The organism is Mycolicibacterium alvei (assembly GCF_010727325.1).
Taxonomy (GTDB): domain Bacteria; phylum Actinomycetota; class Actinomycetes; order Mycobacteriales; family Mycobacteriaceae; genus Mycobacterium; species Mycobacterium alvei.
Genome location: NZ_AP022565.1, coordinates 3655057 through 3712727, shown reverse-complemented (window position 1 = coordinate 3712727; position 57671 = coordinate 3655057). Strand labels below are relative to the sequence as shown.

At 65.9% G+C, this 57671-nt stretch carries 48 protein-coding genes and 1 pseudogene (2 of these 49 only partly in view); 25 read left to right on the top strand and 24 right to left on the bottom strand.

The window, feature by feature from the left end; genetic code table 11:
- The 3 genes in view from G6N44_RS17655 to G6N44_RS17645 are tightly spaced (each overlapping or abutting the next) and all read right to left on the bottom strand, a layout consistent with a single transcriptional unit that may run on beyond the window.
- A protein-coding gene (locus G6N44_RS17655) for an acyl-CoA dehydrogenase family protein (protein WP_197907466.1) crosses the window boundary here: on the bottom strand, nt 1-723 show its 5' portion. 285 nt of this gene lie to the left of the window's left edge; 723 of the gene's 1008 nt are visible here — the first part of the coding sequence; its start codon is at nt 721-723; its stop codon lies off the left edge, out of view.
- A complete protein-coding gene (locus G6N44_RS17650) occupies nt 720-1901 on the bottom strand; it encodes an acyl-CoA dehydrogenase family protein (protein ID WP_163666105.1) in 1182 nt (393 codons plus the stop codon). The genes G6N44_RS17655 and G6N44_RS17650 overlap by 4 nt, the downstream gene beginning before the upstream one ends.
- Nucleotides 1898-2704: an enoyl-CoA hydratase/isomerase family protein gene (locus G6N44_RS17645; RefSeq protein WP_163666103.1), complete on the bottom strand. Its 807-nt coding sequence runs from the start codon at nt 2702-2704 to the stop codon at nt 1898-1900. Before G6N44_RS17645 ends, G6N44_RS17650 begins: the two co-directional genes overlap by 4 nt.
- 222 nt (nt 2705-2926) lie before the next feature.
- On the opposite strand from G6N44_RS17645, the gene G6N44_RS17640 reads away from it, so the two are divergent.
- From G6N44_RS17640 to G6N44_RS29560, 3 genes and pseudogenes are all read left to right on the top strand, one after another.
- Nucleotides 2927-4144, top strand: a complete 1218-nt coding sequence (locus G6N44_RS17640; RefSeq protein WP_163666101.1) for an amidohydrolase family protein — start codon at nt 2927-2929, stop codon at nt 4142-4144.
- 112 nt (nt 4145-4256) lie between these two features.
- The gene (locus G6N44_RS17635; protein ID WP_163666099.1) at nt 4257-4952 is read left to right on the top strand and encodes an SDR family oxidoreductase; all 696 of its coding nucleotides are present in this window, start codon (nt 4257-4259) and stop codon (nt 4950-4952) included.
- A 123-nt stretch (nt 4953-5075) separates the two neighbouring features.
- Nucleotides 5076-5557: pseudogene (locus tag G6N44_RS29560) on the top strand (CoA-transferase); the annotation flags it as partial.
- Between the two features lie 320 nt (nt 5558-5877).
- Here G6N44_RS29560 and G6N44_RS17630 read toward each other — a convergent pair.
- On the bottom strand, nt 5878-7023 hold the full coding sequence (locus G6N44_RS17630; RefSeq protein ID WP_163670087.1) for a thiolase family protein: 1146 nt from the start codon (nt 7021-7023) through the stop codon (nt 5878-5880).
- Between the two features lie 461 nt (nt 7024-7484).
- A complete protein-coding gene (locus G6N44_RS17625) occupies nt 7485-8156 on the bottom strand; it encodes a FadR/GntR family transcriptional regulator (RefSeq protein ID WP_407666179.1) in 672 nt (223 codons plus the stop codon).
- Between the two features lie 342 nt (nt 8157-8498).
- Between G6N44_RS17625 and G6N44_RS17620 the strand changes: the two genes are divergently transcribed.
- Nucleotides 8499-9986, top strand: a complete 1488-nt coding sequence (locus G6N44_RS17620) for an aldehyde dehydrogenase family protein (RefSeq protein ID WP_163666095.1) — start codon at nt 8499-8501, stop codon at nt 9984-9986.
- A 247-nt stretch (nt 9987-10233) separates the two neighbouring features.
- Here the strand turns inward: G6N44_RS17620 and G6N44_RS17615 are convergent, their stop codons facing one another.
- The 11 genes from G6N44_RS17615 to rpsF all read right to left on the bottom strand — a co-directional run bounded on the left by G6N44_RS17615 (nt 10234) and on the right by rpsF (nt 23234).
- Nucleotides 10234-10884 (bottom strand): hypothetical protein, encoded by a 651-nt coding sequence (locus tag G6N44_RS17615; protein ID WP_163666093.1) that lies wholly within the window; start codon nt 10882-10884, stop codon nt 10234-10236.
- Between the two features lie 87 nt (nt 10885-10971).
- A complete protein-coding gene (locus tag G6N44_RS17610; RefSeq protein WP_235682762.1) occupies nt 10972-12762 on the bottom strand; it encodes a TniQ family protein in 1791 nt (596 codons plus the stop codon).
- A complete protein-coding gene (locus G6N44_RS17605) occupies nt 12656-14203 on the bottom strand; it encodes a hypothetical protein (RefSeq protein WP_163666091.1) in 1548 nt (515 codons plus the stop codon). Before G6N44_RS17605 ends, G6N44_RS17610 begins: the two co-directional genes overlap by 107 nt.
- The gene (locus G6N44_RS17600) at nt 14200-15186 is read right to left on the bottom strand and encodes a TniB family NTP-binding protein (protein ID WP_235682761.1); all 987 of its coding nucleotides are present in this window, start codon (nt 15184-15186) and stop codon (nt 14200-14202) included. The genes G6N44_RS17605 and G6N44_RS17600 overlap by 4 nt, the downstream gene beginning before the upstream one ends.
- A 69-nt stretch (nt 15187-15255) precedes the next feature.
- Entirely contained in the window at nt 15256-17409 is a 2154-nt protein-coding gene (locus tag G6N44_RS17595; protein ID WP_163666088.1) for a DDE-type integrase/transposase/recombinase, read from the bottom strand.
- Nucleotides 17402-18112, bottom strand: coding sequence for a TnsA-like heteromeric transposase endonuclease subunit (locus G6N44_RS17590; protein ID WP_235682760.1), 711 nt, complete (start codon nt 18110-18112; stop codon nt 17402-17404). The genes G6N44_RS17595 and G6N44_RS17590 overlap by 8 nt, the downstream gene beginning before the upstream one ends.
- Before the next feature lie 329 nt (nt 18113-18441).
- The gene (locus G6N44_RS17585; protein WP_163666086.1) at nt 18442-21102 is read right to left on the bottom strand and encodes a replicative DNA helicase; all 2661 of its coding nucleotides are present in this window, start codon (nt 21100-21102) and stop codon (nt 18442-18444) included.
- A gap of 497 nt (nt 21103-21599) precedes the next feature.
- Nucleotides 21600-22055, bottom strand: coding sequence for a 50S ribosomal protein L9 (gene rplI / locus G6N44_RS17580; RefSeq protein ID WP_163666084.1), 456 nt, complete (start codon nt 22053-22055; stop codon nt 21600-21602).
- Between the two features lie 11 nt (nt 22056-22066).
- Nucleotides 22067-22327: a 30S ribosomal protein S18 gene (rpsR, locus tag G6N44_RS17575; protein ID WP_029109238.1), complete on the bottom strand. Its 261-nt coding sequence runs from the start codon at nt 22325-22327 to the stop codon at nt 22067-22069.
- Nucleotides 22328-22361: 34 nt separating this feature from the next.
- Nucleotides 22362-22874, bottom strand: a complete 513-nt coding sequence (locus G6N44_RS17570) for a single-stranded DNA-binding protein (RefSeq protein WP_163666082.1) — start codon at nt 22872-22874, stop codon at nt 22362-22364.
- Between the two features lie 69 nt (nt 22875-22943).
- Entirely contained in the window at nt 22944-23234 is a 291-nt protein-coding gene (rpsF, locus tag G6N44_RS17565; RefSeq protein ID WP_003931678.1) for a 30S ribosomal protein S6, read from the bottom strand.
- A 155-nt stretch (nt 23235-23389) separates the two neighbouring features.
- Here rpsF and G6N44_RS17560 point away from each other — a divergent pair, with 155 nt between their 5' ends.
- Nucleotides 23390-24070: a hypothetical protein gene (locus G6N44_RS17560; protein ID WP_163666080.1), complete on the top strand. Its 681-nt coding sequence runs from the start codon at nt 23390-23392 to the stop codon at nt 24068-24070.
- 65 nt (nt 24071-24135) lie between these two features.
- The gene (locus G6N44_RS17555) at nt 24136-24696 is read left to right on the top strand and encodes a hypothetical protein (RefSeq protein WP_163666078.1); all 561 of its coding nucleotides are present in this window, start codon (nt 24136-24138) and stop codon (nt 24694-24696) included.
- Nucleotides 24697-24789: 93 nt separating this feature from the next.
- On the opposite strand, the gene G6N44_RS17550 is transcribed toward G6N44_RS17555, so the two are convergent.
- Genes G6N44_RS17550 through G6N44_RS17540 form a run of 3 tightly spaced genes read right to left on the bottom strand, consistent with a single transcriptional unit; the run spans nt 24790 to nt 29394 of the window.
- The gene (locus G6N44_RS17550) at nt 24790-26406 is read right to left on the bottom strand and encodes a glycosyltransferase family 87 protein (protein WP_163670080.1); all 1617 of its coding nucleotides are present in this window, start codon (nt 26404-26406) and stop codon (nt 24790-24792) included.
- Between the two features lie 32 nt (nt 26407-26438).
- Entirely contained in the window at nt 26439-28979 is a 2541-nt protein-coding gene (locus G6N44_RS17545; RefSeq protein ID WP_372508194.1) for a transglycosylase domain-containing protein, read from the bottom strand.
- Nucleotides 28972-29394, bottom strand: coding sequence for a DUF5318 domain-containing protein (locus tag G6N44_RS17540; protein WP_036443617.1), 423 nt, complete (start codon nt 29392-29394; stop codon nt 28972-28974). The genes G6N44_RS17545 and G6N44_RS17540 overlap by 8 nt, the downstream gene beginning before the upstream one ends.
- Before the next feature lie 69 nt (nt 29395-29463).
- On the opposite strand from G6N44_RS17540, the gene G6N44_RS17535 reads away from it, so the two are divergent.
- The 9 genes from G6N44_RS17535 to G6N44_RS17495 all read left to right on the top strand — a co-directional run bounded on the left by G6N44_RS17535 (nt 29464) and on the right by G6N44_RS17495 (nt 37845).
- Entirely contained in the window at nt 29464-30336 is an 873-nt protein-coding gene (locus tag G6N44_RS17535) for a DUF1707 SHOCT-like domain-containing protein (RefSeq protein WP_163666076.1), read from the top strand.
- Nucleotides 30337-30460: 124 nt separating this feature from the next.
- Nucleotides 30461-31006, top strand: coding sequence for a PadR family transcriptional regulator (locus G6N44_RS17530; RefSeq protein WP_163666074.1), 546 nt, complete (start codon nt 30461-30463; stop codon nt 31004-31006).
- Nucleotides 31007-31063: 57 nt separating this feature from the next.
- Nucleotides 31064-32155, top strand: a complete 1092-nt coding sequence (locus G6N44_RS17525) for an inositol-3-phosphate synthase (protein ID WP_163666072.1) — start codon at nt 31064-31066, stop codon at nt 32153-32155.
- A gap of 83 nt (nt 32156-32238) precedes the next feature.
- Nucleotides 32239-33144, top strand: a complete 906-nt coding sequence (locus G6N44_RS17520) for an Rv0045c family esterase (protein WP_163666070.1) — start codon at nt 32239-32241, stop codon at nt 33142-33144.
- Between the two features lie 39 nt (nt 33145-33183).
- Nucleotides 33184-33990: an LLM class F420-dependent oxidoreductase gene (locus G6N44_RS17515; protein ID WP_163666068.1), complete on the top strand. Its 807-nt coding sequence runs from the start codon at nt 33184-33186 to the stop codon at nt 33988-33990.
- Between the two features lie 82 nt (nt 33991-34072).
- Nucleotides 34073-34738, top strand: a complete 666-nt coding sequence (locus G6N44_RS17510; protein WP_163666066.1) for a GntR family transcriptional regulator — start codon at nt 34073-34075, stop codon at nt 34736-34738.
- A gap of 45 nt (nt 34739-34783) precedes the next feature.
- Nucleotides 34784-36556, top strand: a complete 1773-nt coding sequence (locus G6N44_RS17505; protein ID WP_163666064.1) for an ABC transporter substrate-binding protein/permease — start codon at nt 34784-34786, stop codon at nt 36554-36556.
- On the top strand, nt 36556-37293 hold the full coding sequence (locus tag G6N44_RS17500; protein ID WP_163666061.1) for an amino acid ABC transporter ATP-binding protein: 738 nt from the start codon (nt 36556-36558) through the stop codon (nt 37291-37293). Before G6N44_RS17505 ends, G6N44_RS17500 begins: the two co-directional genes overlap by 1 nt.
- Before the next feature lie 75 nt (nt 37294-37368).
- Nucleotides 37369-37845, top strand: coding sequence for a MarR family winged helix-turn-helix transcriptional regulator (locus tag G6N44_RS17495; protein WP_163666059.1), 477 nt, complete (start codon nt 37369-37371; stop codon nt 37843-37845).
- Nucleotides 37846-37850: 5 nt separating this feature from the next.
- Here the strand turns inward: G6N44_RS17495 and ggh are convergent, their stop codons facing one another.
- A complete protein-coding gene (ggh, locus tag G6N44_RS17490; protein ID WP_163666057.1) occupies nt 37851-39191 on the bottom strand; it encodes a glucosylglycerate hydrolase in 1341 nt (446 codons plus the stop codon).
- Between the two features lie 77 nt (nt 39192-39268).
- On the opposite strand from ggh, the gene G6N44_RS17485 reads away from it, so the two are divergent.
- Complete coding sequence (locus tag G6N44_RS17485; protein WP_163666055.1) at nt 39269-39943, top strand: SDR family oxidoreductase; 675 nt, start codon at nt 39269-39271, stop codon at nt 39941-39943.
- 50 nt (nt 39944-39993) lie between these two features.
- Here G6N44_RS17485 and leuS read toward each other — a convergent pair whose 3' ends face one another.
- A complete protein-coding gene (gene leuS, locus G6N44_RS17480) occupies nt 39994-42873 on the bottom strand; it encodes a leucine--tRNA ligase (RefSeq protein ID WP_163666053.1) in 2880 nt (959 codons plus the stop codon).
- Between the two features lie 212 nt (nt 42874-43085).
- Between leuS and G6N44_RS17475 the strand changes: the two genes are divergently transcribed.
- Nucleotides 43086-43958, top strand: coding sequence for an LpqN/LpqT family lipoprotein (locus tag G6N44_RS17475; protein ID WP_163666051.1), 873 nt, complete (start codon nt 43086-43088; stop codon nt 43956-43958).
- A gap of 58 nt (nt 43959-44016) precedes the next feature.
- Nucleotides 44017-44367 (top strand): hypothetical protein, encoded by a 351-nt coding sequence (locus G6N44_RS17470; RefSeq protein WP_163666049.1) that lies wholly within the window; start codon nt 44017-44019, stop codon nt 44365-44367.
- An 18-nt stretch (nt 44368-44385) separates the two neighbouring features.
- On the opposite strand, the gene G6N44_RS17465 is transcribed toward G6N44_RS17470, so the two are convergent.
- Nucleotides 44386-44991: a YqgE/AlgH family protein gene (locus G6N44_RS17465; protein ID WP_163666047.1), complete on the bottom strand. Its 606-nt coding sequence runs from the start codon at nt 44989-44991 to the stop codon at nt 44386-44388.
- A 136-nt stretch (nt 44992-45127) separates the two neighbouring features.
- Between G6N44_RS17465 and G6N44_RS17460 the strand changes: the two genes are divergently transcribed.
- Both G6N44_RS17460 and G6N44_RS17455 read left to right on the top strand, forming a co-directional pair.
- A complete protein-coding gene (locus tag G6N44_RS17460; RefSeq protein ID WP_276039530.1) occupies nt 45128-46375 on the top strand; it encodes an MFS transporter in 1248 nt (415 codons plus the stop codon).
- A 10-nt stretch (nt 46376-46385) separates the two neighbouring features.
- Nucleotides 46386-47162, top strand: a complete 777-nt coding sequence (locus tag G6N44_RS17455) for a TIGR03084 family metal-binding protein (RefSeq protein ID WP_163666043.1) — start codon at nt 46386-46388, stop codon at nt 47160-47162.
- 80 nt (nt 47163-47242) lie between these two features.
- On the opposite strand, the gene G6N44_RS17450 is transcribed toward G6N44_RS17455, so the two are convergent.
- The gene (locus G6N44_RS17450; RefSeq protein WP_163666041.1) at nt 47243-47734 is read right to left on the bottom strand and encodes a pullulanase; all 492 of its coding nucleotides are present in this window, start codon (nt 47732-47734) and stop codon (nt 47243-47245) included.
- 18 nt (nt 47735-47752) lie between these two features.
- Nucleotides 47753-49222: a CCA tRNA nucleotidyltransferase gene (locus G6N44_RS17445; RefSeq protein WP_163666039.1), complete on the bottom strand. Its 1470-nt coding sequence runs from the start codon at nt 49220-49222 to the stop codon at nt 47753-47755.
- A gap of 84 nt (nt 49223-49306) precedes the next feature.
- Here G6N44_RS17445 and G6N44_RS17440 point away from each other — a divergent pair, with 84 nt between their 5' ends.
- The 5 genes from G6N44_RS17440 to G6N44_RS17420 all read left to right on the top strand — a co-directional run.
- Nucleotides 49307-50122 (top strand): NUDIX hydrolase, encoded by an 816-nt coding sequence (locus G6N44_RS17440; RefSeq protein WP_163666037.1) that lies wholly within the window; start codon nt 49307-49309, stop codon nt 50120-50122.
- On the top strand, nt 50119-52599 hold the full coding sequence (locus tag G6N44_RS17435) for a DUF6049 family protein (RefSeq protein WP_163666035.1): 2481 nt from the start codon (nt 50119-50121) through the stop codon (nt 52597-52599). The genes G6N44_RS17440 and G6N44_RS17435 overlap by 4 nt, the downstream gene beginning before the upstream one ends.
- A complete protein-coding gene (gene murJ, locus G6N44_RS17430; RefSeq protein WP_163666033.1) occupies nt 52599-56297 on the top strand; it encodes a murein biosynthesis integral membrane protein MurJ in 3699 nt (1232 codons plus the stop codon). The genes G6N44_RS17435 and murJ overlap by 1 nt, the downstream gene beginning before the upstream one ends.
- 141 nt (nt 56298-56438) lie before the next feature.
- A complete protein-coding gene (gene sigM, locus G6N44_RS17425; protein ID WP_163670078.1) occupies nt 56439-57059 on the top strand; it encodes an RNA polymerase sigma factor SigM in 621 nt (206 codons plus the stop codon).
- Nucleotides 57010-57671, top strand: partial view of an RsmA family anti-sigma factor gene (locus G6N44_RS17420; RefSeq protein WP_163666031.1) — the 5' portion only. 91 nt of this gene lie beyond the right edge of the window; only the first 662 of its 753 coding nucleotides appear in the window; its start codon is at nt 57010-57012; its stop codon lies beyond the right edge, outside the window. Before sigM ends, G6N44_RS17420 begins: the two co-directional genes overlap by 50 nt.

Genomic DNA, 57671 nt, shown 5'->3' with positions numbered 1-57671 from the left:
GGCACCAGCCATGGCGACGTAGCCTTCGGCGAGTCGGTGGCGGACCGCCTGAAATGAGCCGATCGGCCGACTGAACTGGACCCGGGCGGTCGCGTGTGCGAGCACCAGTTCCAACGCGGCCTCACATACTCCGAGGATCTCGGCTGCGAGCGCACGCCGTCCGGCCGCCACCGCACGATCCCATGTCGTGCCCGCCGGAACCGCGTCTGCACGCGCCGGGTACGGACCGGTCACCGTCCGCCATCCGAGTGCGTTGTCGAAGCCTCGGATCGGGTCCTCTGACAGCGTCAACTCGTCGGTCCGCACCAGCAGGAGCGCGACCGCGCCGCCGTCAAGTGTCGTCGGAATCACTGCGTCCTGTGTGCCGTCGAGAGGCCCTAGCGCCAACCCGCGCAGGGGTTGGTTCCGGCTCATACTGAACTGCCCGTCCAAAGGATGCGGGTAGATGACGGCGCGGCGGCGGCCAACGGCGACGGATGCGGGCAGCTCGGCGAGGACCACGTCATCGAGGGCCCTCGAGTTAGCCAGTGCCCGACCGTGTTCGGTGAACAGCGCGGTGAGCGCGGCGGCAGGATCCTCGGCAAGAACCTCAGCCCACCCCAGGTTGGCGAGCAGCGGTGCCAGATCCTGTCCGGCACTGCGCCGATCGAACATCTGCCGCAGTGATTCGGTGATCTCGGCGCGTGTTGCGGCGTCGAAACCTGCACCCGTGCGGGCGTTCACGAGCTCGTCTCCTTGGGAAGTCCAAGAACGCGATCTGCGATGATGCCGCGCTGAACCTCAGCGGACCCTCCCATGATGGTCGAGGCTCTGCTGTACCACCAGTCGTCGCGCCAGTGTCCCGCCACGGGTCCGTCGCCAAACAGGAACTCGTGGGGCAACAAATCACGCGCCAAGTCGTGTAGCCCGGTCTCCGCGGTCGCCAACAAGATCTTGTCCACGCTGGCCTCCGGCCCCACCGCTTCACCCGCGGCGAGCCGGCGTACGGTTTGGGCGCTGCGTGCCTTGAGGGTGACAATGTCGGCGTAACACTCGCCCAGTCGGCGCACACCGCCGTCCGGCAGTTCCGCCAGGGTCTCCCGCAGCTCTCGCAGCTTGCGGGCGGCGACAGTGGCGCTGAGCCAGGCATACATCGCGCGTTCGAACTGCAACAGGAACATCGCGACCTGCCAGCCTTGACCCTCGGCACCGACCAGCCGTGACGCAGGCACTACGGCGTCGTCGAAAAACACTTCGGACAGCTCGTTCTGCCCGCTCGCCAATGCGATCGGGCGGATCGAGACGCCAGGGGTATCGGTGTCGACCATGATCATCGTCAGGCCACGGTGGCGACTCTCCAATGTGCCGGTCCGCAAAAGGCAGATCAGGCGGCGGGCAGTGGCGCCATGGCTGGTCCAGATCTTTTGACCGGACACGACGTAGGTGTCGCCGTCGCGGCGCGCGCGGCAGCGCAGCCCGGCGAGGTCACTGCCAGCGTCAGGCTCAGAGAATGACTGCGACCACCATTCCTCGCCGGAAAGATAGGCCGGCAGGAACTCGGACGCCAACGCCGGGGCGAAACGCAGCACCGCCGGTCCCAGCGTCTCCAGCAACATCTGCTGCTCGGGCACGTCGACCCCGGCCGCGCTGAGTTCGTCGTAGAGCACCGCACGGTGACGCTCATCGCCACCGAAACCGCCGGCCGCTTGCGGCCACCCGTACCGGCTCCAGCCGCTAGCAAAGAGCTGCGCCATCAGTGCCGCATGCTCGGACATGTGTTCTTCGGTCGAGCGATAGTGAGTCCCGCACCACCGCTGCAATGCCGGCTCGGCGGTGATGTAGCTGCGCACCGCGTGCCGGTAGGCCCACAAGTCATCGGTGAAGATCGACTGCTCGGCGACGATCGGCGAACCAGTTGTCATGACGGCGACTTTGCCTGCGTTGCCTTGGCTTTCGCACGCTGCAGGAAGCTGGTGACCAACGCCTGATGTTCCACGGTTTCGAACGAGTCGAATTCCTCGGACAGCGCGTACTCCAGCACCCCCGCCACGGCGCGTTTGATGTGCATATTCAAGGCTCGTTTGGTGCTCTGCACTGCTTGGGGCGGCAGACTGGCAATTTTCTGCGCGACCGCCAGGGCCTGCTTCAAGAGCTCGGCATCGGGGACCACCCGGTTGGCCAGGCCGAGCGCGACGGCCTGTTCGGCGGGGATCCGCTCGCTGGTCAGCAGGTACTCCTTGGCACGCAGCATGCTCATCAACAGCGGCCACGTCGGCGCCCCGCCGTCGGCGGCGGTCAGCCCAACACTGACATGCGGGTCGGAAATGTAGGCGCTCTCCGCGATGAGCACGATGTCGCTGAGCACCGCCAGATTGCAGCCCAACCCGACCGCCGGACCATTGACCGCGGCGACCACCGGCAACGGGAAGTCCACCATCTCAGTCAACAGCCGCCGCGCCCCGTCGATCTCCCGCCGACGCCGCGGTCGGTCATCCCACAACTCCACAAAGTGTTCGAAATCGCCGCCAGCGCTGAATGCCCGACCGGCCCCCGTGAGCACGACCGCGCGGGCATCGGCATCTTGGGCCAGGTGGCCCCACACCGCCTGCAAAGCACCGTGCAGCGCCTCGTTCGTGGCGTTGAGCGCCTCCGGCCGGTTCAGTGTGACGACGCGCACCGCGCCGTGAGCCTCAATGAGCAACTCGGGCTCGAAAGGATTTGGCATGGACTTCCCCATCATTCGTGTTTCGCGCAACCTGGCAGCACAGCCTCGCCCATGGTAGGCCATCGGCTGACGTTTTTGTCAACTTATCCGTTAAGGCCTTATAGCAGCTGGCCCGATGCGCACATAAATCCTGTTCACGGACGTGCTGAAGCGGATTGACGTTTTTGTCAACTAGTTCTAGTGTCACGTAAACAACCGACCAAACTTTGAGGTGGAAGACACGTGGATAAGTTCACCGACGCCCCGATTTTCGATGCCGACCAGCACATGTACGAGACACCGGATGCGCTGACCAAGCACCTGCCCGAACGGTTCCGCAAGGCGGTGCAATTCGTCCAGATTGGGCGGCACACCCGGATCTCCATTCTCGGTAAGATCACCGACTTCATCCCGAACCCCACGTTCGATCGCGTCGCAGCGCCCGGCGCGCACGAGAAGTTCTATGCCGGAGACAACCCCGAAGGGCTGAGCCTGCGGGAGATGACCGGCGAACCGATCGATTCCATCCCGGCATTCCGCAACCCCGCCGCCCGGATTGAAATGATGAATGCCCACGGCGTGGACGAAGCGCTGGTCTACCCGACGCTGGCCAACCTCGTCGAGCATTCCGCAGCCGAAGATCCCGAACTGGTCGTCGCGATAATCCACGCGCTCAACCAGTGGATGCTCGAAACCTGGGGCTACACCTACGACAATCGGCTCTACATGACCCCGGTCATCACCGCGGCCCTGGTCGATGACGCCCGCCGCGAGCTGGAGTACGTGCTGGACAACGGGGCCAAGGCGGTGTTGATGAAGCCGGCGCCGGTCAAGGGCTACCGGGGTTGGCGCTCGCCGGCGCTGCCCGAGTTTGACCCGTTCTGGAGCGATGTCGAGCAGGCCGGCATCCCGGTCGTGCTGCACGCCAGCCAACCCCCACTGGATAGCTACGTCAGCCGGTGGGAGCCGGCAGGCTCGGGCAGCTTCTTCGAGATGGGCGCCTTCCGGTGGATGGTGCTGGGCCACCGCGAGATCTCCGACATGGTCGTCAGTCTCATCTGCCATGGCACCTTGACCCGCTTCCCGAAACTGCGGATCGCCAGTGTCGAGAATGGCAGCGCCTGGATCCGTCAGCTGTTCGAGGACTTCGAGAGCATGTACGCCAAGATGCCCCAAGCCTTCGACGAACACCCCTTGGAGGTGTTCCGCCGCAACATCTGGGTCAGCCCCTTCTGGGAAGGCTCCGTCGAAGACGTCGTCAGCCGCGTCGGCTGGGACAGAGTGCTCTTCGGCTCCGACTACCCACACCCCGAAGGACTCGCCGAACCCAAGGATTACTACCGGTACGCCGAAGGCATGGACGCGCAACGCACCCGAGACTTCATGGGCGACAACGCCCGCCGACTCCTCGGCATCCCGGTCCGAAACCCACAACCCGTCCACAACTTAACAACCGCCTGACGTAAATAGGCATGTTGGTTTCCCGCTAAGGGGCTGTGCCCGGAACTGGGACGGTTCCCGCCCTTGTAGTGGGTGACGCTCAACGGCAACAACCCAGAACGGAGATGTGACAGTGAAGCAGGCACTTGTTATCGGCGCAGCGGGAGATGTCGGCCGGGGTGTCACGGGCACGTTTGCGGCGGCCGGCTGGCAGGTATTTGGCGCCGGCCGTTCGGCGGAAAATCTCCGCGACGTGAGCAACGAGGTTCGCCGACAGACCCCGGACGCGCGACTGTCCACACTTGTCGGCGATTTGGCGACCGAAACCAGTACCCGAGACCTGGCCGACACCGCCGGCGTTGACCAGCTCGACGCCGTGGTGACCGCGATAGGCGCACCATGGCCTGCCAAACCCCTCGCCCAATGCACCTTTGACGGCATCGCCGACTACTTTGATCGCTACTTGCGGTTGCACTTCAACGCCGCGAAAGTGCTCCTCCCACTGCTGAAGCCGAATGCGGTATACCTGGCGATCGGTGGCGGAATGGCCGACGTCGTATTCCCAAACATGGCCCCGATGTCGATGGCCCAGGCAGCCCAGCGATCCCTGATCCGCGGCTTCGCCAAGGAATCCCGCGGATCCGGCGTGCACATCCGTGAGCTGATGATCGCCTCCAACGTCAACGGCCGATCGACACGCGACGTAGCCAAGCCGGACTGGCTCACGGATCAGGAAATCGGACGCCAGGCTGTGGAAATTGCTTCCGATATCGACGCGTTTCCCGCAACGGTCGTTACCATGTCCCCGCAAGATCGCGTGCCCTCCTGACGAAAGGTGCTGCGCGGCAAAGGCAACCAGTGAGTTATCAAAGGCTCCCCGCCCCCGCACCTTCACCTCCATCTACACCGTCGACGTTCGGAAACTCGAACTCCGGCGACGACTCCCCAACACAACGTCACCCTGCACTCCGAGGACGGCGTCCTCAGGACGGGTCCGTATCCGGACGATCACCATGTCGACGCCAACCTGATCAATACTGGAGAGGAGACGGACCGTCAATCTTGGTGCGGCATAATTCGATTCGACGCTGTCGTTCGGAGTGATCCGCGGTGGCCACGTCGACACCGCGGTGCTGGACGGCATTGAGGTGTCAACGACCGGCGATCTGGCCAGCTCGATGGTGCCAGGCAAGGTGGTCTAGAGGATGGGCGGTGCGGTCGATCTCGTCCACGGCGCGGCCCAGGTCATCATCCTGACGGAACACACTGCCCATGCAGGCAACCCAAAGATCACGCACACCTGCCGCTCACCAACCCGTACATCATCGACGTACCGGGCGACGGAACCTTGATCCTGCACGAACTGGCACCGGCGTCACCGAAGCCGACGTCATCGTCGCGATCGGCGCCGACCTCGTGAGCAACGCGACCTAAGGCTGAACCGTGCCGGGTTTGATGCCGGCCCGGGACGGCTCACCCTTCAAAGGGGGCAGCAATGCTAGTTGACGTAGTTGCCAGATAATGGTGACGCCCTCGAACGCCGTACTGGCGCACTCGCTCACATACCAGAGCGGCCATCCCCAGTGAATCGCCAGGGAGCGGACCGCTAGGCTGCGGGACCGACTCCGCACAAATACCTTGGATGAACGTTACGACCTCAGCCATTGTCGCCTCGCGAAACGGCAGAGCCGGCGAACATCACAGCGCGGTTGCACAGTCTCCGCCATGGAGCGCCGAGCGGCAGATGCGGGCGGCTATAGCAGTTCCAGTATGGTCGCGTTGGCCTGGCCGCCACCCTCACACATGGTCTGCAGGCCGTACTGAATGTTGTTGTCCCGCATATGGTAAAGCAGCGTGGTGAGGATGCGCGCGCCAGACCCACCGAGCGGGTGGCCGAGGGCGATGGCGCCGCCGTTGGGGTTGAGCGTGCTCTCGTTGGCGCCGATCTCCTTCAGCCACGCCAGCGGCACCGAAGCGAACGCCTCGTTGACCTCGAACGCGCCGATCGCATCGACGCTGAGGCCGGACTTGGCCAGTGCCTTCTGGGTGGCCGGGATCGGCGCGGTCAGCATGATGACCGGGTCGGCGCCGGCTAGCACCGCAGTGTGCACCTTAGCAATCGGCTTGAGCCCAAGCTCTTTTGCCTTCTGCGCCGAGGTAATCAATAACGCCGCCGAGCCGTCGGAGATCTGGCTGGAGTTACCCGCGTGGATGACACCGTTCTCCTTGAAAGCGGGCTTGATGGCGGCCATGGACTCGACAGTGCCGCCGCGGCGGATACCACCGTCCTCCAGCACGACGTTGCCGTCCTCGTCCTTGATACCAACGATCTGGTCCTTGAAGGCACCAGAATCCTGTGCGGCAGCAGCCTTTTCATGCGATCGCAGCGAGAACTCGTCGAGCTGGGTGCGCGACAGCCCCCACTTCTGAGCGATCATTTCGGCGCCGGTGCCCTGGTTGGGGGTCTGGCGATAGCGGGCGCGGAAGGGCTCCGGGTGTGGATGTCCACCGTTGGCCAGCGACGAGCCCATCGGGGTACGCGACATCGACTCAACGCCACCGGCGACCACGACGTCATAGTGGCCGGCCACCACACCGGCGACGGCGAAATGCAGCGACTGCTGGCTTGAACCGCACTGTCGGTCGACGGTGACACCAGGCACGGTCTCAGGCCAGCCAGCGGTCAGCACGGCAGTGCGGGCGATATCGAGGGCCTGCTCACCGACCTGCATAACGCAGCCCCAGATCACATCGTCAACGAGGGCGGGATCGATGCCGGCGCGTTGCACCAGAGCATTTAGCACCTGCGCCGACAGCTCCGACGGGTGCACCCCCGACAGGGCGCCGTTGCGCTTACCTACTGGCGAGCGCACCGCCTCAACGATGACCGCTTCAGCCATGAATTTCTCCTTCGAAGATGTAGTGGGGCCGCAAAATTCGCGCATTTGTTCTGAACTTGAAGTGAACGTAGGACAGGAGGTTTAAGGGGTCAAACTACTAGCTGGTAGGCGGGCCTCCGCGTAGGAGAGGTTGCGCCAGCAGTGTGAGAGCATTCAACAGCGACCATGCTCACCTGTACCACTGCCTCCGACCGGGGGACCAAACGCGTCCTCGGTGCCGGTACAGGGCGCGATTGAACGTGAAATCCTGGCCATATGCCCAAACTCTTTCTTATACAACATGTTCGATCAAATTCGCTCTGGATTGCACACCTACCACGCCGCCGCCCGCTTGGACTGAGGCGGCAAGCTCATCCGACACCACTGCAGTCATCCCAGCTGACCACCCTCGCGGGACGCAGTATGCCCATCCCGCGCACGTCTTCGAACGAGTGCCGCAACTTTTCCACGCGCCATTAGCTTCATTCGAGAAGGTCCACTGCCGCGGACATCTCAGATGCCGTCAAGACGAATTCGTCGCCGTTCTGCACGTGCCGCCGCCAGAGTTCACCGGCTTCCGCGACGTCGCCGGCTCTGATCGCGTTCAGCACCATCCGGTGGGTCTTGACTGACCGACGGACCGCCTGCTCGAGGCGCTTCCCTTTGGCGCTTTGCATGGAGCGGTTGGTCTTCTCGATGATGTGGCGCAGCATGTGGCTGATGATCTGGAGGGTGTCGTTGCCGGATAACCGGGCGATCGCGGCGTGGAAGTCGCTGAGTTGGTCGCTGGCGCCGGGGTTCATTTGCACTTCACGATCGACGATGCGCTCGAGTTCGGTGATCACCCGGGGGTCGCGGTTCATCGTCAGATGTTGGACCATCGGCACCTCAAGCGCGGCCCTGGCGTCGCAGACGTCCTTGACGGTGACCCCTTCGTACTCCAGGATCAGACCCGCATAGCGCGCCAGGGTTTCGCGCCGGGGGCGGGTAACGCGGGCACCGCCACTCCTCCCACGGCACATCTGGATCAGCGACTCGGATTCCAACACGCGGAACGCCTCCCGCAGCGTCGGTCTCGACACTCCGTAGTGTTCCATGAGTGCCGGTTCCGGGGGCAGCATGGTTCCCTCGGCTATCTCGCCGCCGATGAGCATCCGACGCAACTCGTTGGCGAAACGATCGGCCACCTTCGGCGCCCGAAGGCCGGAAGCGTCCACTGAGCAACCTCCACAACTACTGATGACATGGCACAGTGCCCCTCACCTAGGCCAGTTGCGCGGAGCCGTACGTCGAGATCGCGATCCTTCAGCCGTCACCGGTGGGCGCACTGTGAACAGGTCGGTCAAGGGATCGACAAGGGGTGTACATGTGCCCGAAGCCCCTCGATTTGTAAATAACGCCGAGCCTGAGACGCAATTCGTTAAACCTTTTACCAGATAGACAGTTCGCTGTTTGGCAGCATAACCTAACCGGAGACTTCTGCGAGAGGGAGCGCAATGACAGCTTTGCCAGTCGCCGCCACTACTGTCCAATTCCACCCCGAGACCAGGCTGTTCATTGACGGCCACCTGCGGGAGGCGGCCGGCGGCCGGACTGCGGACAACCTGAACCCGTCCACCGAAGAGGTCCTCGGTATAGCGGCCGATGCCGACGCCCAGGACATGGATGCGGCGATCGCAGCCGCGCGACGCGCGTTCGATACCACCGACTGGTCGACCAACCACGATTTCCGCCAGCATTGCCTGATGCAGTTGCATAACGCGCTGCAGCTGGAGAAGGAGGACATGCGGGCCGAATTGGTTGCCGAAGCGGGCGCCCCTGTGGGCATGACCTACATCGCGCAATTGGACTGGCCGCTGACCGATGCGATCCGCTGGCCCGCTCAGTACATTTCCGAGTTCACCTGGGAGCGCCAACTCGACGAGGCCGCGTTGATGGGTGTGCCATACCAGCGCGTCGTGGTCAAGGAAGCCATGGGTGTCGTCGGCGCCATCACACCGTGGAACTTCCCCACTGAGATCATCAGCAACAAGGTGGGCCAAATCCTGGCCACCGGGAACACGATGGTGCTCAAGGCCCCGATCGAGACGCCATGGAGCGCACTGCGGTGGGGTCGCGTCATCGCCGAGAAGACCGACATCCCCGCCGGCGTGTTTAACGTCGTCACCGCGTCGGACAACGCGGTCGCTCAGCGTCTGCTTACTGATCCGCGGGTCGATATGATCTCGTTCACTGGTTCGACCGTGGTCGGCGAACTGATCCAGCGACTCACCGCGCCGACAATGAAGCGCAACCTGCTAGAGCTGGGCGGCAAATCTGTCTATCTGTTGCTCGAGGACGCCGCGTTGGCCGAGACCGTGCCTGGATGCATTGGCGCGCTTATGCACTCGGGTCAGGGCTGCGCATTGATGACCAGGATGCTGGTGCCGCGCAAGCACTATGACGAAGCCGTCGAATTGGCCACGGCGGCTTTCGGCGCGGTGACTGTCGGCGACCCAAGCGACCCGGTTAACTTCTGTGGGCCGCTGGTGTCGGCCAAGCAGCGTGACCGCGTGATCAGCTACATCGAGGTTGCCCAACAACAGGGCGCCAGGGTCACCGTCGGCGGAGGCAAGCCCGACGGTTTAGATCGCGGATATTTCGTCTCCCCAACGATTCTCGCTGATGTCGCCCCCGATCACCGAGTATTCAAGGAGGAGATCTTCGGCCCCGTGATCACGATCACGCCCTACGACGGCGGAGACGACGGCGCCGTCGCGATGGCCAACGACTCTATGTACGGGCTGGCGGGCACCGTCCTTGGCGACCCCGACCGTGCGATGGCTGTCGCCCGACGCATTCGCAGCGGATCGATCAACGTCAACGGCGCCATCTTCTACGGTGCCGACGCACCGTTCGGTGGCTACAAGATGAGCGGCATCGGCAGGCAGAACGGACTCGAGGGATTCGAACAGCATCTACAGACCAAAGTCATCGCGTACTAATTTGGACACCGCATCGGAACCGACACACTTGTGGACGACGGCCTTGAGCTGGTTGTTGATGGCAATGGCCGTTTCTGGGCGACCCTCACCGATTGGTGGTGGACGCCGCTAATCGACTCACCATTGGCGACTGCTAGCAGCCGAACGCCCAACGGCGCAAAGCTCAACGAGCTGGACGGCCTGACGCGGATAGGTATGCAATGGACCACGTGATTGGTATCGGTCAATTGCACAGCGCTGCCGCACGTTACCTAGCCCTCACCGCTAGCGGCGATACGATCCTCGGTTGGCCGGCACGACACACTTCCACGACGTAGAGTGCCCACGCAGATGCCATCGCCAAAGCCGGTCCCCAATCGCCTACGGCCGTTTGAGCGCCTGCCCAGTCGACTCCTTTCGCCGTTGTTCCGTCATGGCGTAAATGGCTAAGTATCAATGCATTTGACGGATGCACCGCTCCAGAGTACTCGCGCTGCATATCGTAGAACAGCGTTTTCGCGGGGCCTCCGGCAAAGCGTCCACACATTTCGCGCATCTTCGGAGGTCCACCCGATCTTGGGTGCTGCGTAATCTCGGCGAGCTGCTGTAGCTGCTCGTCCGATAAACCATGGCTCGCGGCGAAAATATCATCCATTGAGCCGATTTCGCGTAACGCGCTGACCATCTCGTTCAATCGGATGTAATCGCTTCGACTGAGTCTGGCCAGCAATTCACGCTCTCCGTATTCAGTGAGCATCATCCACTGAGCTGTTAATGCGTGCTCAAACGCGATCCGGCCGCATGACGTCGCTACTCCTGGTGTCTCGTTGCGAACTTGCAAGGCAACTTTCACGTGATTGAGAGCATGCGCGGCCAGACCGAATACGACCACAAATTTCGGGTTCAAACTCTGCGGCACGTGGCACGGCCGGGTCCCGCGGCCGTTAGCCCACCACGACAGCCACCGATCAACAGCTCGGTCGTTCCGGCATCAGCGGGCCAGTCTTCAATCGGAAGCGACACCCCGTACGGCCATGGTTCGGAGTTGCTGCCCGGCGGTGGCGGGCAACGAGTCGCTGAATACACGGTGGGCCGCCTTCCAATGTCGGCTTGGGAGTTCGCCTTTCCACACTGGGCTTGTCTCCACGAGGCCCTGCGCGACAGTGCACCACATCCATGTAATGGCGTGGGGCAGGGTAACGGCTCGACGTCTCGGCGTCACCGAGCTGCACCAATGGTAGAACCATAATTCGTGGTTCGCGGCCAGGTCGCACACGGCGGCTTCTCGTCGGCGGAAGTCCGTGACACGAGACATTGACCGTCTAGTGGCGTGGACGGCGGCCTCGAACACCGCTGGAGGGACCCGCATTCTGGCGCTTGCCGCCCGCGCGGTCCGTCGTCCCAAATCCGCCTCTAGGCCGAGGGATTCGGCAGCTTCTGACCAATTGCTTAATCCTGCAACCGATCTGACGATGCACAGTGACACGTACAGTCGCCCTGTCGACTCGTAGCCGCCGAGCATGCCGGCGAAATGTGCGCTGTAGGTATCGGGATCGATCGTCTGCGGTATCGCCGACAAGGGTAGGCGCGTCTCGTCCATAGTGGCCGTGGCCGTCTTGTTGATTCGCCTGCTGATGCGGTGTCGTTGGGATGCGGCCCCTATTAGCGCTTGTGTCGTTGGGGTTCGAACCGTCCTGTTCATAGCCCAGCTGTGCGGCCCATTGGGGACATCGGCTATCAGCACCAGCCACGGCGACAGTGCGGCCGCGGCCTCTGCAAGGTCGGCGCGCATCAGGATTTCGTGAGCAGCGCCAAGGGCGGCACCGCGGATTCGGGCACTATTGGGCGGGCTGATCCCCCACCGCGGTCCACGCAACTCCGACCTTCGGGAGGTCGCTTCGGCTTGAAGTTCATGGGCCCAAGGCACTACCGCAGTTGCAGTTGGGCGCGTCGCGAGGTGCAGGAGCAGCGTCGCGATGTGCCTCAGTTCGGCGAGGTATGTTCTCGCATCCGTTCGCTGCCCAAGCATGTCAATCGAACCGCCTAGAAGTGCGCGTGCGACAACAGCGGTTGCCTGCCTGAGGTCAGGCTCGGCGTCCTCGGTCGAATGGTCCAGCACCGAGTGGTCACAGTGCTGGCGTAGGCCGAGTTGATTGCCACATGACTGGTGCGGGCCGAGGTTCGGTCGTAGAGGCGAGTACCGGCGAACGCGGAATCTCTCGCCGCATCCGTCGCACCGGGCTACCAGCATCGTGTTATGCACGGAACACATGGTCACCAATGGGAGTCGCCAGTGCAGGTGCCATTGACCACTCTGCTCCAAGCAATGTGGACACACCTGGGTGCCAGTTTGGGGGAACCAGCCTTGGGCCACCACGTTGCGGAAGCTGTCGCGGATGAGCGGGTCAAAGCCATCCAAGTGGATAGGGAGGCCGTCGGAATATCTAATGAGAGTTGCGCTCTCGATGTGGCCGTGGGCGATTCCGCCGAGCTGGCTGATTCGGTTCACCATCGACGGATCCGGTCTGATCATCATGAAGGCTCCAGATGGGCTGCGCTCGTCTGATGGCGTGGTGATGAGCCGCAGCATTTGTGCGGCATCAAGACCGTTGCCGACGGCAAGTCGTTCGAGATAACTGTCTAGTGCCTCGTCGTTGCCGAGTTCCAGACGGGTAGGCAGCAGCCCGATGTTATGCGCTATGGGGAGGCCACCGATCGAGGTTCTGTGGCCGGTGGATCGGCGCTGCTTCAGCTTCCATAAGAGTGTTCTGCTCGCAACGGTATTGCCGCAGCGCAAGTCTTTCCTCGGGCCTCAAGGCTCGATCGAACGAAGCAATCACCGACGGCGGACACTCAGGCAGGTACCCAAAGGCGTCCTGGCCCACCACCTCGTCGAGCCATATCCAGTGCCTGGCAACATCAACGTCTGCCGAGGCATAGAGCGCGGCGTTCGGCGCCAAGTCCCATAGCGTTGATCCACTGAGTTGGACTCGGGGGTCAGCCGTTTCGGCTGGCGTCAACACAGCGAGGTTCTCTGCGAGTTGCACCATCTCGGACAGGACCTGGGCAGCACCACTGGCCGTAACGTCCGGGAATACCCACTCATCGGGGGCCTCCAGCTCGCGCTGGCGTTTTCTCACCGCATACGAAATGGGCTCGCCGCGCCGGTAGCTCACGCGGATATCGTCGGCGATCGTCAGGTTGATAATCCATCGCCGCAGTTGGGCGCAGACGTGTCGGCGCCAGCTCCACACGTCCTCGTCGAGTAACAGCGGATCAGTTGCGTAGCGGACCTCTATCGGTACGTGCTCGGGCTGCAGGTGTCCCTCGATGACTAGCTGGCGGATACGTGTGCCTGACGCCATGATGGATGTTGGTCGACGATCACTGGCCTGCGTGTATGCCCGTATGCGAGGGCGGGGGTATCCGGTATACGGTGTCCAGCGCCGGTGGTCGGACAGCGGGCTGTCGCCGAGGCCGCTGACCGCGAGATAGCTTGCATGGGTGCTCGCGGAGATGCCCCACGCGGCGCGCATGGTCTCCCCGACCAGGGTTGGAATCTCAGGCAGACCCAGCGCCGAGTTCTTCCAGCGGTCGTCGACCCGCGCCAAGAGTTCTGTTGGTTCGCCTCCTACGGCGTCGAGGGCACCGAACTCGGTGTGTAGCAGGTGCATACCCATCGAGGTTGCGCATCGCCGGAGCCGGATGAGCCGTTGGCCGATCGGCTCGTTGTCCTTGCTTGCCATCGCGTCGAGGATTTCGCGTTGGACGCGGTTGAGTTCGTCGTCAGCGGGTTGCGGTTCGGCGAGGAGATCGTCGGCGCATGACAGGAAGCTGTTGCAGCGCAGGCACAGAAACTGGATTGCCGATCCGCGCAGGGTATCTTCAATGCCCCCGGTGCTGCATCTTTGGCATTGCCAGACAGAGGTTTTCAGCTGCCAGCCGGTATGGGTTCGGCGCACTGCTTTGCCGATTGAATCCAGCGTCACCATGTCCAGTTTTGCGGGGTGCATGCCGATCGATGCGGCAACCGCAGCGATGGGAGTTTTGGCTCCAGGATGTCGTTGCCTGCACAGGCGCAATAGTTCAGCGGTGCTGGCACCATTGGCATCCGCGAGACGCCGACAGAAGGAGGTGAAAGCTTCCCCCTGCAGCGGTTGGACCCGCGCGGGCAGCCACGCCACTGCGTTGGATGCGTAACCCGCCTTTGCGGCGATTAGTTCAGATACCGCCGTCATCGGGCACGCCGCTGCGGGGCAGACTGCGCTTGGGCGTTGTGCTCCAACTCGGCGCGCTTGCTCAGGGCGACGGCGTTGAGGTGCCTGAGCTCGATGGTGTGGCTGCCATCGAGCGTGGCTGCCAGCGTTGCGCCACTGATGAGTTTGGTGAGGTCACCTAGGAATCCCTGTGTGCGGTGCCATAATTCGCCGGCCAGTTTGAGGAACAGCACGCCGGGTTCGGCGGCGGGCAGGTGCGCCAACAACGTGTTCTCGATGTCGCGAAGGATCTGCTGCCATACACGTTGTTCGTCGAGATCGTCGATGGTGTAGCGGGGGAATCGGAACATTTTCAAGCGGCCGGCAATCTGGGGATCGGTGACCAGATCGCTGTTTTCGAGGTCGGCACCAATCAGGATCACGGATGCGCCGATTTCTCCGAGCTCGGTGTTGATGTGCTTGACGTGGTCGAGAACGTCACGGCCACCCTTCCAATTGGTTTTCAGGAATTGGGTGTCGTCGACGACGAGCACGCGCACACGATGCTGTTCGGCAGCACGGACAACGCTATTGGTGAGTTTTCGCCGGACGCCTTCCGCCGGCAATCCAAAGAATTCGAGGATCTCAGCATCGACTTCTTTGATCATGGCTCCAGGAGGCAGGTTGATCCAGACCACCGGGTTGAGATCGGCCTCGGTGCCCAGGGTCGGATACCAGACCGGTCTGCCGCGCCTGTCGAGTTCGGCCGATCTGGTCCAGTCGCGGTAGTTACGTTTCGCCCACTTCTTCATCAGCGTGCTCTTGCCGACGGTGTTCTTGCCCGTAAGAAGGCCGATGTCTTTCGCTCCTGGCGGCGACTGCGTATTGGTACCGACCATCGCGGTCATCGCGTCGGTGATGCCGGTGAGCTCTGGTGTCTGCACGTACAGGTGGCCCAGCCAACTCGCCAATTGCTCGATGTGGCGAGCTCTTTCGCCGTCAGACAGCTGGTTCCACTGTTTCACGCTCAGTGGCGGTGGTTCTGGCGGTGGGGGCGCCGTGCAGTAGTTGTGCCAGATTCTCGCGTCCACGGTTCAGTCGTCCGCGAGGAGGTTCGGCCAGGCCTGACGTCGGGTGTCCGACAACCCTGGCGACCGCTTCTGTCGGACCGTCCGCAAATCCGTCGGGGCGTCAATGGCGCGCTGCGCTTCGTCGTGGTCGGCCTTGGACTGCTCGACCCGGCGGGCGGCCGCGGACCATTTCGCCTTCCACTCCCGCGTCGTTGGCGCCTTGGTCAGTTCGGTCAGCTCCTCGAGAATCTGCCGTGTTGCCGATCCGCGTTTGAGGATCGTGTTGCCGCCGCGGTCCCGGATTCGTTGACGTGCGGCGTCGACAATCATCTGCGTCATCGGTGCGTCGGTTCGGTTTGCGCCTCGCCACTCGATCGGTTGGACAAGCGTGGAGTTGAGGTCGCGAAACCAGATGCGGGACAGGTCATGTGGGTCGACATAAAACGGCGCCGCACGGTCCCCCGCACGGAAGTGCCCCGGCGCAACCTCGCGGTACGGGTCCAGCAGCGGGGAGTCGAAGACCATATTCGACAGCTCAACCCCAGCGTGGTTGATGGTCGCCCAACGGATCGGCAAGAACTGGTAGATCAGATCGGCTCGTTGTGGCACGTCGATTCGTCCTGTTGCCTCAACCATGACGTCCCACATCTCCAGCGGACAGAACCTGGCCTCGGCCTCCTCGCCCAGTCGCAATCCCTCGTGCAACGCCCGGTGGTAGTCCAACGCAATGAAACGCCGGAGGTGTTCCTGCAACTCGCGGGCCGTGAGCAAGGGTTCGTCGGCGACCAGGCGGCCGCGTTCGGAGACATTGCGGCCCTTGTATCCGGGAATCTGTTGCAGGGCACGTTGAATTGTTTCGTGCCACCGTTCGACGTGCGGGTTATCGGTCGGCTTCTTCCCACGACTGAGTAGCAAGTCGATCCCAAGGTCGGCCAATGTTGCCCGGAAATGCTCCGAGACAAAGATCGAGCCGTGGTCGCACCGCACGGCATCGGGCGCGACCGACGGAATATGATGGGCACCCTGCAAGGTCGTGAAGTCCGGCGCGATCCGCCGACGGCCGACCGTTAGTGCGACGTCGGAGACGTCGAGCTGTTCAGGCAGGCCGACCCAGCGCCAATCGCTGATCGACGTGCCGCTAACCGAGAGCGAAAATGGCCGGCACACGTCATAGACCAACAGTCCTGCGTCGAGCCCGTTTGCGCTTTTGGGGACGACCCGCAAGGCCAGGACCACTCTGGTCGCGACGTCGATCGCCGTGAGAATCTCAACGCTGCACGCACGTCCGGTAAGTGCGTCGTAGACGAGGTTGTCGGCCCGGGTGGCGTCAATGGCCACTACTTGGCCCGGGCGAATAGCCGGATAGTGCTGGGTACCGGATGCCTTCTGCAGCGAGCGGCTTCGCTGTGAACGCGTCGTCGATCCCTTCGACGCCTTCAACATCGACAGGAACGCCTGGGTCACTCGCTGCGGCGTCACAACGTCGGTCTGTCCGTCTTCGATGAGACGGACCCGAATGCGCCGATCGAGCTCGTTGATCGAGACCGTCGAGCGGTCGCCGTCGAGGGTATTGATCACCTCCCTCGCCGTCTCCCGAAAACGCTCGTCGATGCGGTCCCACGAGGCACTTTCGCGAAGGTGCCGGCCGTCTATCAACGCGACCAGTCCGTCCCGCTTCCAATTGCGCACCCAGTTTCTTACCGTGCTCGGGTTCGGTGCCACGGACTGAAGTTCGCCGTCGCGTACACGCCGCTGCAAGGCCCGGTCCGACTGCCGCTCATAGGCCAGCACTTCCGCCATCGCGTCGCAACGACGTGATTCCGAGGCGCCGAACCCTTCTCCGAACGGCGAACGCGGTTCGCCCGGACGTGCCAACTCGCGATGCCCATCGCGGTAACCAGTCAGAATCTCCTGGACAACTTCCAGGCGATTCAGCGCCACGGTCCTGGCATGGTCATCCAACGCGTCCCACAGCGGTCGCAACGGTTCGGACACCGCCGCCACCTGGCCGTCCTGAATAGTCCGGGCATATGTCAGGTCGGGCCAGCCCACCGTTTCGACATTGCCGAACGAATCACGGAACGTGACGCCAGCGGACGCCACCGAAACGACAACAGCAGTCCCGCCTTCGGTCAGAATTCGGGCGCCTTCGACCAACAGGGTCCGGCCGTCAGACATGCGCCCACTCTCTGCCCAACCCGACCGCTGTCCGCTCGGTCAGCGGGCGCCTGATATCGACCGACAAGGCACCCTTCCAGATGAGATGCCAGACGACCGTTTTCAGCCCACCTGACCCGTCATCGAGCCGGAACAGTTCACCGAGGGGCACGGGCTGCCCCGCCACAGCCAATCGAATCTGCGACACGTACCGATCCGACCACTCAGGTCTGCGGCGAAAACCGTGCAACCACAGCAAATTTAGACGCTCAATCCTGCCGAGACCATCAAAGATCTGATAGCGCCAGCCCACCGCTTCACATTCATTCGCCGTGATCGCCGCCTTAACGCGGAACCGAGAGCCTTGATCGTCGGCGCCGCGGGCATCCCACACGGTGACCCGACCGTCAACATGCACGGTCAGCAGATCCGGCGTGTGCTGGCCAACCTTGGGCTCCGTCCAACCCAGGCGGAAAGGCTGCGGCACGATCCACGCAACAGACGGATCGCGGTCCACTCTTCGCACCAAATCGTGCTCCAAGCCGGACTCCAGCTCAAGGTGACGCGCGTTAGTCATCGAATACGCCGTCACCGGGATATGGCGGTTATGTTCCGACGACCTCGGCGTGCGTACCGGACCAAGCTGATCGAGGATCGGCGCCCCTCGCTCGGACCACGACCACTGCTCCTCGGCTCCCCCGGACATCCGGATCGTCCAACTCACGTCAGGAACGCCGTCAACCACTGTCAGCTGAGCCCGCCCGCCATCGTCAGCGGCTGATCGCGAAGGCACCACGTCGTATCCCTCCGAAGCGACGGGAAGGTGATGCACGCGACATTAACAAGAAGATTGACAGATTCCGCGCAGGCGAGGCGTGTCTGACAGCCCGAAACCAGCGGACGCCACCAGCGCTTTTCCGCCGCACAAACCGATCCACCCCAGGTCACAACTTGTCGAGCCCAACTCCACTGCCAGCAGTACCGACCGCAGACCTTGTTAAACAACAACCAGCAGTCTGCTAATCCTCGCTGCATCTCGACAGGCGCGAAGTCCTACCGCGCCATATTCGTGAACCGCGAGAAGTGCAGCTGGTGTGCCACAGTGATATTCGCGGTGGGGCCGTTACGGTGCTTGCCGAGGATGATGTCAGCTTCACCACCGCGCGGGTCTTCCCGGTCGATCGCGTCGGGGCGATGCAACAGCAGGACCATGTCCGCATCTTGTTCGAGCGAATTGTGAGCCGTAATTCCCTGTGCCACAAAGTTACTCGTTCCAGGAACGGTTCCGTCGTACACGTCATGCTCACCGATACTGGTGATCTCGACGATCTCGTCCCAGAACACATCGTTGAGGGCCAGGTGGTGCAGTTCGAGGTCATTGAGCACGGCGGCCGCCCGATGCAGTCGCGACCTGCTCGGCGCGTGCTTCCACATGGCCGAACCGCAGAACTTGGAGCCCATGGCTGCGGCGAATTGCCGGTGCGTCATCCCCTCGCGCACCAACGCTGACTTCACCTGCTGCCAAACTTCCTTCGGCACCGTGTCGCGATTCGGGTTGCGGGTGGCACCTTCGAGATGCGCCAACACCTCACGTGCCTTGACGCCGCGCTCACCGTGCACACCGACGTGCGCCAGGAATCGGTGCTGGTTGTCCCCGCCGTAGATGAGCACATGCCAGCAGTCGCGGTAACCCACCTTCTTCGCACGCTTGATCCGCGCATACACACCGACCCGCAACAACAACTGGGTCACGTCATCAGCGAGCTGCCGGCTCGTCGTGGCGTAGTAGATCCGCGCCTGCCCCGCCGTGGCATCCCAACGCACCGAACCATCCGTCGCCCACAGGTGATGCAGGAACAACGCCACCTGATCGTTGGGTAGCGCGAAAACCTCTTTGGGAACGAACTTCTCGTAGCTGCGCTTGCCGAACAACCCGAGCTTGTCCAGCCACGCCCCGATCGGATTCCGCTTGCCGTGCGTCAACCGATAGGGCGCCGGCAGGCGCAGCGTCGTGACGCCGGCCGCTGGGTACTCGTCGCGCACCGCCGTCACTCCGAAGTGCAGCGCCGAGATCTCGACCTCGAGCAGATTCGCCTGGTCGACGCTGGCGTATCGGATCGGTTGGCGCTTCACGCATGAACCGTCACCGATCATGTGCGCCAACATGATCACCTCGGAGTCGTGCATCCGCTCGGTCTGCACCGGCTCGGGTACCCGTCGCGGCGTGGCCAACCGATCGCCGACCGCCAACTCACCCAACGGAACCCAGCCGTCCAACGTCAGGAACGGGTGGTTGGCGGTGGCCTCCACCTCGCGCCCGGACGCCATGCGCAGCGTGAAGACTTCCTTGCGTCCACTCGGGAACACGTTAGTCATCGGGCGCGCGACCATGTTCTTGTGCTCGTCGAGCGACCACACCAGCGGCCGCTCGCCGGTCGCCATCAGCTCACCGAAGGTCACCTCGGCGCCGGTGTCGGCACGCAGGATCCGGGTATTCGCCGTCATGCAGCCCGACTCACGAAGGTCCGAAACCTGCGGACGCTTGTCGGTGCGTTGCTCGGGGCCGCGGTTCAGCTGGCTGATCGCGATCACCGGCACTTCAAGCTCCTTGGCCATCAGCTTGAGGCTTCGGGAGAAGTCCGAGACTTCCTGCTGACGCGACTCATACTTCTTGCCCGAGCTCATCAGCTGCATGTAGTCGACGACCACCAGCTTCAGATCGGCCTTCTGGGCCAACCGGCGCCCCTTGGCACGGATCTCCATCATGGTCAGGTTCGGCGAGTCGTCGATGTAGAGCGGCGCCTCGCTGATCTCGCTCATCCGACGGGCCAACTTGGTCCAGTCGTCATCGCTCATCCGGCCCGAACGCATATCGGCCAGTTTGATTTTCGCCTCGGCCGACAGCAGTCGCATGACGATCTCGGACTTGCTCATTTCCAGCGAGAAGATGACGCTGGCCATCCGGTGCTTGATGGAGCAGGACCGCATGAAATCCAGTCCCAGCGTGGACTTCCCGACACCGGGACGGGCCGCGATGATGATCATCTGCCCGGGGTGCAGTCCGTTGGTGATCTCGTCGAATTCGGTGAACCCGGTCGGTACACCACGCGAGATACCGCCCTGCGAGGCGATGGCATCGATCTCGTCCATGGTGGGCTGCAGCAGATCTTCGAGCGCGACGAAGTCCTCCGAGGCACGGCGTTCGGTCACGTCGTAGATCTCGGCCTGTGCCCGGTCGACCACATCGGCGACGTCGGCGCCATCGGCCCCGGCGTAGCCGTACTGGACCACTCGGGTGCCGGCCTCCACCAGCCGGCGCAGCAGCGCCTTCTCGGCCACGATGCCGGCGTAGAAACCGGCATTGGCCGCAGTGGGCACGGTGGAGATCAGCGTGTGCAGGTACGGCGCCCCGCCGATGCGGCGCAGCAGACTGCGCCGGTCCAACTCGGCCGCCACGGTGACCGCGTCGGCAGGCTCACCCCGGCCGTAGAGATCGAGGATCGCGTCGTAGACGTTCTGGTGTGCCGGGCGGTAGAAGTCGCCGGGACGCAACCGCTCGAGCACGTCGGCGATCGCGTCCTTGCTCAACAGCATGCCGCCGAGGACGGCCTGCTCGGCCGCCATGTCCTGCGGCGGCTGCCGGCCGAAATCCTCCCCAGTCGGAGGGCCGTCCATCTCCGAATCTGGATGCCCCAGGTCGTCCACCACCGCCACGGACTCCCCACCCCCTTCCGAGGCATGCCGGCCAGGCACGCTCGAACGTCTATTCGAATCGGTACTGCAACTGTAGAACAGGGCTCTGACAAGGCCTCGACAGAGTCGCGACGCACCACGCTAGACGTTGCTGGCCGCTCCCGGAACCACCCCTGTTGATGAACCTGTGGATGGTGTGGGGATAGGTGTCGGTCACGGTGTTGAACCTCTGGGGAGAACCTGTGGACTATTTCACGACAAACTATTGTTTCCCCTGGTCAGGGAGCCACAGAGGCGGTGAGTAGTTGTGTATGGAAAGTTCCTCGGCGTGTCGTCCCGGGTTGCCGTCCCGGGCGTGTTGTGTTGCGCGCCGGGACCGCGCCGGTTAACACCGGGTTAGGTTCGCTGTCGAGAGTTACCCGCAACGAGTTCGCCAGAGATGCAGCAACGCCCGGGTGGAAACCTGTACAGGTTCCCACCCGGGCGATTGAGTGCTTGCGGAACGGCTCCGCTACGGATTACTCCGCGGTGACGTTCAGCGACACCTTGGCTTCCACCCCGGTGTGCAGCCGGACGGTAACCGGATGCGTCCCGACCGACTTGATGTGCGCCTTGGGCAGCTGCACCGTGCGCTTGTCCAGGTTCGGACCGCCGGCCTTCTTGATCACGGCCACCACATCGGCAGCGGTGACCGAACCGAACAGCTTGCCGGTATCGGCCGCGGCCTGAACCGGCAGCGACACCTCGCCCAGACCCTCGAGCGCGGTCTTGAGCTCGTTGGCATGCTCGACGCCACGAATCGACTTGGCCTCGCGGGCCCGGCGGATCTCGTCGGCCTGGCGCTCGGCACCGCGGGAGGCCACGATGGCCAGCCCACGGGGCAGCAGGTAGTTACGGCCGTAGCCGTCCTTGACCTCGACGGCGTCGCCTGCGACACCCAGGTGTTCCACCTCAGCGGTGAGAATCAGCTTCATTGGTCTACTCCCTACCGCGTCGACGAGCCGAACGGCAGCAGAGCCACCTCGCGGGCATTCTTGACCGCGATGGCGACATCGCGCTGATGCTGGACGCAGTTGCCGGTCACCCGGCGGGCACGGATCTTGCCGCGCTCGCTGATGTAGGTACGCAGCAGCGCAGTGTCCTTGTAGTCGATGATCTGCCCCTTACCCTTCTTGGAGCAGAACACGCACTTGCGTGTCTTTACCGGCTTTTCCGGTGCCGGCCGCCGCTTTGTGGACTTGGCCATTGTTATCTCTTCCTTGCAAAATTTTCGATGTTGATCAGAAAGGCGGCTCGTCGTCGGCCCCGCTGAAGGAGCCCGACGCGGGCGCACTGCCCCACGGATCGTCTTTGGGCTCGGCCGGGCGCGAAGCCCCGCCGCCATTACCGCCACCGCCACCGCCGAAGCCACCGCCTCCGCCGCCACTGCGGCTGGCCTTGTTGACCTTGGCTGTGGCGTAGCGCAGGGACGGACCGATCTCGTCGACCTCGACCTCGACAACGGTGCGCTTCTCGCCCTCGCGGGTTTCGAAGGAACGCTGCTTGAGCCGACCCGTGAGGATCACCCGCGAACCCCGGGTGAGGCTCTCGGCCACGTTCTCGGCCGCCTCACGCCAGATGTTGCACCGAAGGAACAGCGCCTCGCCGTCCTTCCACTCGTTGCTCTGCCGGTCAAACATTCGCGGCGTCGAGGCAACGGTGAAGTTGGCGACAGCTGCGCCGGACGGGGTGAAACGCAGTTCCGGGTCAGCGGTCAGGTTTCCGACAACTGTGATGGTGGTGTCACCAGCCACGAGATCCTCCTGGGATAGGCATGTCCGTTTGCGCGAAGCCTACGTAGGCCCGCCGACGACCGAGAGCCTTTAGTGCTTGTCGGTCCGCATCACCTTGGTCCGCAGCACCGACTCGTTCAGGTTCAGCTGACGGTCGAGCTCGGACACGGTGGCCGGTTCGGCCTTGACGTCGACGATGGCGTAGATGCCCTCGGCGTGCTTGGCGATCTCGTAGGCCAGCCGGCGGCGGCCCCAGATATCGACCTTGTCGACACTGCCGCCGTCCTTGCGGATGACGTTCAGGAACGTCTCCAGCGAGGGAGCTACAGTGCGCTCGTCGAGTGTCGGGTCGAGAATGACCATGATTTCGTATGGACGCATAAGGAACCCATCACCTCCTATGGTCGTTGCGGCCACGGCGTGTCCGTGGCAGGAGGGTCGCCTGCGTCGGCAACCGGCCCAGGCTACCCGAAAGCGCCCTGATCTGCGAAATCCGTATAGGGTGAACTGCTTGGTTGTGGATTCGAGGGGGATGTATGAACTATCCGAACGGACCGTACGGGCAAGGGTTCCCACAGCAACCCGGTCCACCGCAGCAGTCGGGCTTCCCACCGCCGGTCGGCTACCCCCAGCAGCCCGGTTACCCACCGCAGCCAGGCTTTCCCCAGCAACAAGGCTTTCCGGCGCCGGGGTACCCGCCACAGGGTGGCTTCCAACCCCAGCCCTACGGGATGCCCAGCCCTGAACCCAGTGGCGCCACGGGAATCATCGCCGGGGTACTCGCGGCCCTGGGCGCACTGTCCGGTCTCGGCAGCGGCGTGGTCGGGGCCTTCGCCCTCGCCGTCACGAACTCCGAGGTCGACCTCTCCGGTGGGACGCACGCATTGCTCATTGTCACGGTCCTGCTCAACGTCGTCTTCGGCCTGATGATCGGCATCGGAGCCGTGCTGCTGTTCCAGCGAAAAATGCTCGGCCGCTGGCTCGTGGTCGGCGCGTGCGCCCTGGCGATACTGAGCACCTTGGTCAGTGTCGGTGTGGGTATGTCCGCGCAAGCCGACGTGTACGGCTCCTACGCAGATGGGGCTGTTTTCAATCTGTTCGGTCTCGTCTTCCCCATCGCGACGCTCGTGCTGGCGATGCTGCCTACGACGACCGCGTGGATCAACGCGAAGCCGAATCCGGTTGCACCCCAGTTCTACCCGCCCTATCCGGGTTGAGCGACACCGGCTGATCTGCGAATGTCGTTGTGCAGAACCGCCAATCATCCAGGATCGGAGTAGCAGTGACCTCTCCCGGCGAGCCCAGTTACCCGGAGCAGCTCGGCCACCAACAGCCCGAGTATCCGTCGGTTGAATCCTCAACGGATACACCGCAACCCGAGGCGGCGGTGTCGCCGAGCGGGGTTACGGCGATCATCACGGCTGTCCTGGCCGGGATCGGCGCCCTGTTGACCCTCGGCAACGGCTTCGCCGGCCTGTCCGGACTCGTCGCGCTGGCCGGTGACGCAGGCTTGCGAACTCTGGCCCTCAGAACCCCTGGGCCGCTCACGCTGACCGTCCTCGCGACCCTGCTGAGCGTCGCCTGCGGATTCTTGCTGCTGGTCGGCACGGTGGCGCTGCTGCGTCGCAGGATGATCGGCCGCCGGCTCATCGTCATCGGCTGCGTCCTGATCATCCTCGGCAGCCTGATCAGCCTCGGAATGAATCTCGCCATGACAGCCCGCTACGGGTCCTACGGCATCAGCGGGCTGGCAATCTTGAGTCTGGCGCTGCCGATCGCCACGCTCGTGATCGCCTTGCTCCCGTCGACCTCCGCGTGGATCCGGGCGCGGTCGCCGTTCTGAACCGTCGATTTCCACCTCAGGGTCGCGCATCACGAAATTCGCAGCCCTGACGCAGAAATCGGTGCGCGACGCCCGCAGGCTCAGCCGCTGCGTCTACCTAGAGCCGGCCAACTCGGGCTCGGGGTCCGCCGAGGGACGCAACCAGTCCGGTAGCCAACGTGGCGGATGGTCGGGCGCGCGATCGAACACCCCGCCGGTGGGGTCGTCGATGCGGCCGCCGTGCCGGACCAGATCCAGTTCCGGGCGGTAGATCTGGCGAATGATTAACGCACACAACAGGATCACTGCGATATCGCGCAGCAACACAGTGGTGGTGAACCATTGCTCGGGCAGACCTTTGTTGGCCTCACCGTACAGATACAGCATGCGCGGCACCCACACCAGGGCGTCGATCGTCATCCACGCCAACAGGATCCGTCGATGCGGCAGGGCCAGCACCGCCAGCGGCACCAGCCACAGCGAGAACTGCGGGCTCCACACCTTGTTGGTGAGCAGGAAAGCGGCGACCACCAGGAATGCCAGTTGCGCCAACCGGGGCCGCTGCGGCGCCGTCAGTGCGATGTAGCCGATCGCAATGCAGCACGCCGCGAACAACACTGCGGTGACGGTGTTGAGCACCGTCGGCGGCTGCCAGAACCCCAGATCCGGATCGAAGCCCCGCCAGTCACTGAACGACTTCACCACGTTGTACAGCGAGTCCATGTCGTCGCCGCGACGGGTGTTGAGCCGAAAGAACTCTGACCACCCGCGCGGGAACAGCACCATGATCGGCAGGTTGATGACCAGCCACGTCACCACCGCGGTCAGCGCCGTCCTGCCGACCTCACGCAGACGTCCGCTGCGTAACCCCAGCAGTACCAACGGAATGAACAGCAGGAGCGGATACAGCTTGACGGCCACGCCGATGCCGATCAGCGCCCCGGCCCACACCGGTTTTCGCCGGGCCCAGGCCAGCATCGCGCCCGCAGCGGTGGCGGTGGCCAGTGCGTCGAAGTTGGTGAATACCTGGAAGATCACGATCGGTGAGCCGGCCACCAGCGCGGCGTCCCACACCCGTCGGCCCGCCATCCGCGAGGTGGCCCAGATCGTCGCCAACCAGGCCAGCGCCAAACCGAACGCGGAGATGTTGAAGAACATCACCACCTCGGCCACGAGCGGGACCGACACCAGCTTCGTCAGCGCGGTGTAGGTCTTGGCCAGCGACATCGACGCGTACTGGTACAGCCCGGTCAGCACCGGGTACTCCATGTAGCGGATCGCCGGGCTGCCGTCGTACTGCATGCGCGGCTTGCCGGTGGCGTCGTTCTCGACCCAACTGGACTTGTAGGGAAACTTGCCCTGGTTCAACAACTCTGCGGTGTAGAGCGGAACCGTGTCGGAGTAGCACAGCTCGTAATAGGCGCGGTTGTTCTCCCAGTTGGCCACCCGCTGGCCGGCCGTCCCGCTGCCCGTCGTCTGCAGGCACGCGGCCTTGGACGTATAGCCCAACGCCAGGAACACCACGGCGATCACGAACATCACCCGCAGGGGCGTCATGAACCGTGACCGCCCGATCAACGCATGCCGGCCGACAGGTCCGCCGACAGTCTGCGACAGCGCCTCGGCCAGCCGGTCGTTGCGGCTGGGAAGGTCGCGGTCGTCGGCGCTCCGCTGGTCTTCTGCCGGCGGAGCCGGCGAATCCAGTCCTGCCGGCGGAGCCGGCGAATCCAGCCCTGCCGGCGGAGCCGGAGATACCCGTTCCGTCACGGAGGCGGCGGTGGCAGCGGCAGGCCCGGCTCACCGGGCACACCAGGTGCCCCCGGCGGGGGTCCGATCGGCACGGTCGTCGGGGGGCCGATCGGGATCGTAATACCCGGGGCCACTTCGATGGTCGGCTGAATGACGGTCTCCGAGGGCATCACCGCGATCGGCGGACCGGCCGGTGGCGTCCCGGGTGGCGGGGCGGCCGGGGCCTGCGGCACACCCGCATAGCCACCGATCTCCGTCGGCTTCGGGAACGACTCGTTGTCGGTACCTTTCAGCGCGCCGTCCATCGTGGCTTTCCAGATGTCCGACGGCAGACCCGATCCGTAGACCGGCCCGCCCGACGGAGTCTTCAACGGCGTCACACCGTCGGTGGTACCCACCCAGACCGCGGTCGACAGCGACGGTGTGTAGCCGACCATCCAGGCGTCACGATTGTCCCCGGTGTCGCCGAGCTGGTTGGTGCCCGTCTTGGCGGCCGAGGCCCGCCCGCCTGCCAGGTTGTGCCCGCGCGACCAACCCGCGATCGGCTGCATCGCCGACGTGACGTTGTCCGCCACCGCCTTGTCGATGCGCTGTTCACCGTTGTCCTGGCTCGAGGCGTCGAACAGCACCTGCCCCGAGGAGTTCACGACCTTCTGCACGAAGTGCGGCTTGTGATAGACGCCGGAGGCCGCCAGGGTCGCATACGCCGAGGCCATGTCGATCACCCTGGACTGGTACTGACCCAGCACCACGCCGTTGTTCGGCGGGCCGCCGTTGCCGTCTTCGGACAGGGTGTGCTCGACACCGGGGAAACTCTCGGCGACACCGGCGTCATGGGCGGCCTTCGCGACATCCTCCGGACCGTTCTCGAGCTTGAGCATCAGCCGGTAGTAACTGGTGTTGAGCGAGCGCTTGAGCGCCTCGGCGACCGAGCAGGTGCCGCACCCTTCGCCTTCGACATTGGTGATCTTGATGCCGTTGACCGTGATCGGCCCGCTGTCCACCTGATAGCCCAGGCCGATGCCCTGCTGCAGGGCAGCGACGAGCGCAAACACCTTGAACGACGACCCTGTCGGCAGACCCGCCTGGGCGAAGTCGAAGCCGTTGGCATCGGAGCCGCCGTAGTACGCCTTGACCGCACCGTCGTGCGGATCGATGGAGACCACCGCCGTCCGCATGTTGGACTCCTGGCCATCCATGTACTTGGACACCGCATTCTCGGCGGCCTCCTGGGCCTGCGGGTCGATCGTGGTCGTGATCTGCAGTCCCTCGGTGTTGAGGGCCTGCTCGCTGATGTCGAACAGATCCAGCAGTTCCTTGGTGACCTGCCGCTCGATCAGTCCGTTCGGACCGGTCGTCTGGTTGGCCTGGCGGGCCTGGTCCGGCGGCACGGTCGGCGGGAACACCTGCTCGGCGCGGTCCTGGGCCGACAACGCGCCCATGTCGACCATGCCGTCGAGCACCCAGTTCCACCGCTCGGCGGCGCCCTCCGGATCGACGGCCGGGTCCAGCGTCGACGGGCGCTGGATCAGCGCGGCCATCAGTGCGCCCTCGGCGACGTCGAGTTGTTCGACCGGCTTGTCGAAGTACGCCTTGGCCGCCGCGGCGATGCCGTACGAGCCGCGACCGAAATAGATCATGTTCAGATACGCCTGCATCACAGCGTCTTTGGACCATTCGCTGGCCATCTTGGTCGAGATGACCAGCTCTTTGGCCTTACGGATCAGACCGCCGATCCCCGACCGCTCGTCGCCGACGAGCGCGTTCTTGACGTACTGCTGGGTGATGGTCGATCCGCCCTGCAGATCACCACCGACCAGGTTGTTCTTGATCGCACGCAACAGCGCGGTGAAGGAGAAGCCCGGATTGGTGTAGAAGTCGCGGTCCTCGGCGGCCATCACCGCGTTGCGGACGTGCTCCGGGATCTTGTCGATGCCGACGTCGACCCGGTTGCCTTCCGGCGGCACGATCTTGGCGATCTCGCTGCCGTCGCTGGCCAGGATCGTCGACACCTGGTTGGTGCGGATGTCACCGGGCTGCGGGACGTCGACGATCATGTACGCCATACCGAAGGTCACCAGCGGAAGCAGAATCATCGCCGCGACCGCGGCGATCGACAGGCGTCGGACCAGCTTCCAGTTGATCTGGAACTGCCCGGCCGGCTTCGGCCCCTTCGGACCCGACCCGGCCGGACCCGAGGGCCCCGACCCACGGCCGCCACCCGGCGGCGGAGGGGGAGATTTGGGTGGCGGTGGTTTCGGCGGCGGGCTGCCGCCCATCGCCGCTCTGACCACGTCCAGCGGGACCGGCCCGTCGTCACGCACCGGAGGCAGCACCGTGGTGAGCCGATCGTCGGGCGGTATCGCCGGGCGGCCGGGTCGACCGCCAGGACCGTTCGGCCGTCCCGTAGGCGCATTCTCACGAGCCGGCGGCCGTGCATCCGGAGCCGGCGGCCGCTTCTCGCGCGGGGGCGGCGGATTTTCGCGCGCGCCGAGGCGGTCAGCCGCACTACGGATGTCCTTGGCTGACCGGCTATGGCGCCCTTCGCTATTCACTGGCTGTGCGCGCCGATTTACGCGTGCCTCGAGTGCCACGGGCCTTCGGCGGCCGAGGCGCACCGAGGACATATGACTTGACCAAATGATTCCAACTGCAGGTGCGGCATACCTCAACCACATGGACTGCGAACTCGTCGTAACGAGTTGCCAACATCACCAGCTCCTCCGCGGTGCGCGCCGAGCCCGACACCGGGCCCAGATGATCACCGAAAACCCACGACACCAGCGTGAGCTGCTCTTTACGGCAGATCGGACACATCACCGAACTTTGCTTGCCGTGAAACTTTGCCGCGCGCAGCAGGTACGGGTTGGCATCACAGACCTCCGAGACGCCGGTGCGCCCCGAATAGACCTCAGCCAGCAGGGACCGCCGCCGAAGCGCGTAATCCACCACCTGTCTCTGCAATCGCACGATGACCAGAGTACGTCGACCCCCTCGACATCGAGGCGTGACCACGTCACACCTCCTACCATCTTGTCCGTGGCAACTCGGCAGACCTCGAACACCCGGGCCAGGGACAGCGACCGCAACGACACCTGCAAGGTGCTCGACAACGCGCTCGGCGAAGGCCAGTTGTCCATGGAAGAACACCGCCAGCGGGTGTCGGCGGCCACCAACGCCACCACCCTGGGGGACCTGGCCGGCCTGGTCGAGGATCTGCAGAACTCCAATGCTCCGGTGAAAATGCCGACGCTGACCAAGCCCCTGCTACCCGGCATCCGCAAGCCCGGCGGTCCCGGATGGGGGCTGCGGCTGGCCTCGGCCGCCGCACTGGTCGTGCTCGGCATCGGCATCGGCTGGGGCCTGTACGGAAACACCTCCTCACCGTTGAGGTTCAACCCCGACCCGGGGGCGGTGCCCGACGGTATCGACCCGGTAGTGCTGACCCCGCCGACCCAGCTGCAATCGCTGAACGGGCTCCGCGGCCTGTTCGAGCAGATGCGCCAGAAGTTCGGCGACACCACTGGCTATGAGCTGCACATCGACACCGACTCGGCCATGCTCTACCGACCGAACCCGCAGGACAGCCGCCAGAAGGTCTACTACCGGTACACCGGCGGCTGGGGTGATCCGAGCTCCTCGCCCAGCAGCGTCGACAGCGACGACCGGCTCGTCGACCTCGCGGCGTTCGACTACGAGAAGGCGCTCGCCGTTCTCCGTGGCGCGCCCGACACGCTCAACACCAAACGCGGCGACGTGAAGAGCACGTGGCTGCGCATCACACCGTCCGAAGATCCCGCGACACCTGACCTCGTCAATGTCGAGGTGATCGTCAGCAGCGACTTCGGCGGCGGAAACATCGACCTGTACCCCGACGGCACCGTCAAGGGGATGTACCGCCACGACAGGTGAGCCGGCCAGCGTGATATTCGCGGCATTCACTTGGTCTCTAATATATCGGCGCGATACAGTTTGGCGAGGTGTTGATCCGTCGTAGCGATCAATTCCATCTGATCCGTCGAAAGGGGTGTTCTCGATGCTGGAGCTCGCAGTCCTGGGTCTTCTGCTCGAGTCACCCATGCACGGCTATGAGCTGCGCAAGCGATTGACGGGTCTGTTGGGGGCGTTCAGGGCGTTCTCGTATGGGTCGCTCTACCCGGCATTACGTCGCATGCAGGCCGACGGCCTGATCGTCGAGGACGCCGCACCCTTGGGACCGACCAAGGTGCGTCGCGCTCGGCGGGTGTACCAGATGACGGATGCCGGCAAGCAGCGGTTCACCGAGTTGGTCGCCGACACGGGGCCACAGAACTTCTCCGACGACGGGTTTGGTGTCCACCTGGCCTTCTTCAACCGCACCCCGGCCGAGGCCAGGATGCGAATCCTGGAGGGGCGGCGCCGCCAGGTGGAGGAACGTCGGGAAGGTCTGCGTGACGCCGTTGCGCGGGCCAGCAGTTCATTCGACCGCTACACCCGTCAGTTGCACCAGCTGGGCCTGGAGTCCAGCGAACGAGAAGTGAAATGGCTCAACGAGTTGATCGCGGCCGAACGTACGGCCCAGGGGCGCTCGGAAAACATATGAGCACAGACCCGCACAAGGCCCCAGGCCGAGCACACAGAACGAGTAAGGAGATCGTCCATGTCTGAGCACGCAGGAGAAATCCGGGTCGCCATTGTCGGCGTCGGTAACTGCGCATCGTCCCTGGTCCAGGGTGTGCAGTACTACCACAACGCCGACGAGAACACGACCGTGCCGGGCCTGATGCACGTGAAGTTCGGCCCCTACCACGTGCGTGACGTGAAGTTCGTGGCCGCGTTCGACGTGGACGCCAAGAAGGTCGGCTTCGATCTGTCCGAGGCCATCTTCGCCTCCGAGAACAACACCATCAAGATCGCCGACGTGCCGCCGACCAACGTGACGGTGCAGCGTGGCCCGACCCTCGACGGCATCGGCAAGTACTACGCCGACACCATCGAGATCTCCGACTTCGAGCCCGTCGACGTGGTCAAGGCGCTCAAGGATGCCAAGGTCGACGTCCTGGTCTCCTACCTTCCGGTGGGCTCCGAAGAGGCCGACAAGTTCTACGCCCAGTGCTGCATCGACGCCGGCGTGGCCTTCGTCAACGCGCTGCCGGTGTTCATCGCCTCCGACCCGGTGTGGGCCAAGAAGTTCGCCGACGCCGGCGTCCCGATCATCGGCGACGACATCAAGAGCCAGGTCGGCGCCACCATCACCCACCGCGTCATGGCCAAGCTGTTCGAGGATCGCGGCGTCACGCTGGACCGCACGTACCAGCTCAACGTCGGCGGCAACATGGACTTCCTGAACATGCTGGAGCGCTCACGCCTGGAGTCCAAGAAGGTCTCCAAGACCCAGGCCGTGACCTCCAACCTGACCGGCTCGCTGGCCGGCAAGGTCGAGGACAAGAACGTCCACATCGGCCCGTCCGATCACGTCGCGTGGCTCGACGACCGCAAGTGGGCCTATGTGCGCCTCGAAGGCCGCGCCTTCGGTGACGTGCCGCTGAACCTGGAGTACAAGCTCGAGGTCTGGGACTCGCCGAACTCGGCCGGTGTGATCATCGACGCGGTCCGCGCCGCCAAGATCGCCAAGGACCGCGGCGTCGGCGGTCCCGTCGAGGCAGCGTCTGCCTACCTGATGAAGAGCCCGCCGAAGCAGATCGCCGACGACGTGGCCCGCATCGAGCTGGAGACCTTCATCGAGGGTTAGTTCTTCTTTCACCGAGAGTGCGGTGAGATCGCGAATTTCCATCCGGATGCGATCTCACCGCACTCTCGGCGTATAAAGGGCCCGTGGTTGCCGACGAAGATCTCGCAGGCCTCGATGAGTTCGGCCTGCTACACGAGAACGCCGAACAGATCGGGGCGAGTGCCCCACTGCCGCGGGTCGAGCGCATCGAGCAGGGGCCGATCAGCGCGCTGAAATTCGGCACCGCCGCCCCGCGCATCGTTTTCCTGCACGGAGGCGGCCAGAACGCCCACACCTGGGACACCGTCATCCTCGGGCTCGGTGAACCGGCACTGGCCGTCGATCTCCCCGGCCACGGCCGTTCAGCCTGGCGCGAGGACGGCGACTACGGCCCGAAACTCAATGCGGCAAGCCTGATCCCGGTTCTGCAGACCCACGCTCCCGATCCGCGGCTGGTAGTCGGCATGTCGCTGGGCGGATTGACCGCACTGCGGATCGCGGCGACCGAACCGGCCCTGGTGCCCGAGCTGGTTCTGGTCGACGTCACTCCGTCGGCGCCCGAGCGGCATGAGCAGATGACCAAGGCCCAGTTGGGTGCCGTGGCGTTGGTCAAGGGTGACCGCAGCTTCCCCAGTTTCGAGGCGATGCTGGACACCGCCGTGGCCGCATCGCCACATCGGGACCGGAACTCGTTGCGGCGCGGTGTGTTCCACAACTCCAAGCAGCTCGACGACGGCACCTGGACGTGGCGGTATGACACGTTCCGCAAAGGGGACGGGTTCGACGGGCTGTGGGACGATGTCCCGGCGATCACCATGCCGACCACCCTGATCCGCGGCGCCAACTCCTATTTCGTCAACGACGAGGACGCCGAGACGTTCGCAAATAACGCACCGGGCTTCCAGCGCACCCACGTCGTCGCCGACTCCGGCCACTCGGTGCAGGGCGATCAGCCGGCCGCACTCGTGCAACTGCTGCGCGCGATCCTCGACGCTCCGCCCTTGCAGTAAGACCCGGGTGGCGGGACCACCCGTGAGTACCCTCGAAAAATGAGCCATCCCCTCCGCATCGGCGTGCAACTGCAGCCGCAGCACTCCCCCACGTACAGCCACATCCGCGACGCAGTGCGCCGCTGTGAGGACATCGGCGTCGACATCGCCTTCAACTGGGACCACTTCTTCCCGCTCTACGGCGATCCCGACGGTGCGCACTACGAATGCTGGACGATGCTCGGCGCCTGGGCCGAGCAGACCTCGCGCATCGAGATCGGCGCGCTGGTCAGCTGCAACTCCTACCGCAACCCCGAATTGTTGGCCGACATGGCCCGGACCGTGGACCACATCTCCGACGGACGCCTCATCCTCGGCATCGGAAGTGGTTGGAAACAAAAGGATTACGATGAGTACGGGTACGAGTTCGGCACCGCAGGCAGTCGCCTGGACGATCTGGCCGAAGCCCTGCCACGCATCGAGGCCCGGCTGGCCAAACTCAACCCGGCGCCCACGCGAGAGATCCCGATCCTGATCGGCGGGCAGGGGGAACGCAAGACCCTGCGGCTGGTTGCCGAGCACGCCGACATCTGGCACGCATTCGTCGACCGCAACACCTACCCCGGCAAGGCCGAGGTCCTCGCCGAGCACTGCGGCATCACCGGCCGCGACCCGGCGACCGTGCAGCGCTCGGCAGGGGTGCAGGAGACCGGCGGTGTCGAGGCCATGCTCGCCGAGGCCGATGCGCTGGCGGATCTGGGGGTCAGCATCCTCACGGTCGGTGTCAACGGACCCGACTACGACCTGACCGCTGCCGAGGCCCTGTGTCGATGGCGCGATAGGCGCGACGCAAAGCCCAGCGGATAAGCTGAAGAGACATGCGTGTCACCGATTCGGAGGTCCCGTGAGAAACTGACGCGCATAACCGCACAGGGGGGGGAACACCAGGGTGCCCAAGAACTACGGGGTCAAGGAAAAGGATCAGGTCGTCACGCACATCATCAATCTGGTGATGACGGGCAAGCTTCGATCCGGTGACCGCATAGACCGCAACGAGATCGTCCGCGACCTCGGGCTCAGCCGTGTTCCGATCCAGGAGGCGGTGGTTCAACTTGAGCACGACGGCATCCTCTCGACCCGCTATCACCGCGGCGCCTTCGTGGCCAGATTCGACGAGGCGACCGTGTCTGAGCATCACGAGCTGTACGGAATTCTCAACGGGATCGCCTCGGCGCGCTGCGCCGCAGGCCCGACTCCGCGCATTTTGGCATGCCTAGACGACTCGTTGCGGACGATGCGCTCAGCAAAGGACACCAAAACCTTCCAAGAGGCGTGCTGGACATTCCGCGATGCGATCAACGACGAGTACGCCGGGCCTCGCCTGCACGCCACCATCCGCGCAGGTAAGAGCTTTGCACCCGCGGAGTTCTGGACCATCTATCCCAAAGCCAAGGCCGAGTTTCTCGCCGGATACGAAGCGGAATTGGCTGCGATACAGGCCCGGGATCCCGAAGGCGCCCGCAAGGCCTGCATCGAGCGCGCCGAGCTGATGGCTCGGATCATGATCGGTGAACTGACCCGGCGCGGAGTGTTCGGCGACTTGCGGTCCCCTTGAGCGGAACGGCTCATCCCCTGGCCCTTGCCCACTAGGTTGCATCAGATGGACGCCAGACGATCGGCCGCGCTGCTGACCACCGTCCTGATGCTGTTCGGACTGGTCTGCGCGGCACCGGCCGGAGCGGACGTCGACCAATGCGCACCACCCGGGGTGGACAGCGCCAGCGCACTGCCCACCAACCTGGCCGCCGCGGCCACCGGACCCGGCGCCGACAGATTCACCACCGCCACCGTCGTCCCCCTGGACACGGTGCGGCCGGAGAACCTCGGCCTGGGCACCCCCGGCGTCCTCACCGTCGGGACCCTGTCGGACGCACCGCCCAGCATCTGCATCAACACGGACGGCCACTTCACCGGTTTCGACAACGAGTTGCTGCGCGCCATCGCCGACAAGCTGGGCCTGCGAATCAACTTCGTCGGCACCGACTTCTCCGGCCTGTTGGCCCAGACCGCCTCCCGACGATTCGACGTGGCATCCTCGTCGATCACCACCACCGACGCCCGGCGACGCACCGTCGGCTTCACCAACGGCTACGACTTCGGCTACTTCTCGCTGGTGGTGCCGACCGGCTCACCGATCACCGGATTCGGCCAACTCGCCGACGGACAGCGCATCGGGGTCGTGCAGGGCACCGTGCAGGAGGCCTACGTCATCGACACACTGCACCTGCAGCCGGTGAAGTTCCCCGACTACAACACCGTCTATGCCAGCCTCAAGACCCGTCAGATCGACGCCTGGGTGGCGCCGTCCCAGCAGGCCTCGGGCACCGTGCAGCCCGGTGACCCGGCGCAGATCATCGAGAACACCTTCAGCCTGGACAATTTCGTGGCGTGGGCGGTGGCCAAGGAGAACCAGCCGCTGATCGACGCGCTCAACTCCGGACTGGACGCGATCATCGCCGACGGCACCTGGGCCAGGCTGTATTCCGACTGGGTGCCGCGCGCGCTGCCGCCCGGCTGGAAGCCCGGCTCCAAGGCCGCGCCCGTCCCCCAACTGCCCGATTTCGCCGCGATCGCCGCCGCGAAGGAGAAACCCGCCGCCGGAGCCCCGGTGGCGCCCAAATCGACACTCGCGCAACTGGCCGACTCCTTCCTGGACTGGGACCTCTACAAGCAGGCCATTCCAGATCTGCTGCGCACCGGCCTACCCAACACCCTCATCCTGACCGTGTGCGCCAGCGTCATCGGCCTGGTACTCGGGATGGTCCTGGCGGTGGCCGGTATCTCGCGGTCACGATGGCTGCGCTGGCCCGCCCGGGTCTACACCGACATCTTCCGAGGCCTGCCCGAAGTGGTGATCATCCTGCTGATCGGACTGGGCGTCGGCCCGGTGGCCGGATCGCTCACCGGCAACAGCCCCTACCCGTTGGGCATCGCGGCGCTCGGACTCATGGCAGCGGCCTACGTCGGCGAGATCTTCCGCTCCGGCATCCAGAGCGTCGAACCCGGGCAGCTGGAAGCCTCCCGCGCCCTCGGCTTCAGCTACAGCTCGTCGATGCGTCTGGTCGTCATACCCCAGGGCATCCGACGGGTGCTGCCGGCGCTGATGAACCAGTTCATCTCACTGCTCAAAGCGTCGTCACTGGTGTACTTCCTCGGTCTGGTGGCCAGCCAACGCGAACTGTTCCAGGTGGGCCGAGATCTCAACGCGCAGACCGGAAACCTCTCACCGCTGGTGGCAGCCGGGCTGTTCTACCTGCTGCTCACGATCCCACTGACCCATCTGGTGAACTACGTCGACAACCGGCTGCGCCGAGGCCGCCCCCCGGCCGAGGAGGATCCACTGCCCGCGGCGACCAACCAGGAGATGATCTGATGTCGGGTCTAGAGCCGGTTGCGCTGGCCGCCAAGGACATCCATCTGGCATTCGGGCCGAACCCGGTGCTGCGCGGAGTGAACCTGGATGTGCCCGCCGGCACGACGACGGCCATCATCGGCCCGTCCGGATCCGGGAAGTCGACGCTGCTGCGCACCCTCAACCGCCTGTACGAACCGGACCGCGGCGACATCCTGCTCGACGGACACTCGGTGCTGGCCGACAATCCCGACCGGCTGCGCCAACGCATCGGGATGGTGTTCCAGCAGTTCAACCTGTTCCCGCACAAGACCGTTCTCGACAACGTCACCCTGGGTCCGCGCAAGCTCAAGCGCCTGAGCCCCGAGCATGCCCGCACCGTGGGTCTGGAGCAGCTGGATCGGGTTGGACTGCGGCACAAGGCCGACGTCCGCCCCAGCACGCTCTCTGGCGGCCAGCAACAGCGCGTCGCGATCGCGCGTGCGCTCGCGATGGCCCCTCAGGTGATGTTCTTCGACGAGGCCACCTCGGCGCTGGACCCCGAACTGGTCAAGGGGATTCTGGAGTTGATCGCCGACCTGGCCGCCGAGGGAATGACCATCCTGGCCGTCACCCACGAGATGGGCTTCGCCCGTTCCACCGCCGATTCGGTGGTGTTCATGGATCACGGCACGGTGGTCGAGTCCGGTATCCCCGACCAGATCTTCGAAGCGGCCGAGACAGATCGGCTGCGCCGATTCCTGTCACAGGTGCTGTGAGGGCCACTGCAACCCCTGCGCCAAACCCAACAAGCTGCGGACCTGGCAGCCTCAGACAGGTTAGACTAGCGAATTATGATAGAGCCCGATTCGCAGGTCACCGAGCTGGCCGGAGAGTTGCAGCGCGTACTCTCCAAGGTTTTCTCGGTCCTGCGCCGTGGCGACACCAACAAGGGCACCGCCGGAGAGCTGACGCTGGCTCAGCTCTCCATCCTCCTCACCCTGCTCGACCAGGGCCCGATCCGGATGACCGAACTGGCCGCCCGTGAGCGCGTGCGCACCCCCACCACCACCGTGGCCATCCGCCGGCTGGAGAAGCTCGGGTTGGTCAAGCGCTCCCGCGACCCCTCCGACCTGCGCGCCGTGCTCGTCGAGGTCACCCCCCGCGGCCTGGTGCAGCACCGCGAATCGCTGGCCGCCCGGCGGGCTGATCTGGCCGGCCGGTTGGCCAACCTGAGTCCGGACGACCTCGCGACACTGGCCACCGCACTGGCCCCGCTGGAACGGCTCGCCAGCCAGAGCGATCGGGTGGCCCACGCCAAGTCCGAGTAGCCGGGCTATCCCAACCAGTCCAACACCGCGGCCGCGGTCCACGACTGCTGCATGCTGCCCAGCGGCTCGCCGGTGAACGGCTCGTAGTACTCGGCGAAAGTCCCGTCGCTGGCCTGACGCAAACCTTCTCGACGAAGCGTCGACGCCCGCTCGGCCCAGCCACGCCGAGCGAAGCACCACGAGAACAACCACGTCATCACCGGCCACACCGGACCGCGCCAATACTCGCGCGATCGGAAATCACGCGACACCGGCGACGTCGACGGGATCAGCGCGTACTTCAGATCCGGGTGCCCGCAGAACCGCGGGCCTTCCAGCAGCCTCAACAGGGCGCGCTCGCGGTCGTGTGGCAGCCCGCCACACAGCAGCGGAGCGAACTGCGCGACGGTCTCAGTGGCCACCCACCTGTTCGCCCGGACGTCGTAATCCCTTGCCGCACCACTACGTTCGTCGGCGGTCTCGACGACACCGACCCGGAATCGCTCGGCCCAGGAGTAGAGATCGCGGACATCGGCGTTGGGACGTTTGTAATCCTCCCCGATCTCGGCCAGCACCTGGCAGGCCACCGAGAAGATCGCCGAGACGAATACGTCCTCGACCGCGAAGCTCATCACCTTCGGGAGCAGATCGTCGTCGTAGCGAACGGATTTCATCTCCTCGAGCAGCCACAGGTACCGGTCGTACTCGAGGTCGCTCGGCCGCTGGGTGGCATCGGTGATGATCGCGTTGTCCTCCCGCTGATACTCCGGCACATTGCCGGGAATCACGTTGGCGTAGGCGCTGTCCCAGCGCGGTGAGTTGTCCATGCCGGACTCCCACCCGTGATACATCGTGATGCGGCCGCGAACGTCCTGATCCCGGGTCTCGGCCAGCCAGCGGTGCCAGCGCACCAGATCGGCCCACCGACGATCGACGAAGCTCTCCGCCACCGCCCGGGTCGACCGGCCTCGACTGCGGGCATGGTCGAGGATGCGTTGCACCGCGATCGCATGCACGGGCGGCTGGGTGATACCCGAGGTGTGCCGCGCCCGCGGCGCGTCGGCGGCCAGCGCCGAGGTGGCCCACCGGGCCGGGCCGGGAAAGTAGCCGTCGACACCGTTGGCGAACACGATGTGCGGAATCATCCCGTTGCGCCACTGCGCCGAGAGCAGGGTGTCGAGTTCCACCACGGCGCGCTCCACACTCAGGGGGGCCAGCCCGATCGACACGAACGCCGCGTCCCAGCTCCACATGTGGGGATACAGCGACGGCGCGGCCGTGGTCATCACACCCAGGTCATTGCCGCGCAGCAGGTAGGCAGCGCGCGCGGCGAGCTGAGTGGGAGCGAAGCTGGGATCCGGTGGCATCCCTACCATGATGCGACGTTGCGCCCCGGTCCGCAGGTCGGCCCCGTCGCAATGCGCGTCACAGTAACGTTGCAGTCGTGCCGACCGCATTGATCACCGGAGCCGCTGGCGGCATCGGCTCAGCCATCGCCGCCGCTCTTGCTCCCACTCACACCCTGCTGCTGGCCGGGCGCCCGTCGGCCCGCCTCGATGCGCTGGCCGAACGTCTCGGCGCTCCGACCTGGCCGCTGGACCTGACCGACGCCGATTCGATCGAATCGGCCACCGAGGTCCTCGCCGAACTCGACGTGCTCGTGCACAACGCCGGCGTCCTCTACCCCGGCCGGGTCTCCGAATCCATCGCCGAACAGTGGCGGGCGTCCTTCGAGGTGAACGTCACCGGCGCGGTGGCACTCACGCTGGCCCTGCTGCCCGCCCTGCGCGCCGTCCACGGCCATGTTGTGTTCATCAATTCCGGTGCCGGACAGAAGGTTTCCTCCGGCATGGCGTCGTACTCGGCAAGCAAGTTCGCGCTGCGGGCATTCGCCGACTCCCTGCGCGCCGACGAACCGACACTGCGGGTCACCTCGATCTTCCCCGGGCGCACCGACACCGAGATGCAACGCGACCTGGTGGTCTACGAGACCGACGGCGTCGGCGATTACGACCCGGCCAAGTTCCTGAAGCCCGAGACGGTCGCCGGGTTGGTCGCGACAGCCGTCACCACCCCGCCCGACGGCCACGTGCACGAAATCGTGGTCCGCCCCGGGTGATTTGGGTGCATTCAGCGGCGCCGACCGCCGGTGGATGCACCCAAATCGCTCTAGATGACGAGGTTGACCAGCCGGCCCGGCACCACGATGACCTTCTTGGGCGTGGCACCGTCCAGGAAGGCCTGCACCTTCTCGTCGGCCAGCGCCGCGGCCTGGAGCCCAGCTCGGTCCAGATCGGCGGCAACGGTGATCTTGCCGCGCACCTTGCCGTTCACCTGGACCGGGAACTCGATGGTGTCGTCCACCAGGTACTGCGGATCGACCACCGGGAACGGGCCGTGCGCCAGTGAGGTGTCGTGGCCCAACCGCTTCCACAACTCCTCGGCCAGGTGCGGCGCCAGCGGGGCCACCATGAGCACCAGCGGCTCGATCGCGGCGCGCGCCGAGACGCCCTCCTTGGTGAGGTGGTTGGTGTACTCGATCAACTTCGCCGCGGCGGTGTTGTTGCGAAGTGCCACATAGTCTTCGGTCACCCCCGCGATGGTGCGGTGCAGGATCTTGAGGGTGTCGGTGCCGAGCGCCTCGTGCTCGTTGACGCCGGTCGCTCCGGTGTCTTCGCAGACCACCACCCGCCACACCCGTTGCAGGAAGCGGTGCGCGCCCACGACATCCTTGGGGGCCCACGGACGCGACGCCTCCAGCGGGCCCATCGACATCTCGTAGACCCGAAGGGTGTCGGCACCGTACTCATCGCAGATCTCGTCGGGTGAGACGGAGTTCTTCAGGCTCTTGCCGATCTTGCCGAACTCCTGGTTGACCTCTATTTCCTGGTGATCCTCACCATCATTGGGCCCCGGCCAGAAGAACTTCCCGTCACGCTCGACGACTTCGGCGGCAGGCACATAGCTACCGCGGGCATCGGTGTAGGCAAAGGCCTGGATGTAACCCTGGTTGACCAGACGCCGATACGGCTCGTTCGAGCTGACATGGCCAAGGTCGTACAGCACCTTGTGCCAGAACCGCGAGTACAGCAGGTGCAGCACCGCATGCTCGACACCACCGACGTACAGGTCGACGCCGCCCGGATCATTCGGGCCGTGCTCGGCCGGCCGCGGGCCCATCCAGTAGGCCTCGTTCTCCTTGGCGCACAGCTCTTCCGAGTTCTGCGGGTCGGTGTACCGCAGCTCGTACCAGGAGCTGCCCGCCCATTGCGGCATCACATTGGTATCGCGTGTGTAGGTCTGCAGCCCGTCACCCAGATCCAGCTCGACATGCACCCATTCGGTGGCCTTGCCCAGTGGCGGCGAAGGCTCGCTGTCGGCGTCGTCGGGGTCGAAGGACACCGGCGCATAATCCGGGATGTCCGGAAGTTCCACCGGCAGGGCCGATTCCGGCAACGGATGGGCGCGGCCGTCGGCGTCGTACACGATCGGGAACGGCTCACCCCAGTACCGCTGCCGGGCGAACAGCCAGTCCCGCAGCTTGTACTCGATGCGGGCCCGGCCACGGCCGTCGGCTTCCAGATGTTCGATGACGGCTTCCTTGGCGGCCGCCACCGACAACCCGTCGAGGTAGCCGGAGTTCACCATGACGCCGTCGCCGTTGTAGGCCGCCTCGGTGATGTCGCCACCGCTGACCACCTCGATGATCGGCAGGCCGAAATCCGTAGCGAAGTCCCAGTCCCGCTGGTCGCCACCGGGCACCGCCATGATGGCGCCGGTTCCGTAGCCGGCCAGCACGTAGTCGGCGATGAAGACCGGAACCTGCCGGCCGTTGACCGGGTTGGTGGCGTACGCGCCGAGGAACACGCCGGTCTTGGACTTGTTCTCCTGACGCTCCAGATCCGACTTGGCCGCGATCCCGGCGCGGTAGGCGGCGACGGCCTCGGCCGGAGTCGCGCCATCGAAGGTCCACCGTGAATCGGTGCCCTCGGGCCAGGCATCGGCCACCAGCGCGTCCACGAGACCATGCTCGGGGGCCAGTACCAGGTAGGTGGCGCCGAACAGCGTGTCCGGTCGGGTGGTGAACACCTCGACATCGCCTGCCGCCGTACCGAACTCCACCGAGGCACCGGTGGACCGACCGATCCAGTTGCGCTGCATGGACTTGACCTTGTCCGGCCATTCCAGCACATCCAGATCGTCGAGCAGCCGGTCCGAGTACGCCGTGATGCGCATCATCCACTGCCGCAACCGCTTCCGGAACACCGGGAAGTTTCCGCGGTCGCTGCGGCCGTCGGCGGTGACTTCCTCGTTGGCCAGCACCGTGCCCAGACCCGGGCACCAGTTCACCATCGAGTCTGCGTGGTAGACCAGCCGATGATCGTCCACCACGTCGGCGCGCTCGGCGGCCGAGAGTCCACCCCACGTCCGGCCGTCGTCGAGAGTGCGTGCGCCAGACTCGAATTCGGCCACCAACTCGGCGATGGGCCGCGCCTTCCCGGCTGCGATGTCGAACCAGGCGTTGTAGATCTGTAGGAAGATCCACTGCGTCCACTTGTAGAAGTCAACATCGGTGGTGGCGAAGCTGCGCCGCGTGTCGTGGCCCAGTCCGAGCCGGCCCAGCTGCCGGCGGAAGTTGACGATGTTGGCCTCGGTGCGGGTCCGCGGGTGCGTCCCGGTCTGCACGGCGTACTGCTCGGCGGGCAGTCCGAACGCGTCGAACCCCAGCGCGTGCAGCACGTTGCGACCGGTCATCCGGTAGTACCGGGCGTAGACGTCGGTGGCGATGTAGCCCAGGGGGTGCCCGACGTGCAGGCCGTCACCGGACGGATACGGGAACATGTCCTGGACGAACATCTTGTCGGCGGGTACGTGCGAGCCGTCCTGCGGTGCCAGCGAGCCCACCGGATTGGCCACGTTGAAGGTGCCGAGCTCCGACCAGGTCTCCTGCCACTTGCGCTCGATCTCGCCCGCCAGCTCCGCGGTGTAACGGTGCTGCGGGGTGTCCTCTGACGGCCCTGACTGCGGAGTGTTGGCGGGTTCGATCACGCCGTTCAGGGTATAAGGCCACGGTTTGAGCAGCTCACCGCCCGTCTTTCGACGGCGAAGGCCACGGCTTGGTATCGGTTGCGTCGCGGCACTGTCAGGGGTTGGTTCCAGGTCGGTTGAGTTGCTGGTGGCGGACGGTACTCCGTGGATAGTGTCGGCCTCTAGTGACGAGGTTCCCAGGTGGGAGCGATGGTTTGCGGGAGGAACAAGAGATGATCGAGTTGACCCGCCGGTGGCGGGTGCTGGTAGCAGGCACAGCGGTCGGCGTGGCCGGGGTGGTCGGCTTCGCCGGTCAAACCGCCTCCGCCGAACCCCTCCTTCCGGTTCCCAGCGTGCCCGGTCCGGTGACGGTGACCCAGACCGTCACGGCCGTCCCCGCCGCGGCGCCCGTCGCCCCCGCAAATCCGGCAAACCCGGCGGCGCCCGCGGTCGCCGCGCCCGTCCCCCTGGCCCAGACCATCGCCCCGGCCTCCTCAGGCACCCTTGCCGAATTCTTCAAGAGCAAAGACGTGAAGATGGAGCCCCAGGTCAGCCACGATTTCAAGGCGCTGAGCATCGTCCTGCCGCTGCCGTCAGGCTGGACCAAGGTGCCCGATCCCAACGTTCCCGACGCGTTCGCGGTGATCGCCGACCGCGCCAGCACCGACCTCTACACCCCCAACGCGCAGGTGGTGGTCTACAAGCTCGTCGGCAGTTTCGACCCGGTCGAGGCCGCCAGCCACGGCTACGTCGACACCCAGCAGTTGCAGAACTGGCGCGCCACCGACATGGCCATGGGTGACTTCAACGGCTTCCCGTCGGCCTTCATCGAAGGTAGCTACCTGGACGGCAGCCAGGTGCTCAACACGTCACGCAGGCACATCCTGGCCACCGCTGGCCCCGACCATTACCTGGTGTCGTTGTCGGTGAATTCCTCGGCCGCCAACCAGGGTGTTTCCGCGGCTGCCGACGCCGCCGATGCGATCGTGTCCGGGTTCAAGGTCAGCGCGCCGGCCCCGGCGGCTCCCCCGGTGCCAGCTACTCCGGCCCCGGCCGCACCCGCTCCGCAGCCGGGTTTGCCCCAGCTCCTGGGCCTGCACGGCTGACGTACCGGAACCCGCCCCGACCTCGCAATTCCGACCGGCGCCTCGTATTGTGTGGCGCATGCTGATCGCCGCGCTGCTGTGTTTGAGCGCCGCCGTCGTCGTCGGTGTTTTCGGGCTGTGGTTGCTGACCAGGCCCCGCACCGGTGATCCCGTACGCGCGGTCCTGAGGGCTGTGGCCCCGACTCAACTGGCCGCTGCGGTCATGCTCGCGGCCGGTGGTGCCGCCGCCCTGGCCGCCGCGCCCCACACGGGATTGACGGTCGTCGTGGTGTGCATCATCGGGGCCATCGCCACCGTCGCCGCCGGCTGCTGGCAGAGCGCCAAGGCCGTCGCCGCCGCGGAGGCCGTCGCCGGCTCGGGAGCGGACTGCGCCGGCTCGTGCGCCAGCTGCACGCTCTCTTGTAAGTGACGGAGTGCAACCAGTGGGCTAGTTGCGGCTGACATCGATCGGATGGGTGGCCAACAGCGACATCGGCAACGGTTGACGACGCAGCACCCGGCTCCACAGATCGACTCGCGGCTGGGCCAGCACATCGGACGGCAACGCCGACAGCACAATCCAGTCGTCCCTTTCGATCTCGCCGTCGAGTTGGCCGATGGTCCAGCCGGAATAACCGGCGAATACCCGTACGCCCTCGATGACCGGGGCCAGTGTGTCGGGATCCGCGTCGAGATCGACCATCACCACGCGGCCCTGCACGTGCCGCAATCCGGGCACACCGTCGGCCTGCATGCCAACCCGCAGCGTCGCCAGGCACAGCGCCGAGTCCCGTTTGACCGGCCCGCCGATGAACATCGTCTTGGGTTTGGTCGTGAGCTTCGCCCACTGCGGCAACACGTTGTAGACCGCCGTCTCGCTGGGCCGGTTCAACACCACGCCGAGCGTGCCACCGGCGTTGTGCTCGACGATGTAGATGACGCTGCGCCGGAAAGTCGGCTCGAGCAGATCGGTATTGGCGAGCAGGAGTGTGCCCGGCCGTACCCGCTGCGCCGCAGGCGCGATGAAATCCTCCGGCTCTTCTGACTGCGCCACGCCTACATCATGGCACCGCGATTGCCGAGACGTGGCGAACAAGCCCGGGCGCGGTCGGATTTCGGCGCGGCTTTGTACTGTTGATCGGGTGGTTCATGTTCGCGCTCCCCGTGCCCTCTGGCACTCGGTGCGTGGCATGACCGAATTTCGCCGACTGCTGGAGTTGCGCGCGGTGAGCCAGTTCGCCGACGGCCTCTTCCAGGCCGGGCTGGCCGGTGCGATCCTGTTCAACCCTGAGCGCCAAGCCGAGCCGTGGCAGATCGCCATGGCGTTCGCGGTGATGTTCCTTCCGTACTCGGTGCTCGGCCCGTTCGCCGGGGCGCTGCTGGACCGGTGGGACCGGCGCCTGGTCCTCATCGGCGCCAATGTGGGACGGCTGGTCGTGGTGCTCGTGGTCGGCGTGCTGCTGTCCTTCGGTGTCGGCGACGTACCGATCCTGTGCTGTGCCCTGATCGTCAACGGGTTCACCCGGTTCGTCTCGTCAGGTCTGTCGGCCTCGCTGCCCGATGTGGTGCCGCGCGACCGGGTGGTCACCATGAACTCGGTGGCCACCGCGATCGGCTCGCTGGCGGCCTTCCTCGGTGCGGACTTCATGCTGCTGCCGCGCGAGCTGGTCGGCGCCGACGACACCGGAGCCTCGGTGGTCATCTTCATCGTGGCGCTCCCGGTGGCGCTGGCACTGTGGCTGTCGGTCCGCTTCGGTCCGCACGTGCTGGGCCCGCACGAGAGCAAACGCGCCATCCACGGCTCGGTCGCCTACGCGGTGTCCACCGGCTGGGTTCACGGTGCCCGCACGGTGTGGGCCGTCCGTCCCGTCGCAGGCACCCTGGCCGGGCTTGCCGCACACCGGATGGCATTCGGGATCAACACACTGCTGGTGCTGGTGATCGTCCGGCACACCGACAATCCCGATGTGACCGGGCTCGGGCTGGGGAGCGCGGTGCTGTTCATGGCGTTCGGCGGTATCGGACAGTTCGCGGCCACCGTGGCCGCCCCCGCATTGATCAGCCGGTTCGGGCGCTATGCGACGGCCAACGGTGCCCTCGGCCTCGCCGTGGTGATCCAGCTGGTGGCCATCGGGCTGCATGTACCGGTGATGCTGGCGAGTGGCCTGCTGCTCGGCGCCGCCGGGCAGCTGGTGAAACTCTGCGCGGACTCGGCGATGCAGATCGACGTCGACGACGCCCTGCGCGGTCACGTGTTCACCGTGCAGGATGCGCTGTTCTGGATCGCGTTCGTCGCGGCGATCGCGATGGCGGCCGCGGTGATCCCCGCCGATGGACACTCACCCGGGCTGGTGGTCGCCGGGGCCGTGGCCTACCTGATCGGGCTCGGACTGCATGCCGCGGTGGCATCCCCGAACCGGGCTGATCGCCGGGTCTAGGCTGACCGCCATGGTGAGCGCCGGGCCGATCGTGGCCGACCTGTCCGCCGAGAGCGACGCACTCGATGCCCTGGTAGCCGACCTTGCGCCGGAGCGCTGGGCCACCGCCACCCCGGCCGAGGGGTGGACCATCGCCCACCAGATCGCCCACCTGATGTGGACCGATCGGGTGTCGGTCGTCGCCATCACCGACCAGGCCGGCTTCGACGCCCTCCTCGCCGACGCCATGCAGAACCCGACCGGGTTCGTCGACGCCGCCGCCGAGGAACTCGCGCTCACACCGCCCGAGCAGCTGCTCGCCCAGTGGCGTCAGACCCGCACCAGATTGCACACCGAACTCGCGAACGTGGCCGAGGGCCGCAAGCTGCCGTGGTTCGGCCCGCCGATGAGCGCGACGTCGATGGCTACCGCCCGGATGATGGAGACCTGGGCGCACGGCCTCGATGTGGCCGACGCGCTGGGCGTACGTCGTCCCGTCACCGGGCGGCTGCGATCGATCGCCCACATCGGCGTGCGCACAAGGGATTTCGCGTTCACCGTGCACGGGCTGACGCCGCCTGCCGAGCCGTTCCGGGTCGAGCTCCGCGCGCCCGACGGCACGCTGTGGGAGTGGGGACCGGACGACGCGCAGCAGCGCGTGACGGGGTCTGCCGAGGATTTCTGCATGCTGGTCACCCAGCGCCGGGCAGCCGCGGAACTGGACGTGACGGCAGTAGGTGACGATGCCGCCACGTGGCTGACGATCGCGCAGGCCTTCGCCGGGCCGCCGGGTGCCGGGCGGGGCTGAGCGGTTGACTGACAAAGTGTGACTCTGCGCTCAGGTCGCGAAAGTTCAAGAGGCCTACGCCCGCACCGCAGAGTCAACGCTCACGAGACCGAGTCGGCGCGACCGTCCCCGTCGGTATCGGCCAGCTTCATATCCCAACGACCGTCCCCGTCGGCGTCCACATACGCCAGGTCCCCGGTCAATGCCCGGTCGGCCAGGCCGTCCCCGTCGACGTCGATCAACCGGTCGTCGGTGGCGCCGTCCCCGTCGAAATCGACCATCGGACCCCCGGTCGCTTCCACCCCGTCCAGCCCGAACCAGCGCACCTGTCCGGACCGGTCCACGCGCACGGCCCAAACACCCGAACCATCGTCGGAGAAATAGCTTTCGACGTGGCCGTCGTCGTCGGCATCGAGCACCGCACGCTCGGCGATGCCATCCCCGTCCAGATCGGCCATCACGTCGTCGATGCGGCCGTCCCCGTCGACATCCAGGCCGATGCCGTCGAGGCTGCCGTCGCCGTCCACATCCACATCGGGCACACCGGTGAAGATGGTCGCGGTCCCGTCGGGGTCACCCAGGCAGTAGTCCATGTTTGATCAGACGCACGATCAGCTCCTGGCGTTCCACCATGTCAGCAATTCCTCGACGGCCTGCTCACGGGACAGCGGTCCGTGATCGAGCCGGAGCTCCTTGAGGTGCTTCCAGGCCTGGCCGACCTGTGGGCCCGCTGGGATGCCGAGGATCTCCATGATCTCGTTGCCGTCGAGATCCGGTCGGAGCCGCTGCAGGTCCTCCTGGGCCGCCAGTTCGGTGATCCGGTTCTCCAGATCGTCGTAGTTGGCCTGCAGCCGCGCAGCCCGACGCTTGTTCCTGGTCGTGCAGTCGGCGCGGACCAGCTTATGCAGACGGCCCAGCAGCGGGCCGGCATCGGTGACGTACCGGCGCACCGCCGAGTCGGTCCACTTCCCTGTGCCCTTGTCATCGGCATAGCCGTGGAACCGCAGATGCAGGTACACCAGCTGCGACACGTCGTCGACCATCTGCTTGGAGTACTTGAGCGCCCGCAACCGCTTGCGGGCCATCTTCGCGCCGACCACCTCGTGGTGATGAAAGCTCACGCCGCCGTCGGATTCGTGCCTGCGTGTGCCCGGCTTGCCGATGTCGTGCAGTAATGCGGCCCAACGCAATACGAGGTCGGGCCCCGAATCTTCGAGATCCACCGCCTGCCGCAACACCGTCAGCGAATGCCAGTACACATCCTTGTGCTGATGGTGTTCGTCGATGGCCATCCGCATCTCGCCGACCTCGGGCAGCACCACGTCACCCAGCCCGGTCTGCACCATCAGATCGACCCCGGCCACCGGATCCGCGCCGAGCAGCAGCTTGTCCAGTTCGCCCGCCACCCGCTCGACGGTGATGCGTTCCAGCTGCGGGGCCATCTCCAGCATGGCCTCGAGCACCCTCGGCGCCACCGAGAACCCCAGCTGCGACACGAACCGGGCGGCACGCAACATCCGCAGCGGATCGTCCCCGAACGACACCTCCGGTGCCGACGGGGTGTCGAGCACCTTCGCCTGGATCGCCGCCAAACCGCGCAGGGGATCATGGAATTCGGCCGGCCCGTCGGCCGTGATGCGCACCGCCATGGCATTCACGGTGAAGTCGCGGCGCACCAGGTCGTCGTCGAGGTTGTCGCCGAACTCGACGGTCGGATTCCGAGACACCTGGTCATAACTGTCAGCCCGGAACGTGGTGATCTCGAGGCGGTGCTCGTCGTTGCCCACACGTTTGCCTACACCCACGGTGCCGAACTCGATCCCGGTATCCCACAGGGCATCGGCCCACGGACGCAGGAGCTTGACCATCTGCTCGGGCCGGGCGTCGGTGGTGAAGTCGAGATCACTGTGCTCGGTCAACCGGCCGAGCAGTGCGTCACGCACACTGCCGCCGACCAGGAACAGCTCGTGGCCCGCCGCAGCGAACACCGCACCGAGCGCACGCAGCACCTCGGCCCGGCGGTTCAGCGCGACCAGTGCGCCGGCCAGCAATTCGGCATCAGTAACAACAGCGTCGGACACGTTCGATGAGCCTAATGCTCGCGGTGTGGTCACAACCGGCGAGTGTGGCCGGAGGCCGATCCGATGGCAGCTACCATCGCATAGGTGTCGGACGGCGAACAGGCCAAACCAAGACGGCGCCGCAGCCGGCGCCGTGGCCGTCGTCGTGCGCAGAGACCGGCCGGACCACCGCCCAGCGATCAGGCCAACGATGCCGAACACCGCGACGACAGCGCCGGCGAAGCCCCCGTCGACACCGCGAATTCGACCCCGACACCTCGTGACCAGTCCAAACAATGCAAGTCGCGTCCCCGCCGCCCTCCGGAACGGCTACGCACCGTTCACGAGACCTCGGCAGGTGGCTTGGTCATCGATGGAATCGACGGCCCCAAGGACACCCAGGTGGCGGCATTGATCGGCCGGGTCGACCGACGCGGCCGAATGCTGTGGTCGCTGCCCAAGGGGCATATCGAACTCGGTGAGACGGCCGAGCAGACCGCCATCCGCGAGGTCGCCGAGGAAACCGGCATCCGCGGCGACGTGCTGGCCGCGCTCGGCAGCATCGACTACTGGTTCGTCACCGAGGGACACCGGGTCCACAAGACGGTGCACCACTACCTCCTGCGCTTTCAGGGCGGCGAACTGTCCGACGACGACGTCGAGGTGACCGAGGTCGCCTGGGTCCCGCTGCGGGATCTGCCGTCCCGGTTGGCCTACGCCGACGAGCGCAAGCTCGCCGAGGTCGCCGGAGAACTCATCGACAAGCTGCACACGGACGGGCCGGGTGCCTTGCCGCCGTTGCCCCGCAGCGCCCCCCGGCGGCGCCCCCAAACCCACTCGCATGCCCGCACTCACCGCCGCGACGATTCTGCGCAACCCCAGCCCCGCCGGCGCACGAACGGATGCGGACAGGGACCGTGACCGCCGCCCCGGCGGTGCGCCGAGGGCTCTCCCTCTTGGCGCACACAGTGGTGCTTGCGGCGGTGGTGGTGTTGTTCTCGGTGTGGTCGACCGCCGCGCTGCCCGTGCTGCTGCCCCGCGCGAGTGCGACGGAACCCGGCGCCCTGCCGTTCCTCCAGATCCGGATCGACCGCGTCACACCCGAGGTCGTCACCACCACGAGTGAATCGGTGCTGACGGTCAGCGGGGCAGTGCTCAACGTCGGTGACCGGCCGGTGCGCGACGTGGACATCCGGATGGAGCACGCGCAGGCGGTGACCTCGTCGAGTCAGCTGCGCACCGACCTCACCGGAGATGTCGACGGCTTCGAGCCGGTGGCCGACTTCGTCACCTTGGCACCGGAGATGCAGCGCGGCCAGTCGGTGGCCTTCACCCTGTCCTACCCGCTGCGCTCCGACGGTGCCGGGTCGCTCCACATCACCGAACCCGGCGTCTACCCCGTGCTGATCAACGTCAACGGCACGCCCGATTACGGCGCCCCCGCCAAACTCGACGACGCCCGCTTCCTGCTGCCGGTCCTCGGCGTGCCGACCGACCGGACCTCAGACAACAGCTCGGACTCGATGTCGGCCGCGGACACCCTCAATTCGGTGGTGCCTCCGGACACCTCGCATCCGGTGCGGATGACAATGCTCTGGCCCCTGGCCGACCGGCCGCGGCTGGCCCCGGGCGCCCCGGGCGGCACCGTGCCCGTGCGGTTGATCGACGACAGCCTGGCAACCTCACTGGCCCCCGGCGGACGGCTCGACACATTGCTGTCGGCCGCCGACTTCGCCACCGGCCCGACCATCGACCCCGGCGGCCAACTGCGCGCCACCCTGTGCCTTGCCGTAGACCCGGACCTGCTGGTCACGGTCAATGCGATGACCGGTGGTTACGTCGTCAACGACGGACCCGACACCGGTCCCGGCACCCTGACCCGGCCCGGCGCCGGCCAGGAGGCCGCCATCGGTTGGCTGAACCGGCTGCGCGCCCTGGCCGGGCGACTCTGCGTGGCACCGACCACCTACGCTCAGGCCGACCTGGCCGCGCTGTACCGGGTCAACGATCCGGGTCTGAGCACCATCGCCACCAAGGGCGCCGCCGACATCGTCGACCAGCTGCTCGGGATCACCTCGGTGCGGGGCGCCACCATCCTGGCCGAGGGTCCGCTCAGCCGGCCGACGCTGGACCTGCTGGCCACCCAGGGCGAAACGGTCGCGCTCGCCGCCGCCCAGGTCAGCACCCAGCACTCCGAGACGGATGCGCCCGAGACCGCCGACCTGACACCGGTGCGGTACCGCCAGGGCGTGGTCGCCGCCGGCTTCGACGCGGCGGTCGGGGCCGCGCTCTCCGCGGCCGGCACCGACCCGAGCACACCGACCTATCTGGATCCGTCGCTCGACGTACCGGTGCGCCACGACTCGCAGACCGCCCGCCGCCAGGACGCGCTCGGCGCGCTGCTCTGGCACGGGCTGACACCCGACGAGCAGCCCCGCACCCAGATCCTGATGCCACCGATGGTGTGGTCTCTGGATGCCGCCGACGCGCAGGCCATCCTCACCACGGTGGCCACCACCATCCACGCGGGGCTGGCCGTGCCGCGCCCGCTGCCCGCGGTGATCGCCGAAGGCAATGCGGTGCCCCGCCAACCCCTACAACCTGCGCCCCCGGATGTGCTCGGCAACCCCCGCGGTGGCGTCGACGCATCGGTCGACACCGGTATCCGGTCGGTCGTCGGCCGGCTGTGGGGGCTGACCGCGGCGCTCACCACCGACTTGCGCACCGGACTCACCGGCATGCAGTACACCGCCCCGCTTCGGGAGGACCTGCTGCGCGGGCTCAGCCGATCCGTGCCACCGGAGTCCCGCGAGAGCCTGGCCGAGCAGCGGTTGGCGGCCGTCGCCCACAGCGTCGACGACATGTTCGGCGCGGTGCGGATCGTCAACCCCGGTGGGGCCTACACCCTGGCCACCGAGCGCAGCCCGCTGCCGCTGGCCCTGCGCAACGACCTGCCGGTGCCTGTGCGGGTGCGGCTGCAGGTCGACGCGCCGCCCGGGATGACCGTCACCGACCTGGGTGAAATCGAGCTGCCGCCCGGCTACCTGCCGCTGCGGGTGCCGATCGAAGTGCACTTCACCCAGCGGGTGGCGGTGGACGTGAGCCTGCAGACCACCGACGGCCTGGCCCTCGGTGAGCCGGTCCGCCTGTCGGTGCATTCCAATGCCTACGGCAAGGTGCTGTTCTTCATCACGCTGTCGGCCGCGGCCGTGTTGGTGGCGCTCGCCGGACGCCGGTTGTGGCACCGCTTCCGCGGTCAGCCCGACCGCGCGGACCTCCTCCCGCCGGGCGAGCACCCCGACCCGCTCGACGTCGCCATGGCATTCAACGACAGCACCGATGCATCTGCCGCCCCCGTTTCCCCGCCGGCTCCGGCGACGAGTCCGGACCGGCCCTGATGGCCTCGCCCGACCAACCTGCGGTCCGCCCGCCGGGCCCGCCGAGGATTCCGCACGCGACCGGACCGATCCGCCGGGCCGGGCGCGCGGAGTTGTCCGACGCCGCGGTGGTGTCGCGGTCGTGGGGTATGGCCTTTGCCACCCTGATCTCCCGCATCACCGGGTTCTTCCGGTTCGTACTGCTCATGGCCTTGCTCGGAGGCCCGTTGACCAGTTCGTTCTCGGTGGCCAACCAGCTGCCGAACATGGTGGCCGCACTGGTGCTGGAAGCCACGTTCACGGCGATCTTCGTGCCGGTCCTGGCTCGGGCCGAACGTGACGACGCCGACGGTGGCACCGACTTCGTCCGACGCCTGGTGACCCTGGCGACCACACTTCTGCTGGTCACCACGGTGTTGTCGGTGCTGTGCGCGCCGCTGCTGGTGCGGCTCATGCTCGGCGACGACCCCCAGGTGAACAACCCGCTGACCACCGCCTTCGCCTACCTGCTGCTGCCGCAGGTGCTGTTCTACGGTCTGTCGTCGGTGTTCATGGCGATCCTCAACACCCGCAACGTGTTCGGCCCGCCGGCCTGGGCTCCGGTGGTCAACAATGTGGTGGCGATCGTGACCCTGGGCGTCTTCGTCCTGGTGCCCGGGGAGCTCTCGAGCGACCCGGTCGAGATGGGTACGGCCAAGCTGCTGGTGCTCGGGATCGGCACCACGCTCGGTGTCGTGGCCCAGGCTGCGGTGTTGTTCGCCGCGATCCGTGCCGAACGGGTCAGCCTGCGGCCGCTGTGGGGCATCGACGACCGGCTCAAGAAGTTCGGTGCCATGGCCGCCGCGATGGTGCTCTACGTTCTGATAAGCCAGATCGGCCTGATCGTCGGAAACCAGATCGCCAGCACCGCGTCCGCGTCGGGCCCGGCCATCTACAACTACACGTGGCTCGTGTTGATGCTGCCGTTCGGGATGATCGGCGTCACCGTGCTGACCGTGGTGATGCCGCGCCTGAGCCGCAACTCGGCGGCCGACAACATCCCGGCCGTACTCGACGATTACTCCCTGGCGACCCGACTGACCATGGTGACCCTCATCCCGATCGTGGCGATGATGACCGTCGGCGGGCCCGCGATCGGCAGCGCGCTGTTCGCCTACGGAAACTTCAGCGCCACCGACGCCGGCTACCTCGGCATGGCGATCACGCTGTCGGCGTTCACGTTGATCCCCTACGCACTGGTCCTGCTGCAGCTACGGGTGTTCTACGCGCGGGAACGGCCGTGGACGCCGATCCTCGTCATCGTGGTGATCACCACCGTCAAGATCATCGGCTCGCTCCTCGCTCCGCACCTGACCGACGACCCCAACATGGTGGCCGGCTACCTGGGCCTGGCCAACGGTCTGGGTTTCCTGGCCGGGGTCGTGGTCGGGCATTTCCTGCTGAAGGCCCACCTGCGGCCGCGCGGCGGCCGCCTGCTGCGCGACGCGGTGATCCGCACCATCCTGGTCACGATCGCGGCGTCGTTGATCGCGAGCCTGGTGGCGCACGCTGCCGACCGGTTGCTGGGGCTGGATTCGCTCACCGAGCACGCCGGTGCCGCCGGTTCGCTGCTACGCCTGCTCGCCCTCGGCGTGATCATGGTCCCGATCATTGCCGGCGTGATGCTGGCCGCCCGGGTTCCGGAAGCGCAATCGGCGCTGGCTGTGGTCCGCCGTCGGCTCGGGCGGCCGCGTCCCGCACCTCAGCCGGCGGCCGGACAGGTAGCCATGGAAATAACTTCGCCGCCCGTCAGGCCTCATCCTGCAACACCCGTCACGTACCCTGATCAGAGGAATTCTTCTCCTACTGAGTGGCCGTCGAGCCCGGCAGCCGCCGGCGGCGGGACTCCGGCAGGCGTTGCCGGAGCGGGGATGTGGAAAGGATCACCGGTGACCGACGAATCCGCGGACGGTCCGGCACCGGACGCCACCTCAAATTCCGGGATGACAACCGACACTACGAAGTTGCCGCGCCCGGCCGCCGACGAGTTCCATCCGGACGTGCCATCCGCCGATCCGGGCAGCCGGACGGACGAAGGCACCGGGGAGGACACCGGATCCGGCGAGCCTTCTACGAGCCGGCCGAACGGGACGACCCGACCGGCCACCGACTACGGCGGCGACCCGACCCGCGAGCCGATTTCGTTCGCCTCGCCCCACGAGGCCGCGCTGGAATCGGACGACGACGATGTGCACCTCATCCCCGGGGCGACCATCGCCGAGGGCCGCTACCGGCTCCTGGTTTCCCACGGCGGCCCGCCGCACCTGCAGTTCTGGCAGGCGCTCGACACCGCGCTGGACCGGCAGGTGGCGCTGACCTTCGTCGACCCCGATGCCACCATGCCCGATGCGCAGGTGCAGGAGATCCTCTCGCGCACCCTCAAACTCAGCCGCATCGACGTCCCCGGCATCGCCCGGGTGCTCGACGTGGCGCACAGCGGATCCGGCGGCCTGATCGTCTCGGAGTGGATCCGCGGCGGCTCGCTGGCCGAGGTCGCGGATACGTCCCCCTCCCCGATCGGCGGGGCCCGCGCCATCCAGTCGCTGGCCGCTGCCGCCGAAGCCGCCCACCGCGCCGGGGTGGCCCTCTCCATCGATCATCCCAGCCGGGTGCGGGTGAGCATCGAAGGCGATGTGGCACTGGCCTTCCCGGCCACCATGCCCGACGCGACGCCCGATGACGACATCCGCGGCATCGGCGCGGCGCTGTACGCGCTGCTGGTCAACCGCTGGCCGCTACCGGAGTCCGGATCACGCAGCGGGCTGGACCCGGCCGCCCTGGATTCGGCCGGGCAGCCGGTCGAGCCGCGCGCCATCGACCGCGACATCCCGTTCCAGATCTCGGCGGCGGCCGCCCGAGCCGTCCAGCCCGGTGGTGGAATCCGAAGCGCTCCAACTCTTTTGAACCTGCTGCAACAGGCCACTGCAATCGCCGATCGGACCGAGCTGATGACGGGTTCGGTCGAGGAGAAGCCCGCCCCGGCAGCTCCGGTCCGCCCACACGAAACCCCCGAGGAACACGAAGCCGCCGAGGCCCGGCGCCGCAAGGGCATCATCATCGGGGTGAGCGTGGGCGCCGCCGTCATCCTCGTGGCGCTGCTGGTACTGGCCTCCGTGCTCAACAGCATCTTCGGCGACGTCGGCGGTGGTCTCAACCGCGACGAACTCGGCCTGAATGCACCGTCTGCGAGCAGCTCCGAGAACCAGGACGATTCCTCGGCCGCGACCGGAAGCACGGTGAAACCCGTTCGGGCGACGGTATTCTCACCCGAGGGCGAAGCCGATTCACCGGCTACGGCCGGGCAGGCCATCGACGGCAGCACCAGCACGGCGTGGTCCACCGACACGTATTCGGATCCCGCCCCGTTCCCCGGGTTCAAGAACGGCGTCGGCCTGATGCTGCAACTGCCGCAGCCGACCACGATCGGCTCGGTCACCCTCAACGTGACCAGCACCGGCACGTCGGTGCAGATCCGCTCGGCCCAGTCGGCCACTCCTTCGTCCCTGTCGGACACCACCGAACTGACCCCTCCGACCCCGCTGAAGCCCGGCTCCAACACCATCTCGGTGGACAAGGCGTCGTCCACCTCCTACGTGCTGGTGTGGATCACGACGCTGGGCACCGTGGACGGCAAGAGCCGTACCGACATCTCCGAAATCACCCTCAAAGCCGCCTCCTGACCCGTCATCCCCAGCCCCGACAGGTTCTTGACCTGGCGTAATACCCGGTTGGTCAAACAAGTGTCCTGGCAGCTCCCGCACAGCGTTTAAGTTCAGCGGGTGGGAAGGTTCGGGGGGACCGGGAAGCCGGTCACAGCAAGGATCCGGGGGCACCGGGACGAGGGGGCCGCCGCGCGTTCCGATGCCGAACTGCTGGCGGCCCACGTCGCCGGGGACCGTTACGCGTTCGAGGAGCTGGTGAACCGGCACCACGGTCAGTTGCGTCGGTTGGCGTTTCTCACCAGCCATCACCACGAGGACGCCGACGACGCCGTCCAGGACGCGTTGCTGTCGGCACATCGCACGGCAGCCTCGTTCCGCCACGACTCGGCGGTCAGCAGCTGGCTGTACCGGATCGTGGTGAATGCCTGCCTGGACCGGGTACGCCGGTCTCGCCACCAGCACACCGCCTCCGAACACGAGCTTGACCACTTCACTCATCTGCGCGACCCGGCCGGCGACCCGGCGCCCCGCGTGGCGACCACGATCGTGGTGGAGCGGGCGTTGATGCAGCTGCCGCTGGAGCAGCGCGCCGCGGTGGTGGCCGTCGACATGCAGGGCTATTCGGTGGCCGAGACGGCGCTGCTCCTCGGGGTCGCGGAGGGCACCGTGAAGAGCCGGTGTTCCCGCGCCAGGCACAAGCTGGCCGGCCTGCTCCAGTATTTTGAAGCCGATGAACGGCAGCACACCCCGAGTGCCGTCGGACGGTCCGATTCCTGCTGAGCTGCTCGCCGACCTGCAGGCCGGGTTGCTCGACGATGACACCGCCGCGCGTATCCGCCGAAGGGTGCGCACCGACCCGCTGGCCGGACCGGACGCCAGGAACACCCTGGCCGCGCTGGATCAGGTCCGCCGCGATCTGGCCGAGTTGGCCCAGGACCGCTCCTCGGCTCCCCCGGTACCTGCCGAGGTGAGCGCCCGCCTGTCGGAGGCACTGCGTGCCGTACCGGCCCCGCGGCCGCCGTCCACCCGCCGCTGGAAGTCGATCGCCGCCGTCGCCGGGTCCGGCGCAGCGTTGGTGGCCGTGGTGGTGGGCGGGATCGTCCTGATGCACCCGACCGGCCACGCGCCTTCGACGAGGACCAGCGTCGGCCAGATCACGGTCTCCCCGCCCCGGGCCGCGATCGGTCTGTCCGAACCCCAGATCCAGGGCCTGCTGTCGGTCCCGCCCGATCTGGGGCCGCTGACCGACCCCCGGCGCCGCGGCGCCTGCCTTTCCGCCCTGGGCTATCCACCCGACGTCGCGATCCTCGGCGCCCGACCGCTCGAGGTGAGCGGTCGCCAAGGGGTGTTGATGCTGGTGCCACCGAAAGCCCCCGCAGATCCCGACGCCAT

Excerpts from the sequence above, each read along its gene's own strand:
- G6N44_RS17455 (WP_163666043.1), top strand. The coding sequence starts at position 46,386 with ATGGTGAGCGCCGGGCCGATCGTGGCCGACCTGTCCGCCGAGAGCGAC.
- G6N44_RS17630 (WP_163670087.1), bottom strand. The coding sequence starts at position 7,023 with ATGGCTGAAGCGGTCATCGTTGAGGCGGTGCGCTCGCCAGTAGGTAAG.
- rpsF (WP_003931678.1), bottom strand. The coding sequence starts at position 23,234 with ATGCGTCCATACGAAATCATGGTCATTCTCGACCCGACACTCGACGAG.
- G6N44_RS17645 (WP_163666103.1), bottom strand. The coding sequence starts at position 2,704 with ATGCCAAATCCTTTCGAGCCCGAGTTGCTCATTGAGGCTCACGGCGCG.
- G6N44_RS17515 (WP_163666068.1), top strand. The coding sequence starts at position 33,184 with ATGAGCCATCCCCTCCGCATCGGCGTGCAACTGCAGCCGCAGCACTCC.
- G6N44_RS17525 (WP_163666072.1), top strand. The coding sequence starts at position 31,064 with ATGTCTGAGCACGCAGGAGAAATCCGGGTCGCCATTGTCGGCGTCGGT.
- G6N44_RS17605 (WP_163666091.1), bottom strand. The coding sequence starts at position 14,203 with ATGACGGCGGTATCTGAACTAATCGCCGCAAAGGCGGGTTACGCATCC.
- G6N44_RS17560 (WP_163666080.1), top strand. The coding sequence starts at position 23,390 with ATGAACTATCCGAACGGACCGTACGGGCAAGGGTTCCCACAGCAACCC.
- G6N44_RS17530 (WP_163666074.1), top strand. The coding sequence starts at position 30,461 with ATGCTGGAGCTCGCAGTCCTGGGTCTTCTGCTCGAGTCACCCATGCAC.
- G6N44_RS17505 (WP_163666064.1), top strand. The coding sequence starts at position 34,784 with ATGGACGCCAGACGATCGGCCGCGCTGCTGACCACCGTCCTGATGCTG.
- murJ (WP_163666033.1), top strand. The coding sequence starts at position 52,599 with ATGGCCTCGCCCGACCAACCTGCGGTCCGCCCGCCGGGCCCGCCGAGG.
- G6N44_RS17495 (WP_163666059.1), top strand. The coding sequence starts at position 37,369 with ATGATAGAGCCCGATTCGCAGGTCACCGAGCTGGCCGGAGAGTTGCAG.
- G6N44_RS17450 (WP_163666041.1), bottom strand. The coding sequence starts at position 47,734 with ATGGACTACTGCCTGGGTGACCCCGACGGGACCGCGACCATCTTCACC.
- G6N44_RS17625 (WP_407666179.1), bottom strand. The coding sequence starts at position 8,156 with ATGCTCATCGGCGGCGAGATAGCCGAGGGAACCATGCTGCCCCCGGAA.
- G6N44_RS17460 (WP_276039530.1), top strand. The coding sequence starts at position 45,128 with ATGACCGAATTTCGCCGACTGCTGGAGTTGCGCGCGGTGAGCCAGTTC.
- rpsR (WP_029109238.1), bottom strand. The coding sequence starts at position 22,327 with ATGGCCAAGTCCACAAAGCGGCGGCCGGCACCGGAAAAGCCGGTAAAG.
- ggh (WP_163666057.1), bottom strand. The coding sequence starts at position 39,191 with ATGCCACCGGATCCCAGCTTCGCTCCCACTCAGCTCGCCGCGCGCGCT.
- G6N44_RS17470 (WP_163666049.1), top strand. The coding sequence starts at position 44,017 with ATGCTGATCGCCGCGCTGCTGTGTTTGAGCGCCGCCGTCGTCGTCGGT.
- G6N44_RS17500 (WP_163666061.1), top strand. The coding sequence starts at position 36,556 with ATGTCGGGTCTAGAGCCGGTTGCGCTGGCCGCCAAGGACATCCATCTG.
- G6N44_RS17620 (WP_163666095.1), top strand. The coding sequence starts at position 8,499 with ATGACAGCTTTGCCAGTCGCCGCCACTACTGTCCAATTCCACCCCGAG.
- G6N44_RS17595 (WP_163666088.1), bottom strand. The coding sequence starts at position 17,409 with ATGTCTGACGGCCGGACCCTGTTGGTCGAAGGCGCCCGAATTCTGACC.
- G6N44_RS17475 (WP_163666051.1), top strand. The coding sequence starts at position 43,086 with ATGATCGAGTTGACCCGCCGGTGGCGGGTGCTGGTAGCAGGCACAGCG.
- G6N44_RS17650 (WP_163666105.1), bottom strand. The coding sequence starts at position 1,901 with ATGACAACTGGTTCGCCGATCGTCGCCGAGCAGTCGATCTTCACCGAT.
- rplI (WP_163666084.1), bottom strand. The coding sequence starts at position 22,055 with ATGAAGCTGATTCTCACCGCTGAGGTGGAACACCTGGGTGTCGCAGGC.